Annotated in this window: 28 protein-coding genes, 4 pseudogenes, 6 CRISPR repeat arrays and 1 riboswitch; of the genes and pseudogenes, 7 read left to right on the forward strand and 25 right to left on the reverse strand. The window is 41.8% G+C overall.

Annotated elements, in window-relative coordinates; translation table 11 throughout:
* Positions 1–85: 85 nt before the first annotated feature.
* The gene (locus AN618_RS07015; RefSeq protein ID WP_066353477.1) at positions 86–1,072 is read left to right on the forward strand and encodes a hypothetical protein; all 987 of its coding nucleotides are present in this window, start codon (positions 86–88) and stop codon (positions 1,070–1,072) included.
* A gap of 7 nt (positions 1,073–1,079) precedes the next feature.
* Here the strand turns inward: AN618_RS07015 and AN618_RS13550 are convergent, their stop codons facing one another.
* Positions 1,080–1,862 carry a hydantoinase/oxoprolinase N-terminal domain-containing protein gene (locus AN618_RS13550; protein ID WP_083515102.1) on the reverse strand — a complete coding sequence of 261 codons (783 nt, stop codon included), beginning with the start codon at positions 1,860–1,862 and terminating at the stop codon, positions 1,080–1,082.
* 23 nt (positions 1,863–1,885) lie between these two features.
* On the opposite strand from AN618_RS13550, the gene AN618_RS13090 reads away from it, so the two are divergent.
* Positions 1,886–2,104, forward strand: a complete 219-nt coding sequence (locus AN618_RS13090; protein WP_187694895.1) for a hypothetical protein — start codon at positions 1,886–1,888, stop codon at positions 2,102–2,104.
* Positions 2,105–2,136: 32 nt separating this feature from the next.
* Here the strand turns inward: AN618_RS13090 and queF are convergent, their stop codons facing one another.
* From queF to AN618_RS13560, 5 genes are all read right to left on the reverse strand, one after another.
* Positions 2,137–2,535 carry a preQ(1) synthase gene (queF, locus tag AN618_RS07025; RefSeq protein ID WP_066353479.1) on the reverse strand — a complete coding sequence of 133 codons (399 nt, stop codon included), beginning with the start codon at positions 2,533–2,535 and terminating at the stop codon, positions 2,137–2,139.
* On the reverse strand, positions 2,528–3,007 hold the full coding sequence (locus tag AN618_RS07030) for a QueT transporter family protein (protein ID WP_066353480.1): 480 nt from the start codon (positions 3,005–3,007) through the stop codon (positions 2,528–2,530). Before AN618_RS07030 ends, queF begins: the two co-directional genes overlap by 8 nt.
* A gap of 112 nt (positions 3,008–3,119) precedes the next feature.
* On the reverse strand, positions 3,120–4,073 hold the full coding sequence (locus AN618_RS07035; protein WP_083515103.1) for a cation diffusion facilitator family transporter: 954 nt from the start codon (positions 4,071–4,073) through the stop codon (positions 3,120–3,122).
* Positions 4,074–4,156: 83 nt separating this feature from the next.
* Positions 4,157–4,231: riboswitch (NiCo riboswitch) on the reverse strand.
* A 232-nt stretch (positions 4,232–4,463) separates the two neighbouring features.
* Positions 4,464–5,360, reverse strand: a complete 897-nt coding sequence (locus AN618_RS13555; protein ID WP_222926387.1) for an MBL fold metallo-hydrolase — start codon at positions 5,358–5,360, stop codon at positions 4,464–4,466.
* Complete coding sequence (locus tag AN618_RS13560) at positions 5,360–5,857, reverse strand: MBL fold metallo-hydrolase (RefSeq protein WP_222926389.1); 498 nt, start codon at positions 5,855–5,857, stop codon at positions 5,360–5,362. Before AN618_RS13560 ends, AN618_RS13555 begins: the two co-directional genes overlap by 1 nt.
* Before the next feature lie 170 nt (positions 5,858–6,027).
* Between AN618_RS13560 and AN618_RS07045 the strand changes: the two genes are divergently transcribed.
* Positions 6,028–7,689: a GGDEF domain-containing response regulator gene (locus AN618_RS07045; RefSeq protein ID WP_066353482.1), complete on the forward strand. Its 1,662-nt coding sequence runs from the start codon at positions 6,028–6,030 to the stop codon at positions 7,687–7,689.
* A 146-nt stretch (positions 7,690–7,835) separates the two neighbouring features.
* Positions 7,836–9,074 carry a stalk domain-containing protein gene (locus AN618_RS07050; protein WP_157081662.1) on the forward strand — a complete coding sequence of 413 codons (1,239 nt, stop codon included), beginning with the start codon at positions 7,836–7,838 and terminating at the stop codon, positions 9,072–9,074.
* On the opposite strand, the pseudogene AN618_RS07055 reads toward AN618_RS07050, so the two are convergent.
* The 3 genes and pseudogenes from AN618_RS07055 to csx2 form a co-directional block, all read right to left on the reverse strand.
* A pseudogene (locus AN618_RS07055) lies at positions 9,025–9,363 on the reverse strand (MBL fold metallo-hydrolase); the annotation flags it as partial. The gene AN618_RS07050 and the pseudogene AN618_RS07055 sit on opposite strands and share 50 nt — an antisense overlap.
* Positions 9,364–9,458: 95 nt before the next feature.
* Positions 9,459–10,208, reverse strand: coding sequence for a 4-hydroxy-tetrahydrodipicolinate reductase (gene dapB, locus AN618_RS07060; RefSeq protein ID WP_066353487.1), 750 nt, complete (start codon positions 10,206–10,208; stop codon positions 9,459–9,461).
* Between the two features lie 213 nt (positions 10,209–10,421).
* On the reverse strand, positions 10,422–11,768 hold the full coding sequence (csx2, locus tag AN618_RS07065; RefSeq protein ID WP_066353488.1) for a TIGR02221 family CRISPR-associated protein: 1,347 nt from the start codon (positions 11,766–11,768) through the stop codon (positions 10,422–10,424).
* 100 nt (positions 11,769–11,868) lie between these two features.
* On the opposite strand from csx2, the pseudogene AN618_RS13095 reads away from it, so the two are divergent.
* Positions 11,869–11,997 (forward strand): annotated as a pseudogene (locus AN618_RS13095) (transposase); the annotation flags it as partial.
* 109 nt (positions 11,998–12,106) lie between these two features.
* Positions 12,107–15,236: direct repeats of the CRISPR family, unit length 30 nt; unit sequence GTTTCAATCCCTCATAGGTAGGCTAAAAAC.
* A 75-nt stretch (positions 15,237–15,311) separates the two neighbouring features.
* Positions 15,312–15,949: direct repeats of the CRISPR family, unit length 30 nt; unit sequence GTTTCAATCCCTCATAGGTAGGCTAAAAAC.
* 100 nt (positions 15,950–16,049) lie between these two features.
* Positions 16,050–20,595: direct repeats of the CRISPR family, unit length 30 nt; unit sequence GTTTCAATCCCTCATAGGTAGGCTAAAAAC.
* Positions 20,596–20,856: 261 nt separating this feature from the next.
* On the opposite strand, the gene csx20 reads toward AN618_RS13095, so the two are convergent.
* Positions 20,857–21,147 (reverse strand): CRISPR-associated protein Csx20, encoded by a 291-nt coding sequence (gene csx20 / locus AN618_RS07070; RefSeq protein ID WP_222926391.1) that lies wholly within the window; start codon positions 21,145–21,147, stop codon positions 20,857–20,859.
* 71 nt (positions 21,148–21,218) lie between these two features.
* A complete protein-coding gene (gene cas6 / locus AN618_RS07075) occupies positions 21,219–21,971 on the reverse strand; it encodes a CRISPR-associated endoribonuclease Cas6 (RefSeq protein ID WP_066353489.1) in 753 nt (250 codons plus the stop codon).
* Between the two features lie 332 nt (positions 21,972–22,303).
* Here cas6 (AN618_RS07075) and AN618_RS07080 point away from each other — a divergent pair, with 332 nt between their 5' ends.
* Entirely contained in the window at positions 22,304–22,705 is a 402-nt protein-coding gene (locus AN618_RS07080; protein WP_066353490.1) for a TM1812 family CRISPR-associated protein, read from the forward strand.
* Between the two features lie 18 nt (positions 22,706–22,723).
* Here AN618_RS07080 and cas6 (AN618_RS07085) read toward each other — a convergent pair whose 3' ends face one another.
* The 10 genes from cas6 (AN618_RS07085) to AN618_RS07130 form a co-directional block, all read right to left on the reverse strand.
* On the reverse strand, positions 22,724–23,386 hold the full coding sequence (gene cas6, locus AN618_RS07085; RefSeq protein WP_066353492.1) for a CRISPR-associated endoribonuclease Cas6: 663 nt from the start codon (positions 23,384–23,386) through the stop codon (positions 22,724–22,726).
* A 13-nt stretch (positions 23,387–23,399) separates the two neighbouring features.
* Positions 23,400–24,488 (reverse strand): type III-A CRISPR-associated RAMP protein Csm5, encoded by a 1,089-nt coding sequence (csm5, locus tag AN618_RS07090; protein ID WP_066353493.1) that lies wholly within the window; start codon positions 24,486–24,488, stop codon positions 23,400–23,402.
* Positions 24,489–24,507: 19 nt separating this feature from the next.
* Positions 24,508–25,425: a type III-A CRISPR-associated RAMP protein Csm4 gene (gene csm4, locus AN618_RS07095; RefSeq protein ID WP_066353494.1), complete on the reverse strand. Its 918-nt coding sequence runs from the start codon at positions 25,423–25,425 to the stop codon at positions 24,508–24,510.
* Between the two features lie 20 nt (positions 25,426–25,445).
* The gene (gene csm3, locus AN618_RS07100) at positions 25,446–26,234 is read right to left on the reverse strand and encodes a type III-A CRISPR-associated RAMP protein Csm3 (protein ID WP_066353495.1); all 789 of its coding nucleotides are present in this window, start codon (positions 26,232–26,234) and stop codon (positions 25,446–25,448) included.
* Between the two features lie 21 nt (positions 26,235–26,255).
* Positions 26,256–26,696, reverse strand: a complete 441-nt coding sequence (gene csm2 / locus AN618_RS07105) for a type III-A CRISPR-associated protein Csm2 (protein WP_066353497.1) — start codon at positions 26,694–26,696, stop codon at positions 26,256–26,258.
* A complete protein-coding gene (cas10, locus tag AN618_RS07110) occupies positions 26,697–29,024 on the reverse strand; it encodes a type III-A CRISPR-associated protein Cas10/Csm1 (protein WP_245628443.1) in 2,328 nt (775 codons plus the stop codon).
* Positions 29,025–29,129: 105 nt separating this feature from the next.
* A CRISPR array of direct repeats spans positions 29,130–39,757; the repeat unit is 30 nt; unit sequence GTTTCAATCCCTCATAGGTAGGCTAAAAAC.
* Positions 39,758–39,870: 113 nt separating this feature from the next.
* Positions 39,871–42,533: direct repeats of the CRISPR family, unit length 30 nt; unit sequence GTTTCAATCCCTCATAGGTAGGCTAAAAAC.
* 344 nt (positions 42,534–42,877) lie between these two features.
* Entirely contained in the window at positions 42,878–43,240 is a 363-nt protein-coding gene (locus tag AN618_RS07115) for a nucleotidyltransferase domain-containing protein (RefSeq protein WP_066353501.1), read from the reverse strand.
* Positions 43,194–43,586 carry a HEPN domain-containing protein gene (locus AN618_RS07120; RefSeq protein ID WP_083515108.1) on the reverse strand — a complete coding sequence of 131 codons (393 nt, stop codon included), beginning with the start codon at positions 43,584–43,586 and terminating at the stop codon, positions 43,194–43,196. Before AN618_RS07120 ends, AN618_RS07115 begins: the two co-directional genes overlap by 47 nt.
* A gap of 78 nt (positions 43,587–43,664) precedes the next feature.
* Complete coding sequence (locus tag AN618_RS07125) at positions 43,665–44,429, reverse strand: M48 family metallopeptidase (protein ID WP_066353503.1); 765 nt, start codon at positions 44,427–44,429, stop codon at positions 43,665–43,667.
* 126 nt (positions 44,430–44,555) lie between these two features.
* Positions 44,556–46,223, reverse strand: a complete 1,668-nt coding sequence (locus AN618_RS07130) for a DUF262 domain-containing protein (protein WP_066353504.1) — start codon at positions 46,221–46,223, stop codon at positions 44,556–44,558.
* Between the two features lie 35 nt (positions 46,224–46,258).
* Here AN618_RS07130 and AN618_RS07135 point away from each other — a divergent pair.
* Positions 46,259–46,987: pseudogene (locus tag AN618_RS07135) on the forward strand (IS110 family RNA-guided transposase); the annotation flags it as partial.
* A gap of 175 nt (positions 46,988–47,162) precedes the next feature.
* Positions 47,163–51,171: a CRISPR direct-repeat array (repeat unit 30 nt; unit sequence GTTTCAATCCCTCATAGGTAGGCTAAAAAC).
* 248 nt (positions 51,172–51,419) lie between these two features.
* On the opposite strand, the gene cas1b reads toward AN618_RS07135, so the two are convergent.
* The 4 genes and pseudogenes from cas1b to AN618_RS13320 form a co-directional block, all read right to left on the reverse strand.
* Complete coding sequence (gene cas1b / locus AN618_RS07140; RefSeq protein ID WP_066353506.1) at positions 51,420–52,412, reverse strand: type I-B CRISPR-associated endonuclease Cas1b; 993 nt, start codon at positions 52,410–52,412, stop codon at positions 51,420–51,422.
* Positions 52,409–52,900: a CRISPR-associated protein Cas4 gene (gene cas4, locus AN618_RS07145; protein ID WP_066353515.1), complete on the reverse strand. Its 492-nt coding sequence runs from the start codon at positions 52,898–52,900 to the stop codon at positions 52,409–52,411. Before cas4 ends, cas1b begins: the two co-directional genes overlap by 4 nt.
* Entirely contained in the window at positions 52,900–53,241 is a 342-nt protein-coding gene (locus AN618_RS07150; RefSeq protein WP_066353508.1) for a hypothetical protein, read from the reverse strand. Before AN618_RS07150 ends, cas4 begins: the two co-directional genes overlap by 1 nt.
* A gap of 387 nt (positions 53,242–53,628) precedes the next feature.
* Positions 53,629–54,116 (reverse strand): annotated as a pseudogene (locus AN618_RS13320) (transposase); the annotation flags it as partial.

A 54,116-nucleotide genomic window follows, 5' to 3' on the forward strand; every position in this document is an offset into this window, starting at 1 on the left:
TAGAGCGAGATGAAGTGCCACCTGCTGTATTTGGCGGCAAGAAAAACTTGCTCCTCCTGCAAGAAGGGAAACTATCCAAAGAGGAGTGGCGGGAATTACGGTCAAACACTCCTTTTACTACGTAGGCCAGGCCAACCAGAAGGGACTGGAAGGCCAGTATGGTAATGCCAACACGGAAGTGGTCTTCGACGAGGTTACCGATTTCTTCCGCCTCAACGTCTACATACCGCCGGAGCCGGAAAATAAAGACGGCCGCCGGAGGAAAGAAGAAGACTGGGTCACGGTGCCCCTGGAAATACCTGTTCGTTACAGGGCCATACTCCTGCAACACCTTTTGAGAGCCGGTGCCTATACGGTAAGGGTAGTCCGCAAGGACGGAAGGTTCGATTGCTTTATTTCCTTTCCCCTGGGCGACGACGTACCTGTAAAAAAAGACTTGCCTATGGTAGGGATAGACTTAAATCCCGATGTGGTGGCTGTAACCGTGACCCTGCCGGACGGCAATTTTCATATCTCACGCTGTTTCTGGTGTCCCGAACTGGTCTACGTTTCCCATGAAAAACGGGAGCGGATAGCCGGAAACCTTGCTAAAGACGTAGCCGAATGGCTGAAATCGCTGGGTATAAAGCAGGTAGCCCTGGAAGAGCTGTCCTTTGCCCAGGGCCACGATACCAACCGCCTCTTCAATCGGATAACTCACAACTTTTGCAAGAAACTCCTTTTCAACCGGATTGTCGTGGCTTTGAGGAAGAGGGGTATCGCAGTCTTTACCGTATCTGCCAGATTTACTTCCCTTATTGGTTATTTCAAGTATTCGGAAGCTTATGGGCTGTCTGCTCACCAGGCTGCAGCCCTTGTGATAGCCCGAAGGGCTCTTGGATTTGCGGAGAGAATGCCCCGGGAACTCTTGAGGAGACTTTCGCCTAAGGAAGGATGGAAGCCCTTCGAGCTCTGGGGCAAGCTCTTCGGTCTCTATAAGGCCGCCCGGAAACGGGCCGTAAGGGAAGACAGGATATTCCGGGGCTGGAGCCCCAGAAATTGGCTGTCCTTTATGTTCGGCGAAGCAGGGTAAGGTATCATTACCTTTTTAAGCCTGCCGCTCTTCCCTGCCGAACTTCCCGGGAGTCCGGCAACACCCTGTGGTGGGGGTTAAGGGGTGGCGGGCAGGCGGGGTAACTCCCCCTCCCGGTATGTGCCTTAGGGCTAAAGCTCGAGGGACGGAAAACGCTGGGAAGCAGCCTGGCAGCCAGAGGCCTAAAGCCGGGGGAATACGGGTCTCCCCTGTTTAATAGGGGTGCTGGGCTGGCCAGACGGTGATGGAGGTAGCCGTCGGCTCCAACAGTATAATGCTCGTTGGGGTCTGCACAATGAGTACCTAACAAAGTTATAGATTGTTTAGCTTTGTATAGGGAAAATTGACCTCCCGAAGCTACCGTAAAGATGGGGTAGTTCACGGCGTAATCCGCCGACATTACGGTGCCATCGTTTTGAACTATGAAAAGCGGTGCATCTATGCCGCGCTCCCTCACGGCTTTTTTCAGTGCATCCACTGCCTTTCTCATGACGGTTATAACCGAAGCGTTCAATATCGTGGAATTTTCCCTTTCTAGAAGCGATATTGAAGCGATGTGGTTCGAAAGGGTTATAGGTATATCCCCTAATTCCTCCCGGATTATTTCAGCAGCCCTTTCCTCCTGATCGGGGATCATCGGCGAAAAGACTCCGGTAATCGCTATGGAATCCACTTTGCCGGCGATCTTGCCGCAGGCCTGCCTTATAGCCTCTTCGTCCAGTGGAACTATGTCCCTGCCGTCGTATTCTTTACCGCCGCGCACGATAAAGATATTGTCCGTCCCGCCAATAGCCTCTTTTGCGTTAGTGGTGTGTGTACTTCTTCGTCTCCAATAGAAACTTTGTGCGCAAGGAAGGAATCTACTGGCCCGGTGTAATTTCCGCCCTGATAGGAGGACTTATAGCGTGGAAGAGCAAATTCTTCATCCCTGCCTTAAATGGGATGATCGTAAGCGGTATTATTTATTACTGCTACCACAAGATTTTAGGGCTTACTATCTCTAATGAAAAAAATAATTCAGTGAAGACTTAAAAAAGGGTGCAACAGCGCGTTGCACCCTTCATTTACTGCATCGTGCCGTACTTCGCCACAACCCTGGTCGATATGCCGCCCCTTGCCAGAAACTCTCCTATAACCTCCATGTACTTCGGCTCGAGGAGCTTTACGAGATCGTCCAATATCCTGTTTACCGCGTGCTCCTGGAGTATACCTATATTCCGGTAGGAGGTGAGGTAATACTTCAGGGACTTCAACTCCACCAGCTTCTCGCCTGGAATATATCTTATGGTGAGCCTCGCATTGTCCGGAAGGCCCGTCCACGGGCAGACAGAAGAAAATTCCTCCGTAATGTATTCGATAACCGTGTCCCTGCCGGGATATTCATACTCTATCGCTTCCAAAACCTCGGTATCGATCTTTTCATAGCCGTAAATGTCGAACCTTCTTTTCCCGTACTTATCCATTCACAAATCCTCCTCTCTTCTTCAATACCTGCTCCATAACGACACAACCCGAAACCAACAGCACAATTTCGGCTGCCGAGACGCTCAAAAAGGTATGAAAAAGCGGGAATCCTGCTGAGACCTTTAACGTTACGGCCACCGAAGCGGAAATCCAGAGAGCTATGAAGACGGCGCCTAAGATCCTCCGGGTGTACCTTCCCACGTAGTAGCCCAACGTGCATCCTATTAAATTGCTAAGAGGCATGAACAAAAGCTCCATAGGACCTGCATAAGGGCTGAACAAATTCGCCAGGAAATTCCCCACCATCATGGATACGGCGAACTTTTTGTCGAAGGTGGAGATGGGCTTTATTATCTCGCCCAACCTGAACTGGGAGGGAAGGTAGGAAAAGGATGATGAAGCGAGGGTCAAAACTGCGTAAATGCAGGCGACCAGAGAAATTTGGACTACATCGCTCATTCTTTTGTACATAAAAAATCCTCCTTGTTTTTTTAACCGGGGTAGCCGCGACCCGGGCAAGCCTTAGCTTGCTTACTTTATTTTATCAAGGAATTTGAAACATAGCAATAGAAGCTTTTATCCATTACACCGTCCTGGCAGGTTCTCCGTGCACAGTCGCCCTGCAGTGGATTCTCTCCTCAATCAGCCTTTCGATCTTTTCCGAAAGTTCATGGGCCTCGTAAAAGTTAAGTGTGCTGTCCATGACGACGTGAAGGGAAATTTCCTTGTACGCCCCGTAGTCATGGATGAAAACCTTGTGGACATCGATTACTCCCGGAAACGAAAGGGCAGCCTCCTTAACTTTCCTTACCATCTCTTCTTCCCACATCTCCCCTATGAGCTTTGAGCAGGAATCGTAGGCCATAGTCCCTCCCGTATATACAATCAGGGCTGACACCAAAAAGCCGAATACGGCATCTATTCTGTAGTACCCGTATTTGGAAAAGATTATCGCCACCGCCACCAATACCGAAGCGATGGCATCGGTCCTGTGGTGCCACGCATCTGCAATCAAAGCTCCTGCCGATATCTTGTTACCTAATTCTATGGAAAACCTGCTCATCCATTCCTTGAAAACCGCCGATGCCAGCATGAATACCGCAACCAAAATGCTCCCCGCTACTTTTTCGTTGGCCAAAAATCTTTCATAAGATGATTTGCCGAACTCAAAACCCACAAATATGAGCATGAGTGCTATAAGAAGTGATGCCAAAAACTCAATCCTTCCGTGCCCGTAAGGATGCTTTTCGTCCGGTGGAGCGGCGGAGAATTTGAAGCCCAAAAGCACCACTGCAGAAGTCAACACATCCGATGCGGTATGGACAGCGTCAGCTATAAGCGAAATGCTGTTCATCACAAAACCTAAAATAAGCTTTATCGCCGCGAGGACAACATTGCCTATTATACTGACCCAGCTTTCCAAATAGGCTATTTTCCTCCGCTCCTCTGGATTCGTTATCTTACGATTGGAAGGATCTAGCTTCAATAATTTTAATATCAAATAATCCGTGCTTTTCTGAATAAACCTATTGAACAAACCTATACCCTCCCCGTATAGTCTAGTCCTTTTGCATTATACCTATACACAACATTCATTACATTAAAAAAGACTTGCGGGATGTGAGTCCCGCAAGTCCTTTAGACTTGCTGCGCCAATAAAGGCGCCCGGCCTTTCGCCTGATCTCGTTGAAGTTATTTTAACATGGGACAAAAAGGTATGTCAAGGGAATTTGGATTTTTATAAGGGTTGCTAATCTTTTATGTCATCTATAATGTGGCAAAAAATTCTTTTATGCTGCAAAACATGTAGCTATACCCAAGCCTGGCAAGAAGAGCGAGAAGAGATTTTTAGAAAATGGCACGGTTGGCAAAAATAAATGAATAAAGACTAGGTTTTCAAGGTCCAACTAAAAAAGGATGTAGATAATTATAGCTCAACTTTTTCAAAAAGTTCGGGTATATAAACGCTAGTTTTCATCGATTTTTCTATTTCTTTTTTAAAGTTTTCCGAGGCTTTTTCTTCTCCATGAACTATAAATATTTTTCTTGAAATGCCATTTTTTATATTTTTTACCCAATTTATAAGTCCTTCGATATCCGCATGACCAGAGAGACCTGCGAGATTGTAAATTTTTGCTTTAACTACCATTTCTTCGCCGAATATTCTCACCTTTTTTGCATTATCCAGAATTTTTCTCCCGAGAGTTCCTTCAGCCTGGTATCCTACAAACACTATAGAGGTAGTATCCTTCCAGATGTTGTGTTTTAAATGATGTTTTATTCTGCCAGCTTCGCACATCCCGCTGGATGAGATAATTACAATGCCATTTTTATCGTTTAATGCCATAGATTCTTCTGCACTGGAAATTGTGTATAAGTTGTTGAATCTTAATAAATCAAAGTCTTTGCTCAATAGATTAATAGCTTCTTCGTCATAGCATTCTTTGTGCTTTTCATAAATTTCAAGGGCTTCCCTGGCAAGAGGGCTATCCAAATAAATTTCTACATTAGAGAGTTCTTTTCTCTTTTCTACGTCTATATAATAATTCAGGAAATATAAGATTTCTTGAGCCCTTCCTACCGAAAACGCCGGAATAATTACGTTTCCTCCCCTTTTCACTGTATTAATAATAATATCATACAATTTTTTGATTTCTTCGGTCTTATTACCATGCAATCTATCGCCGTAAGTTGATTCTATTATTAAATAATCGCTATAATCGATGTATTCATAGTCCCTGATTATCGGCATATTATTATTTCCTAAATCTCCAGAAAAAGTTATAAGCACTTCGTTGCTTTTTTCTTTGACCTTCAGAATCACTATTGAAGACCCCAGCAAATGCCCGGCATCTTTAAACATAATACAATATTTTCATCAACTTCTATCCACTTGCCGTAAGAGCACTTAATCACATATTCCGGTATTCTCAAGGTATCTTCAATAGTATACAGCGGTTTTACTGGTACCAGCCCTTTTCTTTGCCTTTTTTTATTTTGCCATTTGCTTTCCAATTCCTGGATATGAGCGCTATCTTTCAACATTATCTCCATTAAGTCAGCGGTTGCAGAAGTGGCAAATATGCTACCATTAAAACCTTTTTTAAAAAGCAGGGGTATTCTCCCTATATGATCAATATGCGAATGAGTAACTATTACGAAGTCCAAATCAGCGGGCTCGAAAGGGAAGGGCTCAAAATTCAATCCGCTCATTTTACCTTGAAACATTCCGCAGTCCACTAAAAATTTTCTTTTATCTGTTTCAATATAATAGCAGGAACCTGTTACCGTTTTTGCAGCGCCGCAAAAAGTTATCTTCATTATATCTCACCCATTTTTTAAGTTTATACTTGCTGCTTTAAAAGTTTTTATAGTAAAATATGTTCGACAATAACTGCCTTTTTTCCTCTTCGCTCGTCTATTAAGTCATGTAATTCATTGATTCTTTTGCTAAAATATAAATAATGAGTCAAAGCAGGGGGTCTTCCTTTATGAATGATGTGGAACCCAAGAAAATCCTTATTGTAGAAGACAGCAGGCTTAATGCACGGATAACAGCAGATATTTTGATTAAATACGGATATGATGTGGAAACGGTGCGCACAGGTGAGGAAGCCGTAGAAAAAGTAAAAAGCGAGCAAAATCTTGATCTCATTCTTATGGATATAGAGCTTATGGGTAAATTAGACGGCATAGAAACAGCTCGCTTAATCCAGCAATATAAAGATATCCCTGTTATTTTCCTTACTGCAAATGCAAATAAAGAAATTATGGAGAAAATCAAGTCGGTTACTGGCTACGGCTACATGCTAAAAGGTGTAGACGAATATGTGCTTATTTCAACAGTTGAAATGGCTTTAAAACTTCACGAAACAAATACAACGCTTAAGCAAAGGGAAAGAATGTTCCAATTTTATCATCATCTTTTTGAAAATTCTCCCAATGAAATATACATATTCCACTCTGAAACATTTAAACTTATCTCTGCAAACCGCAGGGCAAGAGAAAATTTGGGATACAGCTTAGAAGAGCTGAAAGAAATGACCTTCTTTGATTTAAAACCGGAAATAGACATACAAAGTTTTAAAGAACTTCTCGCTCCTTTATACGAAGGAAAAAGGGAATTTATTATCTTTAACACAACCCAACGCAGGAAAGATGGTTCTACCTACCCTGTAGAATTACACTTACTGCTTCTAGAATTCGCAGAAGAAAAAGTATATATGGCAATTGTAATTGATGTAACAGAACGGAAAACATTAGAAAGAGAACTGCAGGAAAGGAACGAAATTTTAAGTGCGATAATGAAATCTGCAAGAGACGCTATTATTATGATTGATGATAAAGGAGATGTTACTTTCTGGAATCCCGCAGCAGAACAGGTATTCGGCTACACTAAGGAAGAAGTAATGGGTAAAGAACTGCACAGGTTTATGATACACGATGAAAGTCTTTATCAGAGATACAAAGAAGCATTTAAGAAATTCCAATCAAGTGGTAAAGGAAGTGCGGTGGGTAAAACAATTGAATTAAAAACAAAGCATAAGGATGGTCATGAAATTTATGTAGAACTCTCACTCTCTGCTGTGAAAATAAAGGATTCATGGCATGCAATAGGAATCCTCCGCGACATAACCGAACGCAAGAAGATAGAAGAAATGATTTACCTGCAATCTATAACTGACCCATTGACAAATATTTATAACCGTCGCTTTTTCATGCAGATGATGGAACAGGAGATGGAACGTACGCGTCGAAATGGGAAGCCTTTTTCCCTCATTATGTTTGACATAGACCATTTTAAAAGTGTAAACGATCGTTTTGGTCATGCTGCAGGAGACATGGTTTTAAAAAGCATTGCTGATACGGTAAAAAATAGGATACGTAAAACAGACTGCTTTGCGCGCTGGGGCGGAGAGGAATTTATAATTCTATTGCCTGAGACTTCTTTAAAAGATGCGGCAGGTTTAGCAGAAGAGCTGAGGGAAAAACTGAGCAATATGACATTGCCGGAAGTAGGACACATAACTGCAAGCTTTGGGGTGGCAAGTTTCAGGCCATCGGATACAATCGATACCATTCTCTTGCGTGCAGACGACATGCTTTATGAGGCAAAGGCAGCCGGAAGGAATTGTGTGAAAATAGAAAAATAAGATTTAGATGCTGGCGAATTGGAGGAAGTAAAAGAGCACGTAAAGATGATGGGAGTGCTCAAATACCGCCTGCTGGGAATGAGCACTCTCTGAAAGGGCGGACTATAAATAGCCCAGCCTTCCGGACTTGTGCACTTTTGCACAGTTTGGATGACCAGGGCAAAGCTCATCCTATGAAGCGCATCATATTAAGCATCTTGCTAGCATTTACCCTTATAGGCTTTATTTTCTCCTCTCCTGCAGTTGCAGCTTCGGCACCTGCCAGAAAAACAAACAACTCTTCACGCATAACAGTACTGGCTTATCATCATATTATACCTGGTCCACTGCCGAAGGATACTAAAAGCCTTGCCACTATCACCGCCTCCGAATTTGAAGCTCAGATGGAGTTTCTCTACAAAAACGGGTATTACACAGCCTCCCTCAAAGAGCTAGAGGACTTTCTATACAAAAAGAAAGACCTGCCGCACAAAACCGTCCTCATCACTTTTGATGACGGCTACGAATCCAATTACATATACGCCTTCCCCGTATTGAAAAAATACGGCCTCAGGGCCACAATTTTCCTCATCGGCAGCAGGATCGCGGAAGATGAAAAAGAATTTAATAGCCAGGAAAAACTTGCGAAACTTTCCTGGCACCAGATAAAGGAAATGGCCGAAAGCGGCCTCATAGAATTCGGCTCCCATACTTTCGACGCCCACCATTACTTAAACGGCAAGCCGGTTACCATTTCCACATCATCAAATGACCTGGAAAAAGATTTTGAGAAATTGGAAAATCTTTTCAGAGACAAGGGCCTACCGAGGCCTTTCGCCTTCGCGTATCCTTACGGGCGATATAACGATGACCTCATCAGGGCGGCAAAAAAGTTTTATACCCTGGGATTTACTATAAATAAAGGGTACGTCTACCATAACTCGAATCCCTTTGAGCTCAGCCGCATTATCGTACCGCCGCACACGGGAATCGAAGAATTCAAAAAACTGCTTGGACATCAGGATTTTGACAAAAGCACCGCCATATTTATGAATATAGGCTCCACCAGAGCGTATGTGGACGGGAAGCCTGTGTCCCTTCCTGCTCCTCCCTTTATAAAAAGCGGGAGGGTTATGGTACCCCTCCGGTTTATTAGCGAAGCTCTGGGTCTGAATGTGCAATGGAACTATTCCCGGCGGGAAATAGTGATTTTCCGTGGAGAAACGAGCGTAAAGCTGGTTTTAAATTCCTCTAAAACAGAGCTTTCCCAGGGCGTACCGATTGACCTGGGTGTTCCACCTTTAATAAAGGGTGAAAGGGTTTTTGTGCCTGTAAGACTGTTTTCGGAATTAGGTTTCAAAATAAAGTGGAATGAGAAAATGAAATCAATAGAATTATGGTCATAAAGAATTCCACGGCTTTCACCGCATCATCTATGCCCATGACGAAATTGCCGCCGATGGGTAGCATTGCCACATCCAGGCGAACTTTCTCACCTATAAGCTTCATGTCCCCAAAAAGGCCCGTATCTCCAGCATGATAAATGGTCTTTCCCTCAATTTCAATGAGAAACCCACAGGGGTTTCCCATGTAGATTATGTTATCCCCTTCTATATATGAGGAGCCGTGCATTGCCGGTGCAAGTTGCAGCCAACCAAAATCAAAGGTATAATCTCCCCCTATATGCATCGGATGGACCTTTGCGCCTAAGAGAGAACTTTGTAGAGCTTATTTTGAAACACGCATGACCATGAAATGTAATTGTGACCATAATACACCCCTCCAGATCACTAAGATATACCGAAAACTTCTTTCATTGTATAAAAACCATTTTTCTTTGAGAGCAAATATTCAGCAGCCCGAACCGCCCCTTCAGCAAAGCACTGGAAATTGGTAGCATGATGGGTAATTTCTAACCTTTCGCCTAATAAATTAAAAATTATTTTATGGGTGCTCGGCACGTCCCCGCCCCGTATAGAATGAATATTTATATTTTTATCGGGAAGTACGTTTTTTAACACCTCTCTCATTTCAAGTGAAGTCCCACTAGGTGCATCCTTTTTGAAGCGATCATGCATCTCTACTATATCAACGTCAGCATAATCCCCAATATTCCGGGCAAGATATTCCAATAATTTATATACATGATTTATCAAAAGGGAAGTATTCCCCGCAAAAACTATAGGTATCTCTTGTGCAGCTTTTATAAACTCCTCTTTTTCTTCTTTCTTAAAGCCCGTCGTTCCACAGACCAAAGCCTTTTTGTGCGATACTGCGTGTTTTAGTACCTCCAGGGAAACTGCCGGAAATGTGAAATCAATTATACAATTGCATCTTTCGATAACACTTTCTATGTCATCCGTCACTTTCACATTTATTTCTTTGCCCAATCCGCATAAGAGCCCCACATCCTTCCCAACATAATCCGCTCCTTTCGGCGCAACCGCTCCCACTATCTGGGCATTTTCTCTATCGCAAAGGGATTTTACTATAAGCCTTCCCATCTTTCCCCTCGGCCCTATTACAACAGCACGTAGCATCGAAAAATTCCTCCTTGTTACCATAAACTTTTGCCACAGAAGACAGCATCGTCTAACTTGAGGCGCAACAATCGTCCAATCTTATTACATCCCCAGGCTTAACTTTCGAAGTATGAGATTCAACCACAACCCCTTCATATCTACTTTTGGAGGCTCCAGATTTCTCAAAGACCCGGTCAACATAATATTTCTACAAAAAGTTTCAATATTCCTTTAGTTATTGGCTAATTTATCAAACGGAAACAAGACCGGTATCTCCTTTAAGTGTTTATTTTTAAACACAAGGCTTTCTGTGCAGCGTATGTAGGTATTGATCTTATTAATCGCCTCCTTATAAGCCTCCCTATCCGCAAAGCCCGCATGGGCGATAAGGTTTCTAATACTGCTGATTTCCTTATATATTTTACACATATCCTTGAACTTATCCATGTTGCCAAAGTCAGTCCTGTGTATCAAATACTTTACTTTTTCCCTACTATCATTGTTCCACTTGATTCTAGAATCCCTGGCCCGATATTCTTCCAGTATTCTCGAAACGATGGCCTCAGCCAGGCAAATATAACACTGGGCAAATCTCCTGTTTTCAAAATACCATTTGGCCAGGGCAAATTGAAGCTGTGAACTGGAGTTGATGCCTTTAAATCGTTCAACGAAAGTCATCAGATATGGCAGCATATAGTTAATTATTGGATCGACTGTATTTGTATCTTTTAGCAAACCCGACAAGTGGTCTATCTCCCTCTTAAATTCATCTATGAAGTTTATGTTGACGATATCCGAAATATTCCTGATTATGTCAGATAGTTCCTGTTTGCTTATTAAATCAGCTAAGAGATAACCATTTCCGAAATTTAGAAAATCGTAGGCTCCTCTGGTCCACAGAGTCATGTTGTAAAGGGGACTCAAATCAACAATGGGAGCATAGCCTAAATCCCCGATTGCTTCCAACATGCCGTAATACAGGCCAGCAACTTTAAAATCATTTTTGAGCTTCAGTATTCTAATTAAGTCTATCATTATGTATAAAAAAAGCGGAATTGAACGAAAAGCATGGGGTATATCTAGGTAAATCTCATCATCATCAGTCAAGGTCTCGCCTATCTGCATTATCACATCAAAATTGCTCCAAATTTCCTTTTCGTCCAAGCCGTAATCTATAATGAAGCAACGGGAACCTCCAATGGCATCGGCCTTGATATTTTTTAAATAGTTATCTATGGTTTCGTTGACCTTAGATAAATCTTCATCGGTTAACTTCTGGCCACCCACTTTAAAGTTAGTTACCATGTCGGATAATTTGTCCCAATACTCCTCATCAAGGGTTTGGCCAGAAGAATTAGAAAAATAATAATAGAACTCTTCCCACATGGATTTTGAAGTGCCTATTAAATACAATTTGTCTATCTCCAGGCACTTACATAAGGCTTCCACAATAAAAGGGGTTTTGTAAGTTTTATCAGTATTTTGGAACTTATAAATCGTATAGTCATATTTCCGCTCTGAACTGTTGCTTTTACTAAATCGCCCTGTGCCCAAAGAAGAAATTAAAATTTTAGCCACGTTTTACTTACCCCCTTACTTTATAACCTCACCTAATCGGGCACCGTTTTTTTTTTTGCCTTTATATATTGCTGCCGACCCTCAACTAGGCCTCTTTGCACTGCATGAGGAGATAAGAAAGCGGATGCTCCCTTTTGAAGAGGCCCTGGCACTGCTGGACCAGTTCCCCTCTGCCGCTCATTTGTGCTCTTGGGCGGGGCTGTACCCGGGTCAGAATGAAAGCGCCGGCTAATTATTACGAATCTTTAGTTTTTTATTGCCTTCTTTCGGAACATTATTTTCAAGATAGGTAGGCTAAAAACAGCTCATCGCCACTTCTGCCAGGCAGCTGGTAGAGAGTTTCATTCCCTCATAGGTAGGCTAAAAACGCTTAATAGAGGACTTAAATTAGCTTCGCTGTGCGAGTTTCAATCCCTCATAGGTAGGCTAAAAACACCATATAGATAGTTTAGATTATCAATTACGAAAACGTTTCAATCCCTCATAGGTAGGCTAAAAACTACAACACTATTGAACTTCGGTTATTCCGTGGCACGTGTTTCAATCTCTCATAGGTAGGCTAAAAACATGAAATGACCAATATCGGCGAGGATGCTTACATATGGTTTCAATCCCTCATAGGTAGGCTAAAAACTCATATTCGACGAAGGACTAGGAACCAAAAGAACGAGTTTCAATCCCTCATAGGTAGGCTAAAAACCCATCAGCGCCGAGCCAAGCACCGTGGCCTTCAATCAGTTTCAATCCCTCATAGGTAGGCTAAAAACTCTATCACCCCCCTAAAATATGCCTTCCCGTCTTTCCAGTTTCAATCCCTCATAGGTAGGCTAAAAACGATGACCTGCCGTTCTAACCTAAGGCGACACTACGGAGTTTCAATCCCTCATAGGTAGGCTAAAAACTGTTTCGGTGTATTTCACGAATCTATCGTCTTTCAGGTTTCAATCCCTCATAGGTAGGCTAAAAACTTGACAGGTATAAATTCGTCGAACATGACCGGGTTTCGTTTCAATCCCTCATAGGTAGGCTAAAAACTTCGTAATGTCGGGGAAAATGACCGGCAGTTTCTTGGTTTCAATCCCTCATAGGTAGGCTAAAAACCAAGCTACCGGTAGGAGAAGCAAGCGAAGAAGGGCTGTTTCAATCCCTCATAGGTAGGCTAAAAACAGGTAACAACGTACCCACAGAAGGTCTTTGAGCAGCTATGTTTCAATCCCTCATAGGTAGGCTAAAAACCAAAACCTTCGTCGTAGTGCCCGTTGTCAGGGCTGGGTTTCAATCCCTCATAGGTAGGCTAAAAACTGATTGGGGCAAAAACCTGATTTCGAACATCGTTGATGGAAGTTTCAATCCCTCATAGGTAGGCTAAAAACACTTGATTGCAGGCTAAAAGACCTATTCGATGTAGAGTTTCAATCCCTCATAGGTAGGCTAAAAACTTTTAGTCAAAACATCGGTTATATTGGCTTTAGAATCGTTTCAATCCCTCATAGGTAGGCTAAAAACCCTGTATTTCCTATTGCTCTTCCTTACCACTCTGCACCGTTTCAATCCCTCATAGGTAGGCTAAAAACAAAATATAAAATGTGGGTAGAGGTGCATTGTCGGGCGGGGTTTCAATCCCTCATAGGTAGGCTAAAAACCAAAAGCAAGGAACAAACCGCCTGAAAGGGGTGAGCCCAAGTTTCAATCCCTCATAGGTAGGCTAAAAACGGGCACAAATAGCCTTGCAGGATGTTATTAGTCCAGGAAAGTTTCAATCCCTCATAGGTAGGCTAAAAACCTTACGAAATCCTTGTGGACGCTTCCATCAAACTGGAGTTTCAATCCCTCATAGGTAGGCTAAAAACGCTTTAGGGATGAAAAACCAAAGCACCGTAAGCAGAGTTTCAATCCCTCATAGGTAGGCTAAAAACTCTTTTTCTGCTTTTCTCTTTAAGGTATCTAGGGCGGTTTCAATCCCTCATAGGTAGGCTAAAAACAATTCACCATCCGTGCTATGGAAGGAGGTAAAAAGTAGTTTCAATCCCTCATAGGTAGGCTAAAAACTCTTTGACCTAAACCTTGCGAAAGACCGGGAAAAAAGTTTCAATCCCTCATAGGTAGGCTAAAAACCGTGGCAGTATTGGATACAAAAGGGACGTTTACATGGTTTCAATCCCTCATAGGTAGGCTAAAAACTGTTGTAACTGGTGCAAAAGCCTTGATTTTTCCCGGTTTCAATCCCTCATAGGTAGGCTAAAAACTAGACAGAGGAGGTGATACAAATGATAGGCAGTAAGAGTTTCAATCCCTCATAGGTAGGCTAAAAACGAGGCTGGAGGTCAACAAAAACGTCGCTGGTGCGAGGTTTCAATCCCTCATAGGTAGGCTAAAAACTGCGTTATCATGGGGTCCTGCTGTTCCTGGTAGTAAGTTTCAATCCCTCATAGGTAGGCTAAAAACATGTCGGGGAGATACTTCCGACCTACTTCCGTTGAAGTTTCAATCCCTCATAGGTAGGCTAAAAACTTTAACCAACCTGTCGGCCTTGAGCACGCCAGCCGTGTTTCAATCCCTCATAGGTAGGCTAAAAACGATGTTGACCTCAACAAACTGGATGAACTCCTGACTGGGGGGTTTCAATCCCTCATAGGTAGGCTAAAAACATGCTGGCGGTGGAAGGACGAATTCGTCAATTTAGGTTTCAATCCCTCATAGGTAGGCTAAAAACGGTATGCCTGAAGCATCTCTCTAGCGGCCGAGCCCGAGTTTCAATCCCTCATAGGTAGGCTAAAAACTTAGCGTGCATTTAAGTGTCTGATGTGGCCCTTCTGCACCAGGTTTCAATCCCTCATAGGTAGGCTAAAAACGCGTTGTTATTGTGCGTCGAGGAAATAGAGCTGAGGTAAGGTTTCAATCCCTCATAGGTAGGCTAAAAACCCGGTGCATGGCCCTGGACTGCTGGGCCGAAGGGGTCTGTTTCAATCCCTCATAGGTAGGCTAAAAACCCCAACCGTCATGCCGAGCGCCAACGCTAGTCTGAATGTTTCAATCCCTCATAGGTAGGCTAAAAACCATTTCAGGCAAAAGGCAAAAACATTACTGTTAGGGGGTTTCAATCCCTCATAGGTAGGCTAAAAACATTGCCGCCGGGAGGTAGAGGCATGGAGTGGAAAGGAGTTTCAATCCCTCATAGGTAGGCTAAAAACTCTTCCGCCTTGGCAGGTGGAAACATCCTATCTACGGCGAGAGTTTCAATCCCTCATAGGTAGGCTAAAAACGATTATTCGAGAATGGACATGAAAGTTAGCAAACAAAGTTTCAATCCCTCATAGGTAGGCTAAAAACCCACCGGTATCCAGCTTGTTTCTACTCCCAAGAGCGGAAGTTTCAATCCCTCATAGGTAGGCTAAAAACTTGCACTATTGATGCAAAATGCCCGTATTGTTTAACAAGTTTCAATCCCTCATAGGTAGGCTAAAAACCCTTCCTTACCAACGCCAAAGATTGGCAATACTCTTCCACAAGCTCCCGGAGCTCTTCTCTCAACATTCCCACCCCGTTTCAATCCCTCATAGGTAGGCTAAAAACTCCCAAGGGCAACCCGTACCTCTTTAGGAAGGGTCATTGTTTCAATCCCTCATAGGTAGGCTAAAAACGAGGTATCGTCTCTGCATACAGTGGTGTAGCATCAAGTGGGTTTCAATCCCTCATAGGTAGGCTAAAAACTTGGGAAGGTACTTGCACGGTGAGTGTTCAGCACGGGTTTCAATCCCTCATAGGTAGGCTAAAAACTTTCGCATTCACAAAACCCAGGACTTTTAAGGCATTGCTGTTTCAATCCCTCATAGGTAGGCTAAAAACAGAAAGCCGAGCTGCATGGCCAACCGTATAAGCGAGCGCAGGGTTTCAATCCCTCATAGGTAGGCTAAAAACCTAGCCAGGATAAATTTCTAATGGAGGTGGAAACTGGTTTCAATCCCTCATAGGTAGGCTAAAAACCTGTATAGGGCAGTTTCATGGCAAGCCATATCCGCGTTTCAATCCCTCATAGGTAGGCTAAAAACCAGGCAGTGGGTCGCGATCTGGAAGAGCTGTTTATGTTTCAATCCCTCATAGGTAGGCTAAAAACCGTTGTTCTGACCTTGGCGCAGGGTAATCAGAGAATGTTTCAATCCCTCATAGGTAGGCTAAAAACCCGTATCTCCTCCCTGGCCGCCTCCAGGATTCGGGGTTTTTAGCCTACCTATGAGGGATTGAAACCCCGAATCCTGGAGGCGGCCAGGGAGGAGATACGGCGTTTCAATCCCTCATAGGTAGGCTAAAAACCCTTTATATCCTCAGGGTTGTCCTTGATAAATTCGAGTTTCAATCCCTCATAGGTAGGCTAAAAACTGTATACAATTCATTGATTACGGTCGGGGAATACATCGTTTCAATCCCTCATAGGTAGGCTAAAAACGAAGTTCAATGCGCACGAACTATCCTTCGACGAATTCCTGTTTCAATCCCTCATAGGTAGGCTAAAAACAACCAAGTCAGGTTCCATATTTTCGTCTTCTTCATTGTTTCAATCCCTCATAGGTAGGCTAAAAACCGGTTACCGAGATAGTCTGGAACCCGGAAGGCACAACGGGTTTCAATCCCTCATAGGTAGGCTAAAAACCTCGCAGGAGCAGAGAGAGGCCCTGCGGGAGATATAGTTTCAATCCCTCATAGGTAGGCTAAAAACGCCTTTGAAGTCCCCGGCGACGATGAGGAAAACCCGGGTTTCAATCCCTCATAGGTAGGCTAAAAACTTGCCATCGCTTGGCCGGTGATGCGGGAGCTTCAAATCGGGTTTCAATCCCTCATAGGTAGGCTAAAAACGGACGGTGTTTCTATGTATAACTCGTTTGAACAAAGTTTCAATCCCTCATAGGTAGGCTAAAAACCCTGGGCGTTGCAGGTAGTACCTTTGGGTATGCGTTGCGGAGTTTCAATCCCTCATAGGTAGGCTAAAAACGGCTATAAAATACCGCCGTATCCGCCGCTGTGAGAGGTTTCAATCCCTCATAGGTAGGCTAAAAACCTGGAGCAGCGCTGAGGTTTTTAGCTCTTATTTGGATGGTTTCAATCCCTCATAGGTAGGCTAAAAACATACGACAAGACCGTAGTCCTTGTATTCGGGGCCCAGAAAGTTTCAATCCCTCATAGGTAGGCTAAAAACCTGCCTTCTTCTACTGCGAGAATATTGCCCTCAATTCGGTGTTTCAATCCCTCATAGGTAGGCTAAAAACAATACCCTGTTGCCAGGGCAATATACACAAAAACTCGTTTCAATCCCTCATAGGTAGGCTAAAAACTGCGATACTTCCCGCTCTTCCAGCAGGTGGATGAGGAGTTTCAATCCCTCATAGGTAGGCTAAAAACCTGGTTTCCTAACAGGCGGCAAGCGGAGAAATACGGTTTCAATCCCTCATAGGTAGGCTAAAAACGGTTCTACCTTCTCCCATCCTGCCAGCTTCGCTTTTAGTTTCAATCCCTCATAGGTAGGCTAAAAACTGCCCTGTATCAGTAGGGTCAAAATTCAGTGTCAAGGGTTTCAATCCCTCATAGGTAGGCTAAAAACAGGATATAATGCGAGGGTCCATCGTCAAGAAGGGGAAGTTTCAATCCCTCATAGGTAGGCTAAAAACTCGAACAAATGCGAGCCGATGAGCGCCGTGTTTACGGCAGGGGTTTCAATCCCTCATAGGTAGGCTAAAAACACAATAAATTCGTTTAAGTTTGATGAATTTCCAGGGCGTTTCAATCCCTCATAGGTAGGCTAAAAACGAAGCGACCCCGGCGGCGCTAACTTTGGCGCGAGTAGGTTTCAATCCCTCATAGGTAGGCTAAAAACAAGGGATTTCTTCTCTGGCTATTAAGTCTATGAAGTGTTTCAATCCCTCATAGGTAGGCTAAAAACTATAGAAGCCGTTCGATTATGTCGGCGGCTTCTTTTTGTTTCAATCCCTCATAGGTAGGCTAAAAACATTTTTTGAGCGCCGGAATCAGCCAGGATGCAATCGGTTTCAATCCCTCATAGGTAGGCTAAAAACTTTGCCAAGACTGTAAGCGGGAGGTAAGGGAAAATGGGTTTCAATCCCTCATAGGTAGGCTAAAAACCTCCGGTTGGTGGCATCATGCGACACGCTAGACACGATGGTTTCAATCCCTCATAGGTAGGCTAAAAACGGCCGGTCTTACCAGGCCCTAAGACTAGCTTCGAGGTTTCAATCCCTCATAGGTAGGCTAAAAACAGTCGACGCGCAATTGCAAGAGCATTCGGCGTGCCGGTGGTTTCAATCCCTCATAGGTAGGCTAAAAACTCATGGAAGCGAATCCTGGGAAGATTGTGCTTTTCTAGTTTCAATCCCTCATAGGTAGGCTAAAAACCGGCGACCTCGGCTTCCGCGCCGCTTTGAGTTTAGTTTCAATCCCTCATAGGTAGGCTAAAAACGAGATGTCCGTGGACGGGGATAACGAGCTTGAAGGCGTTTCAATCCCTCATAGGTAGGCTAAAAACCAGTCCCGGCTTGGTGGGCTACAAAAAGTTTATAAAGGTTTCAATCCCTCATAGGTAGGCTAAAAACTGTGGGCCCCAGCAGTCAGCCTGGGTCAAGTCTTTATGTTTCAATCCCTCATAGGTAGGCTAAAAACGGAAACAACCAGCCTGCGTGTGAAACGGCAGGCTATTGTTTCAATCCCTCATAGGTAGGCTAAAAACCAAATCGTCCATTTACGCCGCCTCCTTGATCATTTTCTGTTTCAATCCCTCATAGGTAGGCTAAAAACATGAAATTTATCTGCAACATCCGGAAGATCAAGAGGATGTTTCAATCCCTCATAGGTAGGCTAAAAACTTTAACCGGCGAGGCGGTCAAAGGAGACTATGAGCGTTTCAATCCCTCATAGGTAGGCTAAAAACAATGAAGCTGGCTGCCATATCCGCCGCAATGGAAGCAAGTTTCAATCCCTCATAGGTAGGCTAAAAACCTCACTGGCATGAATGGATTGCCGTTGATAAAGTTAGCGTTTCAATCCCTCATAGGTAGGCTAAAAACTTATTGGAGGAGATAAACGGCACCTGTGGGAAGTCAGTTTCAATCCCTCATAGGTAGGCTAAAAACAAAGGAGGATATTATGGCAACGGCATATATCAGCCAGTGTTTCAATCCCTCATAGGTAGGCTAAAAACTATGCTTTTTATCCGCCACTCAGGAAGGATTAGATAGGGTTTCAATCCCTCATAGGTAGGCTAAAAACGGACCTGCATTCACTTTCCCTCCTTCCCGCTGTATGAGTTTCAATCCCTCATAGGTAGGCTAAAAACTCGTCTGCAAAAAGATGTACAAAACCGCAGCGGTGAAGTTTCAATCCCTCATAGGTAGGCTAAAAACCAAGATTCAACGATATATAATCGTCCCTCTTTGGTTTCGTTTCAATCCCTCATAGGTAGGCTAAAAACGAGTACGTTATAGATCGTTATCCTGCCGACTACGAGAGTTTCAATCCCTCATAGGTAGGCTAAAAACGCTAGCCTCATGGTGCAATCCCTGCCACTGGTTGCACGGTTTCAATCCCTCATAGGTAGGCTAAAAACACATGTGTATAATCATAATCAGAAAGACGATAGCGGGGGGAGTTTCAATCCCTCATAGGTAGGCTAAAAACCGACTCCGTCCGGGTCAAGCGGGCAGATGAAAATTTATGTTTCAATCCCTCATAGGTAGGCTAAAAACGAAGGCTAGGGTTTGTTGTATAATGCTAATTGGGGAGGAGGTTTCAATCCCTCATAGGTAGGCTAAAAACTGACCACGGCGTAAGAGGGTGATGAGCGATGCTGAAGATGTTTCAATCCCTCATAGGTAGGCTAAAAACAGATTCCTGCTTGTGCCCCTTGGGAATGGTCGTTTTCGTTTCAATCCCTCATAGGTAGGCTAAAAACGGAGACGAGGTAGTGGTGGTCTTCCTCAATGGTGACAGTTTCAATCCCTCATAGGTAGGCTAAAAACGGTTTTCCGTTTCTTCGATTTCCGCTTCAATGGCTTGTTTCAATCCCTCATAGGTAGGCTAAAAACCCAGGTCTGTGGACGCAGCATCCGCAACACTAAAGATAGGTTTCAATCCCTCATAGGTAGGCTAAAAACTCCGATAGATGAGGACCACATCAGGCCAGCGGTTGCTGTTTCAATCCCTCATAGGTAGGCTAAAAACTTGTTAAGACTGTCAAGAAGATGATTCCCGACAACAAGGGTTTCAATCCCTCATAGGTAGGCTAAAAACCAGCTCCGCCCATGAGGCCAGAAGCATACATCCTGAGTTTCAATCCCTCATAGGTAGGCTAAAAACGGGGGAAGTTCTTGGGGTGGAGCTTCACGAATTCATCGGTTTCAATCCCTCATAGGTAGGCTAAAAACTGCGTAACGAATGCATTCGTTGCGCATTCGTTGCTTGTTTCAATCCCTCATAGGTAGGCTAAAAACCGCTTATCCAGGAAGGCGAAGGTAGCATAGAGGACATGTTTCAATCCCTCATAGGTAGGCTAAAAACCCATGAGTATGCTGGCCATCATGCGGGCCAAGGAGAGTTTCAATCCCTCATAGGTAGGCTAAAAACTGCCTGGGCGTAGCTTTTAATCTGAGAATCGTAGAGTTTCAATCCCTCATAGGTAGGCTAAAAACTTCATGTCGGCAGCGGGCACGCCCTTCATGAATGCGAGTTTCAATCCCTCATAGGTAGGCTAAAAACTACGTGGCAAACTACGCAGGCTAGCCATGAAAGATCTCCTGTTTCAATCCCTCATAGGTAGGCTAAAAACCCGTAAAATGGTTAAAAAATAAAAGATTTAAAGAGAAAATAGATTGCGTTAATTTTCAATAAATAATTCGACAAAAATACATAAAATCCTTCTCACCCCGCATAAATTCTATCACTATTAGCATTTTGCCCTGTCGTCGGTCCCCGGGGGTTTTTGCATTATTGGAGGTCGACGACATTTTTAATACTGCCTGAACCTTACGTGTTTGAACGTTCTTTTTATTATCGTCCTGTCTTTCTCCCTCTTCTCCTCTGCAACCCTTTATGTCGTAGCATAAACAGGTATCAGATTATTTTCCTTGCAAAAATTAACTATTTCGTACGTCGCGCCATAGTCTCCTTGCACCAAAACAATATCGCCTTTTTCGGCATTCAATAATATAAATTCTTTAATGTCACTTATATAATCTCTAACCTCGTCTATTTCCGGAGGTATATTAGACCACTTTTCCTGCAGTTCTTCCGGCAGTTTGATAAAACATCTTACCCCGTATAATTCTTCAGCCTGCTCTTTCTGGATTTCATCAATTTCGTGGGAAATTAACAAAAACATTTTTCTGCCTTCTCGACATTCTCTGTTCTTCATAATTACTCATATTTACTCCTTCGCAATTCAAAAACTTTTTAGCTTCCTATTACCTCAAAGCAGCCAAAACCCTGGGAATTCTTGCTTCCCAATCCAGTATCATACGCAACCTTTAATAATGGAAAATCTGCAAAAAGTTTATAAACTCCCATCCAGCCTTTAATAACCGTTCCTTTATATTTTATTATTTTGCAGTACTTTTGATTCAACTCAAATGCAGGTTCTATTTTAAAATTCGAACTCTCCACATCATCCATATTCAGCAGTTTAGCCTTTTTAAGCAAATTTTCCTTGATCAGCACAGCAAATTCATCTTCTTCAGGATTGAAATAATATGTTTTCTTGTCCTTTCTATCATCAAGATACGTTTTATAGACAACAACAGGTGAAAGCATTTTAATAAACAAGCCGTCTTTACATTTTTCTTTATCTAATTCTGATAAAACAGAAATTCCATTTATTTCTACGCCCTGTCCTACCAAATCAAAACTGTTATTTTTTAAAAGCGAGCTTGCAAAATCCTTTATAAACCTATCAACCGGCGAAGAAACTATTAACTCAAATGGAGGATATATTTTAATCTTGTTATCCTGCAAAATCTCAAATCGTCCCATCAATCTCGAAAAAGTAAAAAGTTTAAAACTCCTGCTGCCCAATTTAAATCCTTGATTATGCAAAAACTCCGAAAACTCCTCACTTAAATTTTTATAGATAAAAGATTGGACTATGTAGTTATAATGAATCGGCAGTATTAAAGGTTCTTTTGCAGAAAAAGCGACTTTTATCCTCATGATTATCCCTTCTTTTTTCTATAAGATTTTCTGTATTAGTTATTCTATATTCACCCCAAATTTCCCTTTTCTTGTTGATAAAATTGAATTTTGTTAAACTTTTACTGTAAACCTATTTTCCAGGAGGTATCAATACATGGCCAGGCTTCTGTCCTTTTTGGGCACCGGCAGATACGAAGAATGCCGACAATGGACTGCTTTGCAGAGGATTAAATCTGGTTGACAGCTATAAAAGACTCTATAAAAGTCTCAGCGATATAAAAGAAAGCAATAACAGTGCCAGAAAATCTCTAATAAAGCCTTTCAAATATATAACCGAAAAACTGAACAATATGATTACATATGAAGACAGCAATATCAGAACCTATTTGAAAATAGTCGAATTATGCTGCCAAAATAACCTCATTCAGCAGGGATTAACGATACTGGAAGAAAGCCTTATTACATACATCCTGGAGAAAATGAACTTGAATATTACAGAAATAGCCTACAGAGAAATCCCAAGCAAAATATCGTATAAACTGAAGAAGGGCGAGGAAATATCCGAAGACGAAGTCAGGTTCATCAACGCTCTCGGAAAAGACATATTTTTACTACTTTACGACATTGCCGGCATCAGGAACGATATAAATCACTGTGGTTTCAGAAAGTCGGCGAGCAGCTGCACCAGTCTGAAAGAAAACTTGAATTACTTTCTACAAAAAGCCAGAAACATTATTGAATCTATAGATTAAAGCAATAATCATCTCTTTTTACCGTTTCCAAACATAAAGCTCATCGGAAATCATCCCGTAACCGTCTTCGTTGAAAAAACCGAGCCCGCAAAGATAAGCTACTTTCGCAAGTATCTTCGACCCTACTATTTCAAAAGCACCTATATAAGCAACTAAATCTCCCTCAATTTTCTTCTCAAAATTATTCTTAAAAAGAAAAACAAATCTATCATCATCCGGGTACCTGTGAAAAATTCTCTCGTACTTATCTATCAAATTGGCCCTCAACAATTCGCTAAATTCCTCCGGCTTTTTTTCGTATTCGACAGGCTTAAAATTTTTATCAACAACAACCAGCGGCGACCACAAATAACCACTTTTACTGCACTTTGGTTTAACAAAATCTATTCTTTCAATTCCAAGTTTTTGATTATCATTTATAACTATCTTTTCTTTTAACAGCCTTAGCGACAGACCAACCAAAGTTTCGACATCAGGATGCGAAAAATAAAAGGCAATTTTATCGATTGCCCAAAACCCACTATCAGTCTTCCTTGTCTTTTTAGGAAAAACATCCGAAAACACAAACAAATCGTCATCACAGTATTTTTTGAAGAAAGCCTTAAGATAGCGCTTATAAAATGAATCGAAAAATATCCCTTTTTTTGCACTGCAAATTATCTTCATTCTCAGCATATCCATTAACCATTCCTCTTTAATAAAAACTTATTTTTACCCACCCCGGCACAGTGTACGGTTTGCCGTCCTTAAATATAATCCTTCTAGTTTTAGGAAACACATCAGAATCAAATTTTTTTATGAATTTCTTCAGTTTCAACCTGTTTTCGCCCTCGAATAAACTTGAAACTGTCTTGCTGTTGAAGCCGGTACCAAAGCCGATTTGTACCAATATTTCGTTGTCTTTCAGCTGATTACTCAAGTCTTTTAACTGTTTGTAAAAGTTACTTATGTCGTACATCGAAAACTTCTCATAAAACTTTATTTCTCTTTCAATATAGTTATCAATATCTTTTCTTATTAAGCTCACAAAATTTTTTATGTCATTTGCCCTCTTAATCTTTGCTTCGTTTATAACAAAACTATCGTTAATCCTTCCATCAATGCTCAAAAATCCTTTACCCTTACTTCCTTCTTTCAACGCTTCCAAAAATATCGAAAGAGCATCTTTTGGATCATCACAGTTATTTGCTCTGTTGTACCATTTTACCCTGCCGTTACATATATTCAAAATCTTCATTTCGTAAATTCCCATATCCTCTACGTAAAAAGGTTCCGTATCCCCTATAAGCAAAAACCTGAAAGGCGAGTTGTGCGGTTTGCCGAAAATGTTTTCTTCTGCTCTGTCGTCAGCTCTCTTAGGGTCGGATTCCCTTGATTCACTATAAATTGATGATGTGTAAATTTGATTTACACTGCTGTACAACCCTCTTGTTATGGAACTCCTCACAGCTCCCTTTATGGAACTGCCCGGTATGTATGGTTTCCCTGCCGTCTTTATGAATTCTACTACTCCGCCTCTAACTGCTGGAGTTCCCACACATTCCACTACATATTTAATATAATTGTCGACATTTATCTTCAAAGATTTCCAATCCACATAGCCCCTTCTGAACCCGCTTATAACTCCATCAACTAAGATTTTGCTCCTGCTGATGTCTTTAAGCAATTTATAGATATCTATATACTTTAGCTGCCCCTTGCTGCACACATATTCAAAAGACACTTTTTTAATGCCGTTTCCGATACTCAATGGTGAAATTATTTCAACCTCATAGCCTTTCAATACACAACACCTCTTCTTTTTACAATGGCTTCAAAAATGCCACCCCGTATCTTAAAACTCTATGCCCATCAAAACCTTCGGGTGTTACATCCACTACAGTTCCCCTCAATTTTTTTCTAAAAACGCTCCCCTCTGCCAGCATTCTGACTCGCCTTTTTTTGATATCGCTTCCGTAAATCGAATAAACATAACCTCCTCTTTCTATAAAATCATAGCCCAGCAAAGAACCCTTAAGATCGTCATCCTGCGATGGACTGTAAAGAGAAAGCAGCAGATACTCGTTTGAATCTTTTTCGTCATCCTTAACCTCTATAAAATTAGGTTTAAAACAACCAAACCCGTAGGTTCTTTCTCCACCAAGGCCTTCATCTCCAAGAAGCCTTATAGCTGCCAATATCTCTCTTTCTATAGACGGATCTACTTTCAAATAAAACCAAAGCCCTGCATTTTCATCAAAAACGCAGCTGCTAATATAGTATATATTACTGCTATTGCTCACCCTGTCCAGAACCACTCTGGGCCTTTCCGAAATTTTGACAACGTCGCCGCCATAATCTTCTTTTAATAAGAACTGTCCTTTGCAAACTCCCGACCTGCATTTATCATCAAGTATGCTCTCCGAAACATACTTGACTTTTTTAGCCTTTTTATAATCCCCTACTAAATCATACAAATCTAAATTGATGGGCCTTGGCAATAGATAATCTTCACCGACGTAGACAAAAGCAGAGGAATTCTCAAAAAGGCAAACACCACTGGCAAAATTCTCCACCAATTTATCGGTTTTATCTTCGCCGTACAGCAGACTGTAGCAGCACATTATGCCGCTAAAGATCGTGTCGGAGTGGACCACATATTCCGTTAAGTTGTCCATTTTTTCTTTATACCCGAAATGCACGGGGCCTTTAAACTTTAATTTCACCCTGTACTTTTTCATATCTTTCACCATCGCTCAGCTTATAGCTTTATCTCACTGAGGTCTTTCGCATTTTCTACTATTACTTTCTCTCCTCTTCCTTCCTCATAATACTCCTTGTCCCTGAAAGTAATTTTTATATTCTCAAACTTTATCTTGCCGTATCCTCTGCTTCCCTGTCCCCCCAGGTAATCATCCTCCAAAAGCTTCATCGCCTGGATAACCTTACTCAAATACTTCGTCCCTTCATCATTGAGGACATTTAGCACCATTTCGCCCTTAAACTTTGCACCCGCTGGCACTCTCTCGGTCTGCCTCGGGTTCGCAGAAGAAGTAATTCTGTCCAGGTTGTTTTCGAATTTTACTTCAGTCCATTCAAAATCAATATTCTCTTTCATCTCTTTAGTTATGCTTTCTTTATCAAGCTTCGCATCTCTGACAATTAGTCTCGTAGGCGTGATATTTTCAAATACAACTTCTTTCCCGCTGACAAACTTATGTTTTCCATGGTTTCGCCCAAATATATTGCAAACCGCACAATCTTCTTTGTCGCACATATGTATCCTTATCGGATCATCCTTGCTCTCTTTTGAAAAAATAAGTTCTTCAGGTTTAATGAGTCCTTCGGCATATTCCATCAAAGACCTCATTTTCCCTTTCAAACTGCTTCCAGGAATATAAGGTTTGCCTTCTTCGTCTTTTATGACGGCATTATCAACTCCGCCTATGTCCAGGCTGTTATTGGAAGCACCTATATGTAGACCCGTCTTGGCAATTATATCAAATTTGATTATATATTTGCCCTTCAATACATAACTGAAATTTTTCATATCAAACATACCCCCTAACCCTTATTCTTTTCCGCCTTTTGCTCTGTGATATGCTATAACTGCCTGGAAAAAGTCGAAAAACCTTTTATAGTTGTCTTCATTCTTTTCGGCCTCATCGATTGCCCGTGAAAGCACTTCGGAAAACTTAACTTTTCTAAGTTCACTAAACCTGCCCTCTGTATAGGCAATCAGCGACTTTAAAAACTTCAACCTGTAAATCGCCTCATCACCGAACTCTTCCCTGCTTATTCTTTTGGCTTCATTATAAACCTTTCTGATCTTCGAATAACTTACCCCTTTCAATGCCTCACCAAAATTTTCTGCACATTTAATAAGCACATCGCCTCTTTTGTCCTTCTCTTTATTGATAGCTATTTCTATATTCTTCAAAACATAATCAAGCAAAAGATTTACATCTTGTCCCCCCTGATTCCCTCTATTACTCATACGGTTATCCTGCATTTAATTACCCTCCCCTGCTTTTCTTGTTTCTAATTCTGCCCATCTTGCCGAAACATAGGCAAATTTGTATAACTTATTTCCTTTATCTAATAACAAGTCTTGAATTTCTTCGATATAGCCTTTTGCATCTTTTCTTACCCTTTGCTTTAACCTAGAAATATAATAGACGAGTTTCCACACTTTAAAAATTTCGTTTCGCCTTTCGGATATTTTTGAATCTTCCACAGCTCTATAAATTATATTTAGCAAAGACCTCGGCGTCTTTTCATTTAATGCACTCACAATCAGTTCTTTTACCTTTATAAATTTATCAATTTCTTCCCACCCTATATTGCAACCGCAAAATGAAAAACAATTTTTCCTCATTCCTTCTCTCTCATAAGCCTTTGCCTCATCTAGATGTTCTCCAGCTTCAATGGCCACTTTATACAGAGGAAATTTCTCATCAGGCGAAATCTCAAAGGACATCGAAATATTGAGCACCGGATTATGCCCTGTATATTCTTTAAAAAGCCTCCTTATTTCAAACGCCAAATACGGCATTCTGTCCCACGGACCCACAAAGAAGAAATCATCGCCACCGGCATATATCGCATAGCAATACTCGTATTCTTCTTTTATGACATCCTCCAGATACTTGCCGAAAAACACTGAAAGCTCGGAAGACAAAGTAAGCACTCTCGATATCGTCTTGTTATCCTTCAACCCTTCTCTAAAAATCCTCCCTAGATTGTCAACATCTCCCCTCAATATTCCCCATGTCTTTATCCCTTTAGCACTTTTACTTATTTCATCGAAGCTTATTATTTTTCCGCTTTGCTCCTCCAGTTTCATATATGTAGGCACTTTCAAATAGTAAATAAAACTATCGAAATCAAACTTTTCGTGCCTTTCTTTCTTTAAATCATAACAAAAGCCCTTTTTGGGAATATCCAGAAATTCTACTTCAACTCCAAAGCATTTGAAGACATCGAAACACTTATTTATGCTCAATTTTTCAGGGACAACATGTTTTTCATACAAACATCTCTTCTTTATAAGGTCTTCGCCCAGTTCTTCAAAACTGATGCAGAAATGACATTCGTCATCATAATACCTTCCGCAGTGAGGACATACGTTCTTGCCCGGCTCTTCTTTTATCTCAAATATACTCTTATTTTTTACCAGCTCGTAAAATTTCCTGGTTTTTTTATGCTGAACTTCTCTGCTTGCTTCGTCCATTTTTTCAGGGAAATTACATATAAGGTCATTTATATCCGCCTCTACCGCTCCTAACAATACCGAAAGTCTCCCCTTGTGAGCCTCAAAAAACACTTCGTCAATAAACTTCTGATATTCTCCAACTTTTTCCATAAAGCTTGCGGGCATCAATAGATAGAAATGGCCACCGCCTGAGAATAACAAGTTAGTTAGCGGCAATTTTTCAGTCCTTAATATGTACTTTGCTATTAAGTCCATAATATAGGAGATGTAGAAAGACCTTCCTCTTAATGCTTTCGTGGCGCCATCCATTTTGGTGTCATAAACAAAATCCTGTATTCCGGAAATATCGCCCTTTACCAGGCAAAAATACCTTCCCTCTCCTTTAGGGGGAATTATCTTCCTTTTTAACTTGTTGTGGATAGATTCTAATTTCCCCCTATCTTTTTCTTCTCTAAAAATACAAAACGCTATGGCACACGTAGACTTTAAATGTCCCCACAGAGATATATCCGGCCTGGAATAATAGAAGGCAGAAGGAATGTTGGAGGTATATTCTTCAAGCAAATACAAAAGCTTGTTAAGCTCTGTAATATCATCATAACTATTTATTTTCTTGAAATTATCCTCAAATTCTTTCCATAAACCCGAGTATCTCTTTTCGCATTCTTTTTCACTTAAAATTTCATCAGTGGGCTTCCGATATTTATAAATCGGCTCTATTTCTTTATAATGCAATTTTTCTGCTCCGATACCGTCTAGCTCAATATTTGAAAAGATAGAAATTAATTGTTTTGCTTTCCCTTTATCTTCATCAATATCTTCTCTTTCATATGCTGAAATCTTATCAGCAATCGCAACAATCAAATCTACCATATTTATAGGGTCATGGTGGTTCCTCACTGCACTTATTACTTCGCTTATTCCGACATTCTTCTCACAGAAATACGCCCCCCACTCCTGGTGTCTTGGCCCGTATGCTCCCTCAGATTTTATCAACGTGCTATATTCTTTTTCTATCTTTGCTTTAGTATTTTCGTCGCCTATTCTCTGGTAAAACTTACCAATATCGTGCAGAACTGAAGCTAAAAGCAATATTTTTTCTTCTTTACTGAAGCCTTCATGCATCAACCCCAAATTTTTACCCCCTTTCCTGCAAGAGATAACCATTCATTTTTTACTTTGTTTTTCTAAGCTAATAATCTGTTCTTTCTAAAATATTTTCTTATCTCTGTTTCAATCCCTTATAGGTGGGCTAAAAACGAGACCAGAACTGTGACTTTTCATACTGCGGCTACTCTCGTTTCAATCCCTTAGAGGTAGGCTAAAAACGCCCAAACGGTGAAGAAGTATACGGCCGCGTAGTGTTGTTTCAATCCCTCATAGGTAGGCTAAAAACTACGATAGGCTCTTTGCATCATGTGCGCATTGCGGTGGTTTCAATCCCTTATAGGTAGGCTAAAAACTTTTCTAGATGCCCGACGTAAGGCTGATACAGCAAGCAAGTTTCAATCCCTTATAGGTAGGCTAAAAACTGGACGGCTCGTCCACGTAGATGATGCCGTCTGGGAGTTTCAATCCCTTATAGGTAGGCTAAAAACTTGGAAATGCTTGCGTATCATCTCATTACGTCTTTGTTTCAATCCCTTATAGGTAGGCTAAAAACGTGTATGTGCTTGAAATAGATTTACCGAGTATTGCAAGTTTCAATCCCTCATAGGTAGGCTAAAAACCTGGGAAGGTGTATTTTATCAGGCCGTTATCGGTTATGCGTTTCAATCCCTCATAGGTAGGCTAAAAACATCGAAGAGATAGCAAAGAGAAAACTGATAGAAACCAGTTTCAATCCCTCATAGGTAGGCTAAAAACAAAAACCAACCAGAACTTACCAGAACTTAGAGGATGGGTTTCAATCCCTCATAGGTAGGCTAAAAACTTAAAAAATCCGGTCTTCCCTTTAGGGAAGATAAAGAGTTTCAATCCCTCATAGGTAGGCTAAAAACGGAGTGATTATTTGATTGAAATAAATAATGTTTACAAGTTTCAATCCCTCATAGGTAGGCTAAAAACACAAACAGGTTTTCAAAAATGCAGTATCAATTTCCTTTGTTTCAATCCCTCATAGGTAGGCTAAAAACAAACTTTTTAAGTGGGGAAAAGTTTTTATCAAAAAAGTTTCAATCCCTCATAGGTAGGCTAAAAACAGTCGGCAAACTTTTACTTTGTTGTTGTCTGTCGTGAGTTTCAATCCCTCATAGGTAGGCTAAAAACTAAGTTTTATAGCAGGAGTTTCAGGTGGAATTGAACCGTTTCAATCCCTCATAGGTAGGCTAAAAACTTTCGGACTTCAATGTGGCAGTTACCGGGCTGGAAAGTTTCAATCCCTCATAGGTAGGCTAAAAACGATACTTTCCTGGAAAAAGTTATCGGCAAGGGGGTTGGTTTCAATCCCTCATAGGTAGGCTAAAAACAAAGCGAAGGCATAGAGACTGCCGTTGACGAATTGGGTTTCAATCCCTCATAGGTAGGCTAAAAACCGTAACGCTTTGTACTTCTACAAAGATTCTGTAATTGTTTCAATCCCTCATAGGTAGGCTAAAAACAAGGAGGTGTTCGGCATGCTTGAAAGGCTTAACGTGTTTCAATCCCTCATAGGTAGGCTAAAAACGTTGAAACAAACGACCTTTTAAAACGCCGTGAGAACTAGTTTCAATCCCTCATAGGTAGGCTAAAAACGTCGTCTCATCTATTTTGCCGCTGTAGTCTATGATGAGTTTCAATCCCTCATAGGTAGGCTAAAAACTTGAAGAAGGTGCCACCGTTCAAAAATTTACACTTTCTGTTTCAATCCCTCATAGGTAGGCTAAAAACTCCAGTTTCGGGTAGGTTGACCATCTCGGCGGTATCGTTTCAATCCCTCATAGGTAGGCTAAAAACCTTGGCCCTCCAATCCGCATCCAGCATTCATAGTCAAGTTTCAATCCCTCATAGGTAGGCTAAAAACCACCTGGCGTGCTTTATCTCGGCGTCGAGCTAGAAGTGTTTCAATCCCTCATAGGTAGGCTAAAAACAATATGCGGTTTGTGGTGGAATTGCCATTTGTGCTAAAGTTTCAATCCCTCATAGGTAGGCTAAAAACAATATGAGTTTTCAGCGAAGAAGGAAGAAGACGAGAAGTTTCAATCCCTCATAGGTAGGCTAAAAACATAAATTTTTTTAACCATAATAGCGAACATTAGTTTGGTTTCAATCCCTCATAGGTAGGCTAAAAACGCAAGATGGATAAAGTTTTTGTCGCAGTCGAGAAAATTGTTTCAATCCCTCATAGGTAGGCTAAAAACCGGTGTATACATCAGCAGTTGCGATATGGTATGCTGTGTTTCAATCCCTCATAGGTAGGCTAAAAACTTGAGAAAATCTCGATTATAACGATTGAGGTTATCGGGTTTCAATCCCTCATAGGTAGGCTAAAAACATGTGTAGCTTCCGATATGATAATTTGTGGTATTCCACTGTTTCAATCCCTCATAGGTAGGCTAAAAACCACCCTTTCCGGGTAGATATATTTCATTTTTACCGGGTTTCAATCCCTCATAGGTAGGCTAAAAACCTGGCAGGTTTTTTAGTGGAATTACTTAGGCGTAAACTGTTTCAATCCCTCATAGGTAGGCTAAAAACTGCTATTGCTTTTTAGCGGCTCCTCATCGCTCTGAGGTTTCAATCCCTCATAGGTAGGCTAAAAACTCGTCCGTCCTGGCGCGGCTGGAGATGCGGAGGTCGTCGAGTTTCAATCCCTCATAGGTAGGCTAAAAACGCTGCGGTAGCGGCGACGGTATACCTGCTGGCAAGATACGTTTCAATCCCTCATAGGTAGGCTAAAAACCACCTACTACGCCTGGGGTGCAGACGTGAAGGTGTAGTTTCAATCCCTCATAGGTAGGCTAAAAACCAAAAATACGAGTTCATTAAACATCTTTTTCCGCAACTTGGTTTCAATCCCTCATAGGTAGGCTAAAAACTGAATTATGCCGATGTTAAAGAAAGGTTACAGGAATGTTTCAATCCCTCATAGGTAGGCTAAAAACCCAGGCTGCGGCTCCTGAGTTGGATCGTCAACTCCGTGTTTCAATCCCTCATAGGTAGGCTAAAAACTCTATCACCAGGCTTGAGACTACTTTTTAGATCTAAAGTTTCAATCCCTCATAGGTAGGCTAAAAACCTTCGCTCCGTTCATGCTTTACCCTGGTCACAATAACGTTTCAATCCCTCATAGGTAGGCTAAAAACTTCTTTTATACTCGAAATAAGAGCAAACAGGTCATTGTGTTTCAATCCCTCATAGGTAGGCTAAAAACTTTAGAGGATACTCTAGCTGCTCATATCAAGGGTCTGTTTCAATCCCTCATAGGTAGGCTAAAAACGAGAACTGGGCCAAAATGTTGGCTGAAATAGGGAAAAGTTTCAATCCCTCATAGGTAGGCTAAAAACAGTATCCGGTGGAAACAGTTATACACAAAGCGAAAGGTTTCAATCCCTCATAGGTAGGCTAAAAACTTCAATTCGTCTTCGCTCGCTCCTACAAAGGATGCGAACGTTTCAATCCCTCATAGGTAGGCTAAAAACCAGGCTAGTTTGCCGCCGATACAAAGTGCAATTAATCGTTTCAATCCCTCATAGGTAGGCTAAAAACCTTTGTAATAGTCGGCACCGGGCGGAAGTTGAACGAGTTTCAATCCCTCATAGGTAGGCTAAAAACCTATGTAGGCGGTTTGGTGATACTCGCTGTTTTCAGCTAGTTTCAATCCCTCATAGGTAGGCTAAAAACCTAACCGAAGCGATTGAGCGATATATCGAAGAAGCCGTGTTTCAATCCCTCATAGGTAGGCTAAAAACCAGATATAAACATAGATTTATCTGTGATGCTGCCTGAGTTTCAATCCCTCATAGGTAGGCTAAAAACCTTGGATATGACGTAATATTGATAGCACAGTCGGATAGGAGTTTCAATCCCTCATAGGTAGGCTAAAAACCGGCGGTTAGGTCTGAAAGAGAAAAGGAAGAAGAGGAAGTTTCAATCCCTCATAGGTAGGCTAAAAACGAGAATGCGAACTGTCATGCGCAGAAAATCGAGAGGGTTTCAATCCCTCATAGGTAGGCTAAAAACTTCTCTTTGTTTTTTGTTTGGACATAGCAATAAGCGTTTCAATCCCTCATAGGTAGGCTAAAAACCTTGTATTTGTCAACATCATTTTAATTATTTTGTACTGTTTCAATCCCTCATAGGTAGGCTAAAAACATAATTGATGAAGCTGGGTGTTTGTTTAATAGCCGGTTTCAATCCCTCATAGGTAGGCTAAAAACTTCTGGAAGAACCTGTTGGCGACTTTCTGTTACGCAGTTTCAATCCCTCATAGGTAGGCTAAAAACTTGCTGAGAAATACGGAGTGAGACTTGCTGGGCCCGAAGTTTCAATCCCTCATAGGTAGGCTAAAAACAGGAAATTACTCCTGAGAGATTGATAACGTTTTCGCTGTTTCAATCCCTCATAGGTAGGCTAAAAACTCCAAAGTGTAGTTCATATCTCTCACAATTGTCGCGTTTCAATCCCTCATAGGTAGGCTAAAAACTGAAGCGGCAACAGGCGGTAAGAATACTGTTCTTTACGAGTTTCAATCCCTCATAGGTAGGCTAAAAACACCCCAGACGGGGTTGATAAGTCCACAACCGGCAACTGTTTCAATCCCTCATAGGTAGGCTAAAAACTAAATCTTAGGATATAGCCCTTTGAGTTTCTTCATGTGTTTCAATCCCTCATAGGTAGGCTAAAAACGTTTTAAAAGTTACCTCCCTGGTGCCTGCGTTAATTGTTTCAATCCCTCATAGGTAGGCTAAAAACGAAGTCACCAAATGCAATAACTTTTGCCTGCGAAGCAAGTTTCAATCCCTCATAGGTAGGCTAAAAACTTTACGAGAGGGCCAAAATGTAATATCCCTATTTTCGTTTCAATCCCTCATAGGTAGGCTAAAAACTCTGTGGAGCCCCTAACTCCAAATTAGCTTCATTCTTGTTTCAATCCCTCATAGGTAGGCTAAAAACAATAATAAAAAAATCCTTCTTCTACAAAAATTTTTTAGTTTCAATCCCTCATAGGTAGGCTAAAAACGACGTCTTCCCCGTAGCGGTGACCGTTTTCATGGTCAGTTTCAATCCCTCATAGGTAGGCTAAAAACTGTAATTTTTATTATGCTGATTGCCCATCTTACTCCGTTTCAATCCCTCATAGGTAGGCTAAAAACATGTATGTCTGATCTTGTTTGCTGTTGCTAATAATGCCACGTTTCAATCCCTCATAGGTAGGCTAAAAACCTCGCTCGTCTGCGTGGATATATATTGCATGGTCCAGTTTCAATCCCTCATAGGTAGGCTAAAAACGAAGTAGGCTCACAATACAATGTGCCAGCAAATACGAGTTTCAATCCCTCATAGGTAGGCTAAAAACGATAAAGATATAGTCAAAATTGGCGAGGCTAAATTCAAACGTTTCAATCCCTCATAGGTAGGCTAAAAACCGAAGAAAACACGGAAGAAAACTTCGAAGAAACGGGGGAAAGGTTTCAATCCCTCATAGGTAGGCTAAAAACCGGACCGTTGAAGGGCCTGCATTTGTATGTTCGGATAGTTTCAATCCCTCATAGGTAGGCTAAAAACGGCGATGAAGGAATAGTAAAGAAGCTAATAAAGAAAGAGTTTCAATCCCTCATAGGTAGGCTAAAAACCCCTATCTGTTTAACTTGACTCAACTTATAGCTTTTCTTGTTTCAATCCCTCATAGGTAGGCTAAAAACGTGTAGGGAAAGGTACGTGCCCCTTCCCTCTCAGGTGGTTTCAATCCCTCATAGGTAGGCTAAAAACGAATGTTAGAAGCAAGATAACAGAGTATTTAAAATGTTTCAATCCCTCATAGGTAGGCTAAAAACTTAGTAGCCATAGTAAGACCGCCAATAACAGGCAAAGGTTTCAATCCCTCATAGGTAGGCTAAAAACGCTCATACATCGTCAAGATTGGCAACAAAGTGTCAATGGTTTCAATCCCTCATAGGTAGGCTAAAAACGAAGACGATAGCACAGTTTTACTCCTACGTGTGGGAGTTTCAATCCCTCATAGGTAGGCTAAAAACAAGTCTTAAAGCGAATTAATGCATTGAGCGGTCAGGGAGGGTTTCAATCCCTCATAGGTAGGCTAAAAACTCCCCAGGCCGACAAGATAGTCCTCGATGAACCGCCGAAGTTTCAATCCCTCATAGGTAGGCTAAAAACCTCGAATGGTTTGCGCTGGTTGCTCCGAAAGCACGAGTTTCAATCCCTCATAGGTAGGCTAAAAACCCCGTCGTTGTCTTCAGTATCACTTTTTGGTTCAGAGTTTCAATCCCTCATAGGTAGGCTAAAAACTATTCCTGCCTCCATGCGGTTCATATTTGTCGCACTGTTTCAATCCCTCATAGGTAGGCTAAAAACCCAGTGGTAGCAGTTGGAAATGTCGTTTCACTAGCCCGGTTTCAATCCCTCATAGGTAGGCTAAAAACGGTTTTCCAGCATATCCGAGCAAATGAACCAACAATGTTTCAATCCCTCATAGGTAGGCTAAAAACTTCGTAAGCTACGTGGCCCAAAGCGAAAGAGCATATAGTTTCAATCCCTCATAGGTAGGCTAAAAACATTGATAACGTTCTCGCTAAAACCCGAAGGAGAAAGGACGTTTCAATCCCTCATAGGTAGGCTAAAAACCTAGTCCTGCTCGGCGAGCCGGGGTGCGGCAAAACACATTGTTTCAATCCCTCATAGGTAGGCTAAAAACGTCGGCCGCCAACCTACTGTAATTCTACTTTGTGGAAGTTTCAATCCCTCATAGGTAGGCTAAAAACAAGCTCTTGAAGTTTTATACTACCAAGACGAGGTATGTTTCAATCCCTCATAGGTAGGCTAAAAACTTCCAAGTGGCGGGTCCGCTGCCGGTAAGGGTGCGGTGTTTCAATCCCTCATAGGTAGGCTAAAAACAACTGGGATAATCTGCAACTGCTGTGTATTGAGTGCCAGTTTCAATCCCTCATAGGTAGGCTAAAAACATAGCTTTTATCCCGCTCAAATTGAAATTGCAGGAGCAGTTTCAATCCCTCATAGGTAGGCTAAAAACGACTCCTTGAAATCGCTGCAACTTCCTGCTCCCGAGAGTTTCAATCCCTCATAGGTAGGCTAAAAACGAAGAAGTGATTTCTATCCTAAGAGAGATGCACTTTGTTTCAATCCCTCATAGGTAGGCTAAAAACCACAGGAGGATCCTGCAGATTATGTGCGCCGAGGTGAGAGTTTCAATCCCTCATAGGTAGGCTAAAAACCCTGGTGAGGTGCGCCAGGGATTACTTCGTCAAGGGTTTCAATCCCTCATAGGTAGGCTAAAAACTCATCTAAAAGACCCATCGCTTAGAGCTTTCGCCCGTTTCAATCCCTCATAGGTAGGCTAAAAACCTTTCTCGAAAAACTCAGCGAGTTTATCCAGGCCGGGTTTCAATCCCTCATAGGTAGGCTAAAAACCGACAAAGGGCCGGTGATAGCTTTCCATGAAGGAGAGTTTCAATCCCTCATAGGTAGGCTAAAAACACTCATCACGAAGCGGCTCAGGAACATAGATACGGGGTTTCAATCCCTCATAGGTAGGCTAAAAACTTTTACCCTTCATTTCCTCCCCTCCTTCGATTTCAAGTTTCAATCCCTCATAGGTAGGCTAAAAACCTTGCCGATACCCCGCGCTATAGCAGTAGCACACTTCTCTTGAGTTTCAATCCCTCATAGGTAGGCTAAAAACTCAACGCTGATAACTTTCCAAATACCCCTGAATGCGGTTTCAATCCCTCATAGGTAGGCTAAAAACGATGCGGGCGGCACAGCGACTATGATATGTTACGCAGGCGATATGTTTCAATCCCTCATAGGTAGGCTAAAAACAACGGAAGATACAAATCGAAAACAAGCAGTATAGAGGTTTCAATCCCTCATAGGTAGGCTAAAAACTCAAGCGGCTACGTGAAATCCTTTCCCTGGACGAAGAGGAGTTTCAATCCCTCATAGGTAGGCTAAAAACTGTTGGGAAGGTGCTTGCACGGTGAGTGTTCAGCACGGGTTTCAATCCCTCATAGGTAGGCTAAAAACAGTTCGGCCCAGTGGCCTTCTATGTGCGGCTTTACGAGTTTCAATCCCTCATAGGTAGGCTAAAAACCACCTGGAGATGGACGATTGGCTAAGGTGTTAGCTAAGTTTCAATCCCTCATAGGTAGGCTAAAAACTTCGAATCTTCAGGGTTGCCGATGCGATGCGCAGCCGTTTCAATCCCTCATAGGTAGGCTAAAAACCAAATCTACATAAGGCACTCCTTTAGGCCGTGGGTCTTCGGGGTTTCAATCCCTCATAGGTAGGCTAAAAACAGGCAATAGAATTATATGCGGCTTATGGTCTTGTATAGTTTCAATCCCTCATAGGTAGGCTAAAAACTACGAGGAAAGATATGACGGCATAAGCCCGGGCAGGTTGGGTTTCAATCCCTCATAGGTAGGCTAAAAACCTGCACACCTCTTATAGTTCCAGCCCTTCTTGAGTAGTTTCAATCCCTCATAGGTAGGCTAAAAACCCGCCAAGAAAAAGCGGAAACTGTCCAAGCCCAGGAAGTTGTTTCAATCCCTCATAGGTAGGCTAAAAACTACGGCCTAGCGATAAACTGGCAGCCGCCGCAGGAACTTGGTTTCAATCCCTCATAGGTAGGCTAAAAACGAATTAGCCCTTAGATTTGCGGGCGTAGTTGAAACAATGTTTCAATCCCTCATAGGTAGGCTAAAAACCGTGACCTGCGCGCCCGCCTTGTGGGCGCTGGTTTAGAGCTGTTTCAATCCCTCATAGGTAGGCTAAAAACCAATACGGTTGTTCGGTATAGGAGCTCTGGAAATGCTGGTTTCAATCCCTCATAGGTAGGCTAAAAACTTTTGATTGTCACCTTTCTTCTCTCCCTTCAAAAGTATGTTTCAATCCCTCATAGGTAGGCTAAAAACGCACGGCCATGATGTTGAACTTAATGGTCTCAAGGTAGTGTTTCAATCCCTCATAGGTAGGCTAAAAACAACACAACCAACAGAAAATACCCCGGATACTAACGAGTTTCAATCCCTCATAGGTAGGCTAAAAACGCGAGCTTCAAGGTCCAAAAAACCACGTATTACGCGAAGTTGTTTCAATCCCTCATAGGTAGGCTAAAAACAAGGACTCCTTTTCTGGAGTTCTTTCATCGCAGTTTCGGTTTCAATCCCTCATAGGTAGGCTAAAAACCAGTTTTTCGTATTCCTGGGCGACTGTGAATGTCCGCAGTTTCAATCCCTCATAGGTAGGCTAAAAACTTCTTCTACTGCGAGAATATTGCCCTCAATTCGGTGTTTCAATCCCTCATAGGTAGGCTAAAAACAAAAAATGAGCAGAAGAAAAAAAGAGAACCCCTTGACTAGTTTCAATCCCTCATAGGTAGGCTAAAAACGAGGATATAATGCGAGGGTCCATCGTCAAGAAGGGGAAGTTTCAATCCCTCATAGGTAGGCTAAAAACTTCAGGCGTCCGAATTCACAAATTTCCCGAAGGAGCTCCCATGGTTTCAATCCCTCATAGGTAGGCTAAAAACACTACGCTTTGCCTTCGCACTATAACTATATCGCCAGTTTCAATCCCTCATAGGTAGGCTAAAAACCCATACTCGGGCAATGGGAGCAGATTAAGGATGGTAGTTTCAATCCCTCATAGGTAGGCTAAAAACCGCTGGATGCAACTTACCCGCTGATTGTAATAAATACCGTGTTTCAATCCCTCATAGGTAGGCTAAAAACTACTGCGACAGGTCGGTTAAGCTCCGCATGATGGTGTGTTTCAATCCCTCATAGGTAGGCTAAAAACAATCAAACCGACATCCCGGCACAAGACGTGCCAAAAGGTTTCAATCCCTCATAGGTAGGCTAAAAACTGCCAGCTTGCTTGTGCCGCAGGACATTCAGACGAGGATGTTTCAATCCCTCATAGGTAGGCTAAAAACCTTTTCTTGCCACGGGCAAGAACCCGCTTCGCCAGGGTTTCAATCCCTCATAGGTAGGCTAAAAACCAACCGTCATGCCGAGCGCCAACGCTAGTCTGAATAGTTTCAATCCCTCATAGGTAGGCTAAAAACTATTGCAAAGCAGAAATGCTGACTTAAAGAAAAGTATGTTTCAATCCCTCATAGGTAGGCTAAAAACTTCTTCCCGTCGTATGTCTTTGCACCGCTCTTTACTTGTTTCAATCCCTCATAGGTAGGCTAAAAACATTGGAAAGACCGTAAAGGTCCAGATGGGGCAACTTAGTTTCAATCCCTCATAGGTAGGCTAAAAACAACCCAGACCGGAACTTTTAAGCTCGTTGTGACTTACGGGTTTCAATCCCTCATAGGTAGGCTAAAAACAGCTTCAAGGTCCAAAAAACCACGTATTACGCGAAGTTGTTTCAATCCCTCATAGGTAGGCTAAAAACTGGCGCTCCTGGGCGTCCAGGCGACCGTAAACGCCGCGTTTCAATCCCTCATAGGTAGGCTAAAAACCCTCGTCTCTTGGGAAATAGGCCGGCTGTGGCGGAGGCGAGGTTTCAATCCCTCATAGGTAGGCTAAAAACCGGTTAGAACGCGGGCAAATTGATGGCCATAATAAGGAGTTTCAATCCCTCATAGGTAGGCTAAAAACACTTTCCGTCCAGGGCACTTTGCCGGGCAAAGAAACCGGTTTCAATCCCTCATAGGTAGGCTAAAAACATAAATGGCGCTTGAGTACATCGTCCCCCGCGTGGCCGTGGACGAATCGGATGTAGGCCCTCGCCCTACTCCATCGGTGAGCCTGGCGTCCATCGGTATCGTGGGGACTTTTTCGTTTCAATCCCTCATAGGTAGGCTAAAAACCGATTGCATCCTGGCTGATTCCGGCGCTCAAAAAATGTTTCAATCCCTCATAGGTAGGCTAAAAACTTTGAGCTTAGAAATTGGAAGGACATTAGGTACTACGTGTTTCAATCCCTCATAGGTAGGCTAAAAACTTTTTCTGCGCCCCAATTATGGCGGCGGCGCAAATTGTTTCAATCCCTCATAGGTAGGCTAAAAACGCCGGGAGCAAGTGGCAATGTAGCAGCAGGGGCAAGTTTCAATCCCTCATAGGTAGGCTAAAAACATCAAAAGAGGAGATGAAAGCAGAAGCGACCCGGACCTGTTTCAATCCCTCATAGGTAGGCTAAAAACGCTCCGGTTGGTGGCATCATGCGACACGCTAGACACGATGGTTTCAATCCCTCATAGGTAGGCTAAAAACCAGGCCCCTTCCCATGTATGTATATTTCGGCATCTTTGTTTCAATCCCTCATAGGTAGGCTAAAAACTTTCGGACTCGACACCAAGAGCGACAAGGTCAAGATACAGTTTCAATCCCTCATAGGTAGGCTAAAAACGAAGATATACCGCCCATCAGCCATTTATTTCACCTCCGTGTTTCAATCCCTCATAGGTAGGCTAAAAACCGAGCTGTGGATGCTGGCCAGCATAAAAAAAGAAAAAGTGTTTCAATCCCTCATAGGTAGGCTAAAAACTAGCAATAAAACGGTCTTTTTCTCCATCAATAACGTGTTTCAATCCCTCATAGGTAGGCTAAAAACGCTTTACCCTCACCCATGCCAGGGGCCGGATCAATAGTTTCAATCCCTCATAGGTAGGCTAAAAACTAGCATATCTGGAGGAGGGGTTCTTTCCTCCTTCTCAGTTTCAATCCCTCATAGGTAGGCTAAAAACCACGAAGGCCATGGAAAATTATATTGAGGAAGCCGTGTTTCAATCCCTCATAGGTAGGCTAAAAACGTGAAACCGAGGGACTCCCATGAAACCGGCCAAGGTGTGTTTCAATCCCTCATAGGTAGGCTAAAAACCCACCAAGGACGCAGCGGAAGCGGCTACACCATCAACAGTTTCAATCCCTCATAGGTAGGCTAAAAACGGTGTTAGCGGCTATACCGTAGACCTTTCGGTGACTAATAGTTTCAATCCCTCATAGGTAGGCTAAAAACTATGTCGGCAGGCAGGAATTTTCTTCTCTGCCTGCCGTAGTTTCAATCCCTCATAGGTAGGCTAAAAACCTGGACAACTACCCTGGCGTAGTGCTGGCGGAAGGCGGTTTCAATCCCTCATAGGTAGGCTAAAAACATTGTGATTCAGAAAAAATTTTTGGGGGAAACTATGTTTCAATCCCTCATAGGTAGGCTAAAAACCTGCGATACTTCCCGCTCTTCCAGCAGGTGGATGAGGAGTTTCAATCCCTCATAGGTAGGCTAAAAACTAAGCCGCGAGCACTGGCTGGCGTTTCCTGCGGACGGGTTTCAATCCCTCATAGGTAGGCTAAAAACGAAACTAGTTTAGAGTACGAGCGTCTAGGCCGCAAGGCCGGTTTCAATCCCTCATAGGTAGGCTAAAAACTTGGGGGAAACTATTGACAATGACACGTTTCCGTGTCATAATAGTTTCAATCCCTCATAGGTAGGCTAAAAACGGAGCCGTTGCGGAAGTGGTGCACAACGTGGAAGAAGTGTTTCAATCCCTCATAGGTAGGCTAAAAACCCGCTTTGAGTTTATAATCTGAAATCTGAAATTCTGGGTTTCAATCCCTCATAGGTAGGCTAAAAACAAGGTGTTGACAGAGACACTGGCGAAGCCCGAACCTGGTTTCAATCCCTCATAGGTAGGCTAAAAACTGGTATCGAAGTTCTCGAAAGTCTTTGCAAGCTCGGTTGTTTCAATCCCTCATAGGTAGGCTAAAAACCCTTCATAACCTTGACGTCTACCGTGTCCTTCGCGAGTTTCAATCCCTCATAGGTAGGCTAAAAACTTTCACGCACATCCTGCTCAAGGGTGTAGGGGTCTTGTTTCAATCCCTCATAGGTAGGCTAAAAACGTAGCCGCCCATGACGGCGTAGCGAGCCCTGAAGGCGGTTTCAATCCCTCATAGGTAGGCTAAAAACACGCAGGTACCCGAGAGGTAACCTTTAAAACCGATGAGTTTCAATCCCTCATAGGTAGGCTAAAAACATTGCGAGAGAAGCTCCAAAGCGAAATGCGACAAGCCATGTTTCAATCCCTCATAGGTAGGCTAAAAACGGTTACCGAGATAGTCTGGAACCCGGAAGGCACAACGGGTTTCAATCCCTCATAGGTAGGCTAAAAACCAAGCGGCCCTATCATCGACACGGCAACGATTATGGGTTTCAATCCCTCATAGGTAGGCTAAAAACGTGGGTTGTGCCTCCCGGCCTGCCCTACCGGGGCATGTTTCAATCCCTCATAGGTAGGCTAAAAACAGGTGGTGATGTAGTTGAGCATTTATGGCAAAGATTGTTTCAATCCCTCATAGGTAGGCTAAAAACCGTGGCAGGTTTTTGCCGGACGAGGTACGCAAGTCCGGGTTTCAATCCCTCATAGGTAGGCTAAAAACAACTCGGCACTATCACCAGCATCGGGCTGAAACTGGAGTTTCAATCCCTCATAGGTAGGCTAAAAACCCGTAAAATGGTTAAAAAATAAAAGATTTAAAGAGAAAACAGATTGAGTTAATTTTCAATAAATAATTCGACAAAAATACATAAAATCCTTCTCACCCCGCATAAATTCTATCACTATTAGCATTTTTGCTCTGTCGTCGATCCCTGGGGGTTTTTGCATTATTGGAGGTCGACGACATTTCTGTGTCACCAAAAACAAGAAAAATATAAGTATTTGGACGGCCTTGTTGCTCTAAAAATAGAGCCGAAGCAGTTTTCCCTTCCGCATTTTATCATTTTCCCCTTTTCCAGCCACATTACCTTGCACAATCCCTCAAAACGGTGGTGCACCTGGTCGTCGTGGTTCAGTAAGGATAAATCCATTCAACTTCTTTTTCAATTGCTCTGCAGAACCCTGAATTAGATGTTTTCATATTTTCATACTCTTCTTCCGTATAAACCAACAGATCCACAGGTACAGATATCCCCTCTGTATCCCACTCCGCAGAACGCTTGTCAAAAGGAATTTCAGATTTTTTTACTATGACTATTATATCGAGGTCGCTTCCAACTCCCCAATCTCCCCGAGCATAGGAGCCGAAATACCCTACCTTAACTATATCATCCCTATTTTTGACAATCTCTTTTGTCCACTCCAAAAGCGATAAAACTGCCGCTTCTTTATCCGGCCATTTGAGAACGGACGAATTCAATGATCTCACTGGCATATTTTATGGCCTCCCCGCTCTGCAATGGACCGTAATGCTCAAAAGGCGCTCCATCAGGGTGACTGTCGGGATATCTTGCAGGTATATAGAAATTATCCAGAACCTTTGCCTTTTCTATAAGCTCCTCCCCTGCAGCAATTTCCTTAGGTAAATCTTTTAAGAGCCTTGCTATGACATGACCCCATGCTTCCTGACCCATATAAAGGTGCAGGGCTTTCACAGCTTTTTCTCCAGCCTGATGAGCGGCAAAACAAGCCCATTCGTGATCTCCGTTTTTTCTGGACACTTCCGCATGGTTTAGGTCTTTCATCGCCTGCCTCAACCAATCAAAAGCCCTATTCGGCACAAAGTCCACTCCTCTTATAACATTTCGATAACATGATATCAATTTCAAAAGATTTTGTAAAGATACCAAAGAGGTTGCTCAAATGCTCATAGAAATAGAATAGGTAGAATTATTACTTGTTTGAGCATTTATTATATTTCTTACACGTTTGATTATGTTGGGGTGTGTGGAAATAATCTCGGCAAACCATACCCAAAAACCACCTTCTTCCTGGGCCTGATGTAGCAATGCCTCTACATTTACTTGTTTATATAGTTTTTTCCCTGCTGTCAGAACAAGCAGTCCGGCGATAGCTCCATTAGGTACATAATAATTTCCGATCATATCACATGTGTACTCACATGCTCTTAAATACGCTGTCCCCAAAAATGGCACAAGCATTGCAGGGTATATAAACCATCTATTGGACAGATGTTTACGCTTTATATGGGCTAATTCATGACATATTACAAATGCTAATGCGTCTTCCCCTTCTTCATACGCCAGTTCGAGTATGTCCGAATATATTACTACAAAATTTCTTCCCAAAAATTTTACTGCAAAAGCATTTAATGCACCTCCTGATTGTAACACGTATATGTCAGGCATCTTATTAAGCCCCATTTCTTTCGATAATCGTTGAGCAATATCATGTATTTTGGGAAACTGATGTTTAGATACCTTAATGCTGTTTCCTTTTAAATTTCCAATGAAAATGCCGTTTAATATCAATCCGACAATCGCACCTATAATCAAGTATATTATTCCAACAATAGAAACTATAAGGAGTAAATAAAAAATTATACTTACGACCAGACAAACAATAAAATAAACCCTTTCTTTCGGATGAACCAGTTGATTCATATTAACTCCCCTTTTTTCAAAATTTTTAACTTACCCTTCACCCTGACTTAACAGCCATACCCCATACGCCTTCTTTAAATTCTTCCCTAAAACATCGAAACTAAATTATTTGAATAAGTAACAGTATTAATCTGCTATTTTCCAAATCTTACAAGCCTCCTCTGCCAGTCTTTCCGCTCTCTTTTCTATTTCTTCAAAAGTCCAGTCAGCGTAGTTGCAAAGCTCTTTAGTTATTTGGAACTCGCTTTTTTTATAATCCTCTTTCTTTTCAACAAACAGTCTATTAGACATACTAATATTCCACTCACCTTTTATAATAGTCAGATTCCCTATTTTGTTAAGATTCTCTTTATGGAGAGCTTTAACTTCATCTTCATTTTTTGAGGTTTTTTCTTTCAAATAATCCAACCATTTATTGCTTAATTTCTGAGGCATCACATGCTCCGTCTGAATTTGTTTTATATTAATAGTTGTCTCTCCAGTTGGTTTTGATAGTTTCCACAAAATATATTTTGTTCTTGTCTCATCTGGTTTGAAGGGTCTCGATTTAAAGTTTTCCTTAAAAGGATTGTCGTCTACATTGTTTTTTGATATTACTTTCTGTAATATGTCTTTTATAGTCACTTTGAAATCCTGAGGTTTGATATTATTTAAACTCATACAAATGTCGTTGTAGATTTGATCCAACGTTGATGTAGACTGCCCACAGACCCCCCATCTTATATGAAAGCTTTCTATCATATCCATAATATCTAATATATCTCTCTCTGAAATCTCATCATTTGTTAAACAAGGCATAATTTTCAGAAGTAATGTGAAACTTGGTGCAACTTCTACTAAATGTAATTCTCTAAGTTTTTTATTGATTTTCTCACTTGAAAAACTACATTCTAAAATTTTCTTGTAGATTGTTGCATTTTCATTTAAAGCTCTTGTAAAATTTCGTATTTTCTCAGTATCTTCTCCCTCTAATTTTTCTCTTACCTCTTCGTAAAGCCTTGATTCTGAAATTTTTCCCTTGTAATTTGCCAAGAAATATCTTCTTATAAATTTCACAGGTTCTCTGTCTCTAACCTTATCATACATTTCATTCCATTGATTTATAACATCATTTAATGCCTCTTCATCTTTTGAAACTTTCATCAACAAAAAGTTTTTTATTAAATCTGCAGCAGACAATTCTAATCCTCTATCATTAAGAGTTTCAAATAGTCTAAAAGCGTTAAAATGATTGAAAGCATTAATATGCACTATTGAGATATTGTTCAATATAATCTGCCACATACTCTCTTCGTCTGTTTTATTCTTGAAATATTTGTAACACTCATATATCAAATGGTTACCTTCTTTTGATTTTCCTTCCAAGACCCTTTGAAAAGCATCATTATCTAACTCGCCTAATTGCAGCTTTGGTACTTTTTTCTGCCTACCACTTTCCCATTCTTTAGCAAAAAGAAAAGTTTCTGTCAAATAGGTAGCAAGTTCAGTATTTCCTTTTTCTTGAGCAACATCTCTTATAGCTGAAAGCCAAATTAATACAGTTGCTAATCTTTGTTGTCCATCTACTACTTGAAAATAGTTTATACCAAATCTATGTTCACCTTCTGGAACTACTACAATAGAACCAAGAAAATGCATATCATCAGACTTTAAACCTTTTAAATCTTCAAATAAATCTTCCCATTGATCTTTTCCCCACGCGTAAGGTCTTTGATAAATAGGAACTTTATACGCCTCTTGTGCATTAGAAAGCATCTCTTGTAATTTAACTTCTTTAGCCTCTATAAATTTCACATTCGTTCCTCCTTCTATCTACTTTTCATCATTATGGCATGTCTAGCCGCTCTATACTTGAAGCAATAATAAATGGCGAAGATGACCTCGAAAACCTGGCAGATCTTGCTCAAGGAAAGCTAAAGAATAAAAAGGAAGATCTAAAGCGTGCTTTAAAAGGGTTGATCAACGATCACTTGAGGATGATGCTGGAAATACAGTTGAGACATATAGACTATCTCGATGAAGAAATAAAAAGATTGGATGAGGAGATAAGAAAGCGGATGCTCCCTTTTGAAGAGGACCTGGCACTGCTGGATACAATTCCCGGAGTGGGAAGGAGGACTGGAGAACAGATAGTTGCAGAAATAGGAACTAATATGGACCAGTTCCCCTCTGCCGCTCATTTGTGCTCTTGGGCGGGGCTGTGCCCGGGTCAGAATGAAAGCGCCGGCAAGCAAAAGTCTGCCACGACTCGAAAGGGAAACAAAAAATTGCGAAGCGCCCTCATAGAAGCTGCCCGGGCCGCCTCCAGAGCAAAAGATACTTATCTTTCTAGTCAATACCACCGCATCGCTGCCCGAAGAGGTTCAAATCGAGCAGCAGTTGCGGTAGCACATAGCATCCTGACTATAGTTTATCATATTCTCAAGCGAAAGCAACCTTATATTGAACTGGGCCCTAATTATTACGAAGAGAAAAGGCGCAACATGGTCATACGGCAGTCTTTGAAAAAGCTTGAATCTTTAGGTTTGAAGGTCACGGTCGAAACGGTAGCATCTTAATTTTTAGGTTTTTGTCATTACGTCGATATAGATTTATTATAGATTTATTTTTATCCCATATTTTTGCAGTTGGGTATGGGCTTAGTTTTTTATTGCCTTTTTTCGGAACTTTATTTTCAGGATAGGTAGGCTAAAAACGCTGGACGTTGGACGAAATACGGCAGTTGCGACCAAGGTTTCAATCCCTTATAGGTAGGCTAAAAACCACGATAGCCCCTTCTTCCCATTTAAAAAAAGTAAAGTTTCAATCCCTTATAGGTAGGCTAAAAACGATAACTACGTCACCCGAGGCGAAAAAGAGGCCCGCCTGTTTCAATCCCTTATAGGTAGGCTAAAAACGTGTATGGATTCTTAGAAAAATGTATACCGAACACTTAATTTTAATCCCTTATAGGTAGGCTAAAAACGGGCAGGGAAAAGGAGGAAAAGATGAAAAAGTTTCGAAATTTCAATCCCTTGTAGGTAGGCTAAAAACCCTCCACAAGTTATACCAATTACAGCCCAAAGGAGGGGTTTCAATCCCTTATAGGTAGGCTAAAAACCCGAAGACGTTATTCACGACTATAACTACAAGCCGGGTTTCAATCCCTTATAGGTAGGCTAAAAACGTTTTTAAAGGCTATTCATGAGGCTCAGATAGCAATTTTGTTTCAATCCCTTATAGGTAGGCTAAAAACCGTAATCCCCAGTAAGGAGGAGAAGTTACAACACAAATTTCAATCCCTTATAGGTAGGCTAAAAACAAGTTCTCTTCATAGAACCGGTATGGATTGCAGTTTGGTTTCAATCCCTTATAGGTAGGCTAAAAACGATGCCAATGTAACAAAATTAATCTTGTCTTCTCTGCGTTTCAATCCCTTATAGGTAGGTTAAAAACATCGCCTTTGCCGCCGTCGGGTCACTGGCAAAAGGTGTTTCAATCCCTTATAGGTAGGCTAAAAACCAGCGGCTTGCTCTATACGGCACTGCTGAGATTACAGGTTTCAATCCCTTATAGGTAGGCTAAAAACTTTGGAGGTTGATAGAATGAAAATGAAAATCGTCAACTGTTTCAATCCCTTATAGGTAGGCTAAAAACGCTACTTATGAACAATCCTCCCCTGCCCGGACCGAGTTTCAATCCCTTATAGGTAGGCTAAAAACAGGAGTGAAAATAACAATCTTAGGAGGTTGATAGTAGTTTCAATCCCTTATAGGTAGGCTAAAAACTGGGTGGAGTAACGTGGTTTTTGAGAGCCTCACAGTGTTTCAATCCCTTATAGGTAGGCTAAAAACGGCTCAGGACGCTGCTACTTCGCTCAAATCGGCATGTTTCAATCCATTATAGGTAGGCTAAAAACAGGGAAATCCTGGAGCCACTTTCTGGACGCCACGGGGAAGTTTCAATCCCTTATAGGTAGGCTAAAAACCCACGGGCGGTATGGGAATATATAGAATTCGAATTGTTGTTTCAATCCCTTATAGGTAGGCTAAAAACCTTAAAAACGGGAATTCGCTCATATAGGTTTGATACTGTTTCAATCCCTTATAGGTAGGCTAAAAACCCTACCCTGGCTCTGGTTTGTATATCGCTCATGTGTTTCAATCCCTTATAGGTAGGCTAAAAACTCATACAGCTCATGAAAGAGCACAAACTTGAGCCACACGATGGTTTCAATCCCTTATAGGTAGGCTAAAAACCAATATCTGACCTCGGCATCAACAAGCCGGCGGCCAAAGAGAGTTTCAATCCCTTATAGGTAGGCTAAAAACTACCGCAACGGGGACATTTTCGCTCTGCGGCCTACGTTTCAATCCCTTATAGGTAGGCTAAAAACACAGAGCATGGTGTTTAGAACGACTAATATCGTCAAGTTTCAATCCCTTATAGGTAGGCTAAAAACATTCTTTTATGCTCAAAATCCTTTTGTTTTTCTAAAAAACGTTTCAATCCCTTATAGGTAGGCTAAAAACTTGTCACTTGCTTTATCAGTGCTCAATTGTCTGTTGTCGTAGTTTCAATCCCTTATAGGTAGGCTAAAAACTTCAAATTCCGAACGTATATTAGCTATTTCGGAATCAGTTTCAATCCCTTATAGGTAGGCTAAAAACAAGACAATGAAGGAAATAAAATTGCTTGGAAAAAAATAGTTTCAATCCCTTATAGGTAGGCTAAAAACTGAGGAAGGTTTTGGAGAAGTCGAATTTGAATGATAAGTTTCAATCCCTTATAGGTAGGCTAAAAACGCGGCCACATGGACGTGGTCGCACGCTACTTGCACGTTTCAATCCCTTATAGGTAGGCTAAAAACGGTTTCTGAGATCACGTGCCTTATGTTGCTGCTTTGCAGTTTCAATCCCTTATAGGTAGGCTAAAAACTCAAATCATTATTGGTTGCCAATGGAGCCTCATCCAAAGGTTTCAATCCCTTATAGGTAGGCTAAAAACGTAGCTTTGGTAAGTGTTTTAGCTCACCGCCGGCTTCTTAGTTTCAATCCCTTATAGGTAGGCTAAAAACGGTAGACACCGTAATGCCTTTGGAAACGAGACAAGCAAGTGTTTCAATCCCTTATAGGTAGGCTAAAAACGAAATTCAACGGTGGGATACCGCCACTCGGCTACGATGGTTTCAATCCCTCATAGGTAGGCTAAAAACCAAACACGTATATAGTCAAAAAAGGCGATACGCTTGTTTCAATCCCTCATAGGTAGGCTAAAAACTGCAAAACGTGAAAAGAATAAAAATTCAATGTTGGCAGTTTCAATCCCTCATAGGTAGGCTAAAAACGAGCTTCTTCCCCCGATATACGGCATCATTTCGAAGTTTCAATCCCTCATAGGTAGGCTAAAAACGGTTAAGGTGCTTGAGGGCACTTATGATAACAAGGAGTTTCAATCCCTCATAGGTAGGCTAAAAACGGAGAAAGGGAAGCGGATTTCATACCGGTAGTAGTAGTTTCAATCCCTCATAGGTAGGCTAAAAACCGGGCGGTACACCAGACCCCACGCCTTTCATGTTCGAGTTTCAATCCCTCATAGGTAGGCTAAAAACTCTTTTCCTTCTTCCGTTTCCTCGTTGGACGACAAAGTGTTTCAATCCCTCATAGGTAGGCTAAAAACTTTTACATGACCAGGGAAAAACCTACTGCGTGGCTGTGTTTCAATCCCTCATAGGTAGGCTAAAAACACCCTATTGACAAGGTAACGATGTCGTGATATTATAGTTTCAATCCCTCATAGGTAGGCTAAAAACTGTGTGCTTCGTAATGGCCAAGAATATCTTTTTCAGTAAGATGTTTCAATCCCTCATAGGTAGGCTAAAAACTTCAAAAATTCATGACGGAAAATGACTGTTATAAGCAGGTTTCAATCCCTCATAGGTAGGCTAAAAACGAAACGAGTGTTTACTATTACATGCAAACCCCAAGAAAGTTTCAATCCCTCATAGGTAGGCTAAAAACCAATGCCAAAACCGGCCAATATCACTGCAAAGTCTGGTTTCAATCCCTCATAGGTAGGCTAAAAACCTGTAAATGGGACAGCAACGAATACATTTCCCTCCGGGGTTTCAATCCCTCATAGGTAGGCTAAAAACACGACAGCTCGAAATATATACCGGACCTTATCAAGCGCACTTGTTTCAATCCCTCATAGGTAGGCTAAAAACGAGCCTACGATACGCAAACGAAAGGCTTTCGAGCCGAGGTTTCAATCCCTCATAGGTAGGCTAAAAACTCAGCGCGTGTTTGTGGTTCACTGCTGGGGGCCGGTTTCAATCCCTCATAGGTAGGCTAAAAACCTATAGATACCGGCATCTACACGGCAAAGAAAACCGCTGGTTTCAATCCCTCATAGGTAGGCTAAAAACGACTTTTGTTGTGAAGTAGCATGAAGGAGGTGCAAGGTTTCAATCCCTCATAGGTAGGCTAAAAACGGTGCCGTAGTCCGTCTGCGGACCAAAATTGTAGTCAAGTTTCAATCCCTCATAGGTAGGCTAAAAACGCGATGCGTTTGCCAATGACAGCCCACTCCTCGGGAGTAGTTTCAATCCCTCATAGGTAGGCTAAAAACTGTGCAGGTAACAGTATTTCCCTTACCGGAGGTGGTAGTTTCAATCCCTCATAGGTAGGCTAAAAACCAATAACTTCAGCTCTACTGCCCTGGCGCAATATGAGTTTCAATCCCTCATAGGTAGGCTAAAAACCCGTAAAATGGTTAAAAAATAAAAGATTTAAAGAGAAAATAGATTGAGTTAATTTTCAATAAATAATTCGACAAAAATACATAAAATCCTCCTCACCACGCATAAATTCTATCACTATTAGCATTTTTGCTCTGTCGTCGATCCCTGGGGGTTTTTGCATTATTGGAGGTCGACGACATCTTAAATGATCATCTCATCTCCTCCTTTTTTTATCCCTAAAATTTCTCTTTCGGAGTTTGTAAAATTACCTACCATTTAGCAACAAATGCTTTATACTCTTCTTCACCAATTAAATGCTTTTCCAGTTTGTACAGCTCCAACCTTATAAGTCGACGGTAAGAGACATTTTTACCCAGCGTTCTGTGATTAAATGTTGTTGACAATTTATTCTCCAGCTCTTCCACAAAGATTTTCATCCCGCTTTCTTTTAGTACAATCCCCTGCATGCTTTTTTCGAAATGTTCCTTTGTTATCATATTCTTCCCTATTAAGGTAAATATTACCCTGTCAACGATTATGGGCTTAAATACTTCCGAAACATCCAGATTTAACGTAAACCTTCTGAAATTAGTCGCATGCAGAAATCCTATGCGCGGATCCAGATGAGTTTTATATATTTCACTTAGTACTACTGTGTACAGAAGAGAATTCCCGAAACTTATCAACGTATTGAGATAATTCTCCGGCGGTCTCCTGCTCCTGCGGTCAAAGCTAAATTCCTGTTTCCCTAAGATTACATCAAAAGCTCTGTAATAGCTGTCCCTGATATTGCCTTCTACAGCCATGAGTTCTTCAATATTCAAACACTTTTCTATTTTATCATCCAGTTTTTTTATAGCATCATCTACTTCCGAAAGCTGCTTTCCACGGTTTATGTAATACCTTATTACCTGCTGGATGTTTCTCGATGCCCCGATGACAAATTCTCTTGCTATCTTCAGCCTCTTCTCCGGATCGAGGTAGTGCTGAGCCTGTTTCAATATCATATAACCGGAATTCAGATGTTCTCTAGGATAGAAGGTGCCCACATAATAATCATATCGATTGAAAAAATGCAGGATAATTCCCGACTGCGTCAGAAATTCTAGAAAGCGCTTGTTAACATTGACTTCGCCGAAGACATATATCTCACTCGTATTTTCTACTGGAATGAATTTTTGTCCTTCTTCATTTTCAAAGTAAATAGTATTATCTTTTCTCTTCAGTTCTCCACTTGAAAAAATATAAATCGGCTTTTTCATGACATGCAAAACTCCCTGTACCCGCAGTTTTTACAATATCCTATTTTTTTAAAGGGTGGAGGATTTTCTTTTAAAACAATCTTCTCTATATCCCTAAAAATTTTTTCGAGTTCTTCTTCTAACTCCGAAGTAAGTTCAACCGCTAGCTTTTTCCTCTCATCTGGAAAAAGAAGCAAACCTTTTACTTTTATCCCTTTTTCTTTCAACTTATACAGATAAAAGGCCAACTGAAGCCTGGCACTTTCCTCGGCTCTAGAACTTTTCTTGACTTCTCCGACCACTATATCTTCGCCATCGGACCTTACAAGATCAATAACTACGTTTTCAAAGTTGATTTTCTTCCTGTCTCTCTCGTAACTCTCTTCATCTATTAAACGGCCTATCTCTATGTAAGGATTTTCTTGATCGGGTATTATCTGATGGGCCATAAGCCAGGTCTGCCTTTTGCAAATGGTGAAGCTTTGAATTAAAGTGCCGTTTATCAGCATCACCACAAGGCTACCACCCCTTTGCATATAAACCCGGTATTTTCGTCATAGTATTCTCTGAGCACATTGTTGCCAACATACCGGAATCCGGCTACCTCTGGCGGAAGGTTATCTGTTTTTAGGGGAATTGAGACGATATACTTGTAAAAATCAGCCTTTATTTTGTCGAATTCTCGCCTTCTTTCTAGCAAATTTTTTATTTCTTTTATACCGAGGTAATTCTTCCATATCTCCTTAGCCTCTTCATTTAATTCGACAAAGACATCCAATCTGGGATAGTCTTCTTCAATCAATTTAAAATCCGCTATACCCGTGGTTTCATCCGTGCTGTCATACTTCATTTTATATACTGCCTCCAAAAGCTCCCGTGATTTATCACTGGAGGTCAATTTTCCCTATACAAAGCTAAACAATCTATAACTTTGTTAGGTACTCATTGTGCAGACCCCAACGAGCATTATACTGTTGGAGCCGACGGCTACCTCCATCACCGTCTGGCCAGCCCAGCACCCCTATTAAACAGGGGGAACCCATATTCCCCCGGCTTTAGGCCTCTGGCTGCCAGGCTGCTTCCCGGCGTTTTCCGTCCCTCGGACTTTTGCCCTAAGGCACATACCGGGAGGGGGAGTTACCCCGCCTGCCTATCGCCCCTTAACCCCCACCACAGGGTGTTGCCGGACTCCCGGGAAGTTCGGCAGGGAAGAGCGGCAGGCTTAAAAGCTAAAACGTCAGCTCGTCCCGCTTAACATGAAGAACAGCCACTCTGTGGGCCCCCAGCCCCGAAAAATCTTGTCCTCTCTTATGGCTCGCTTTCGAGCAGCCTTATAGAGACCGAAAAGTTTGCCCCAGAGCCCGAAGGGCTTCCATCCTTCCTCAGGCGAAAGCCTCTTCAAGAGTTCCCGGGGCATCCTCTCCGCAAATCCAAGAGCCCTGCGGGCTATCACAAGGGCTGCAGCCTGGTGAGCAGACAGTCCATAGACTTCCGAATACTTGAAATACCCGATAAGTGAAGTGAACCTGGCAGATACGGTAAAGACTGCGATACCCCTTTTCCTCAAAGCCACGACAATCCGGTTGAAAAGGAGCTTCTTGCAAAAGTTGTGAGTTATCCGATTGAAGAGGCGGTTGGTATCGTGGTCCTGGGCAAAGGACAGCTCTTCCAGGGCTACCTGCTTTATACCCAGCGATTTCAGCCATTCGGCTATGTCTTTAGCCA

The organism is Fervidicola ferrireducens (assembly GCF_001562425.1).
In the GTDB taxonomy this organism is placed as follows: domain Bacteria; phylum Bacillota; class Thermosediminibacteria; order Thermosediminibacterales; family Thermosediminibacteraceae; genus Fervidicola; species Fervidicola ferrireducens.

Excerpts from the sequence above, each read along its gene's own strand:
- AN618_RS07115 (WP_066353501.1), bottom strand. The coding sequence starts at position 43,240 with ATGCCAGTGAGATCATTGAATTCGTCCGTTCTCAAATGGCCGGATAAA.
- csm4 (WP_066353494.1), bottom strand. The coding sequence starts at position 25,425 with ATGAAAAAGTACAGGGTGAAATTAAAGTTTAAAGGCCCCGTGCATTTC.
- cas6 (WP_066353492.1), bottom strand. The coding sequence starts at position 23,386 with ATGGATATGCTGAGAATGAAGATAATTTGCAGTGCAAAAAAAGGGATA.
- cas6 (WP_066353489.1), bottom strand. The coding sequence starts at position 21,971 with ATGAGGATAAAAGTCGCTTTTTCTGCAAAAGAACCTTTAATACTGCCG.
- AN618_RS07080 (WP_066353490.1), top strand. The coding sequence starts at position 22,304 with ATGATTACATATGAAGACAGCAATATCAGAACCTATTTGAAAATAGTC.
- AN618_RS07045 (WP_066353482.1), top strand. The coding sequence starts at position 6,028 with ATGAATGATGTGGAACCCAAGAAAATCCTTATTGTAGAAGACAGCAGG.
- cas1b (WP_066353506.1), bottom strand. The coding sequence starts at position 52,412 with ATGAAAAAGCCGATTTATATTTTTTCAAGTGGAGAACTGAAGAGAAAA.
- csm2 (WP_066353497.1), bottom strand. The coding sequence starts at position 26,696 with ATGCAGGATAACCGTATGAGTAATAGAGGGAATCAGGGGGGACAAGAT.
- csx20 (WP_222926391.1), bottom strand. The coding sequence starts at position 21,147 with ATGTTTTTGTTAATTTCCCACGAAATTGATGAAATCCAGAAAGAGCAG.
- queF (WP_066353479.1), bottom strand. The coding sequence starts at position 2,535 with ATGGATAAGTACGGGAAAAGAAGGTTCGACATTTACGGCTATGAAAAG.
- AN618_RS07030 (WP_066353480.1), bottom strand. The coding sequence starts at position 3,007 with ATGTACAAAAGAATGAGCGATGTAGTCCAAATTTCTCTGGTCGCCTGC.
- AN618_RS07150 (WP_066353508.1), bottom strand. The coding sequence starts at position 53,241 with ATGAAGTATGACAGCACGGATGAAACCACGGGTATAGCGGATTTTAAA.
- AN618_RS13560 (WP_222926389.1), bottom strand. The coding sequence starts at position 5,857 with ATGAAGATAACTTTTTGCGGCGCTGCAAAAACGGTAACAGGTTCCTGC.
- cas4 (WP_066353515.1), bottom strand. The coding sequence starts at position 52,900 with ATGCTGATAAACGGCACTTTAATTCAAAGCTTCACCATTTGCAAAAGG.
- dapB (WP_066353487.1), bottom strand. The coding sequence starts at position 10,208 with ATGCTACGTGCTGTTGTAATAGGGCCGAGGGGAAAGATGGGAAGGCTT.
- AN618_RS07125 (WP_066353503.1), bottom strand. The coding sequence starts at position 44,429 with ATGAATCAACTGGTTCATCCGAAAGAAAGGGTTTATTTTATTGTTTGT.
- csm3 (WP_066353495.1), bottom strand. The coding sequence starts at position 26,234 with ATGAAAAATTTCAGTTATGTATTGAAGGGCAAATATATAATCAAATTT.
- cas10 (WP_245628443.1), bottom strand. The coding sequence starts at position 29,024 with ATGCATGAAGGCTTCAGTAAAGAAGAAAAAATATTGCTTTTAGCTTCA.